The sequence below is a fragment of the Mesorhizobium loti CJ3sym genome (assembly GCF_000472785.1).
GTDB classification, from domain to species: domain Bacteria; phylum Pseudomonadota; class Alphaproteobacteria; order Rhizobiales; family Rhizobiaceae; genus Mesorhizobium; species Mesorhizobium loti_E.
This window is the reverse complement of the sequence record NZ_AXAL01000017.1, coordinates 57,077-113,772: the sequence shown is the minus strand read 5'-3', so window position 1 is coordinate 113,772 and position 56,696 is coordinate 57,077. Positions and strand designations below refer to the sequence as shown.

Sequence of the window (56,696 nt, the reverse complement as noted above, 5' to 3'; positions counted from 1 at the left end):
CGTACCTGTGCCGGAGAGCACGCCCACCGCCAGGCCACAGCCGCCGGCGCGCGCCATTTCGAGATCGTGGCGGTTATCGCCGACCATGGCGATCTCCGACGGCCTCAGCCCGGTAAGGTCGCAAAAGGCCTGGATGGTGTCGGGCGCCGGTTTCGGGTTGGCTACCGCGTCGTAGCCATAGGCGGCATCGAAGAGCTGGGCGACGCCCAGCGCGGCCAGGGTCTTTTCCGCGCCGCTGGTCGAATCGTTGGTGGCGACGCCAAGCCGGTAGGATCTTTTGTGTAGCGCCGCCAAGGAGTCGACGACACCTGGCAATGCCACCGCCATCGCCGAGCCCTGCACCGAAGTGATCTCGTTGAAGCGGGCGACGGCCAGCATCTGGTCCTCGTTGGACAGCCGCGGAAACCACAATTCGACAACATCGAGATTGGTGCCGGAGGCAAAGATCGAGTCAGGCTTGAAGCGCCGGTTGGCGAAATCGAAGCCTGCCGCCGCAAGCAGCCTGTCAGCTTTCCAGCGGTCGCCATCGGAGGCATCCATGGCCATGAAGTCGGCCACGCCAAGCCAGGTCGCGTTGAAGTCGACAAGTGTCCCGTCCTTGTCGAACAATATCCCCTTGATGTCTGCCAAATCGTTCACTCCGAACCACGCAATTGGTGGATGTATCCCACAAGGCCAGCGGTCGACGCGTCGCGCTTGGCCGCACTTTCCTTGCCTTCGACGACGGGCAGAAGGCCGGTCGCCAGTTCCTTGCCAAGCTCCACGCCCCACTGGTCGAAGGAATTGATGTTGAACAGCGTTCCCTCGACGAAGACGCGGTGCTCGTAGAGCGCGATCAGCCGGCCGAAGGTGCGCGGGTCGAGCTTGCGATAGAGGATGGTCACCGAGGGCCGGTTGCCGGAGAAGACACGATGCGGCGCGATGCGATCGACGTCGGCCGGTTTCATGCCCTTGGACAGCATCTGCGCGCGTGCCTCGTCCAACGTGCGGCCCTTCATCAGCGCTTCGGATTGCGCCAGGCAATTGGCGAGCAGCAGGTCATGCTGGTGCTTGAGCTCCGGCTCGTGGCCGACGGCCGCGGCAAGGAACTCGACCGGGATGAAATCGGTGCCCTGATGCAGCAACTGGAAGAAGGCGTGCTGACCATTGGTGCCGGGTTCACCCCAGACCAGCGGCCCGGTCGGCGTCGCCACCGGCGTGCCGTCGAGGGTAACGCCCTTGCCGTTCGATTCCATATCCAGTTGCTGCAGATAGGCCGGCAGCCGGGACAGGCGCTGATCATAGGGGATGACCGCGCGGGCCGGATATTGGCAGATGACGCGATGCCACCAGCCGACCAGCCCCAGCAGCGCCGGCAGGTTCTTCGCCAGCGGTGCGGTGCGGAAATGCTCGTCCATTTCATGCGCTCCATCAAGGAAAGCGCGGAAATTCCTTGGGCCGACAGCGATCATGACGGGAAGGCCAATGGCGCCCCAAACAGAGTAGCGACCGCCGACCCAGTCCCAGAAGCCGAAGACCCGATCGGGCACGATGCCGAACTTGGCCACCAGGTCGAGTGCGGTCGAGACGGCGGCGAAATGCTTGCCGACCGCTTCCTTGCCGAGCGCCTTCTGCACCCAGTCACGCGCCGTCTGTGCATTGGTCATCGTCTCGACGGTGGTGAAGGTCTTGGAGGCAATGATGAACAGCGTGGTTTCGGCGGACAGATCCTTCAGCGTGTCATGGATATGGGCGCCGTCGATGTTGGAGACATAGTGCGCGCGCGGCCCGTCATGGTAGGGCGCCAGCGCCAGCGTCGCCATGGCCGGGCCAAGGTCGGAGCCGCCGATGCCGATGTTGACGATGTCGGTGATCTTCTTGCCGGTGGCACCAGCCGCCTTGCCGGAGCGGATGGCGTCGGCGAAGGCGCCCATCGCATCGAGTACGGAGAGGACGTCCGCCTTGACGTCCTGGCCGTCGACCGTGACGCCCTTGCCGCTGAGATTGCGCAGTGCCGTGTGCAGCACCGCGCGATCTTCGGTGATGTTGATCTTCTTGCCGGCGAACATCGCGGCGCGACGGCCTTCGAGATCGGCGGCTCCAGCGAGCTTCTCCAGCAAATCCATGGTGGTCGCGTCGACGGCGCATTTCGACCAGTCGAGCAACAGATTGTCATCGGTGGCGGAGAATGTCGTAAACCGTTGCGGATCGGCGGCGAAGGCCTGGCGCATTGAGGCGTGCGCAGCAGTGCGATGATCGCGCAACGCGGCTAACTGTTTCTGAAAGGCTGAGTGATCCACTGGCGGGGGGCTCCTGGCGTTTTCGACGCACCATATCAGACCGGATGTTTCCGGCGCGTGTCGTCGCGGCACAACTATTGAGCCGAACTCCGTGCGGTCAATACGCGGCGATGCCGCATCGCATCACGATGCGATGACACAATGTGTCGATCGAAGAGGATTTCAGCGCCTGACTTCGGCGGAAGGATCACTGGCATAAATCCCAAAGATCAGAAAAATTGATTGGCGCAACCCCTTGTGCCACCGTTACATTCGACTGGTCCAGCCAAGTGAAAAAAGCTGGCCATCGAGGAACATCTTCCATGCCACAGAGAAACGACACGGCGATATGGTCCGGCCTGTTCCGGATTTCGGCTGAATCCGGCCAGACCCTGCAGGCGCAGATCCGCCAAGCCATCGTGGCCGCCATTCTCGACCGTCAGATCGCCGCTTCGATGCCGCTTCCCTCCTGCCGGATCCTGGCCGAAAAACTCGGCGTGGCCCGCGGAACAGTGGTGCTGGCCTTCCAGCAGCTCGTCGACCAGGGTTTCCTGGTGGCGCGCGAGCGGCGCGGCCATTTCGTCAATCCCGACGTGCTGGCGACGCCGGCCAAGCCGCACCAGAAGGCGCCCGACCAGGCCAACGAGATCGACTGGAAGGCGCGCCGGCAGATTGCCGCGAGCGACATGCCGCCGCCGGCCAAGCACGAGAACTGGATCAAGTCGTCCTATCCCTTCGTCTACGGCCAGTTCGACCCGACGCTGTTCCCGACCGCCGAGTGGCGCGAGTGCAACCGCATGGCGCTGGCCGTGCTCGAAATCCGCAACTGGGCGTCCGATATGGTCGACCGCGACGATCCGCTGTTGATCGAGCAGATCCAGGCGCGGCTGTTGCCCCGGCGCGGCATCTTCGCCAACCCGGACGAAATCATCGTCACGCTGGGCGCCCAGAACGCGCTTTATATGCTGGCGACGCTTTTGATGACCAAAGGCTCGAAGGTGGCGATGGAAGACCCCGGCTATCCCGACGCACGCTCGATCTTCCGGCTTGCGGGCGCCGAGATCCAGCCGGTGCCGGTCGACCAGTCCGGCATCGTAACCTCCTCTATTTCCAATGATTCCGGCTTCGTATTCGTTACGCCCAGCCACCATTGCCCGACCATGGTGCCGCTTTCGGCGGAGCGGCGGCAGGATCTGCTGGCGCGCGCCAACCGGCACAACCAGATTATCATCGAGGACGGCTATGACAGCCAGCTTCTCGATGAGGCGCCGCAGCAGGCGCTGAAGAGCCTCGATCGTTCCGGCCGCGTCGTCTATGTCGGCTCGATGTCGAAGACGCTGGCTCCCGGCCTACGGCTTGGCTACATCGTTGCCTCTGCTGGACTGATTTCCGAGCTCAGGGCGCTGCGTCGTTTCATGCTGCGGCATCCGCCGGCGAACAACCAGCGTGCCGTCGCCTTGTTCCTGTCGCTCGGCCATCACGAAGCGCTGGTGCGGCGACTGTCGAGCGCCTTCGACGAGCGGCGCAAGCGTCTGGTCCATGCGATTTCGGCTTTCCTGCCCGAATGGCGCTCGACCGACTCGGCCGGCGGCACGTCGCTCTGGCTCGAGGGGCCGCGCGGCACCGATTCCCGCGGTCTTGCCGAGGCCGCGGCCTCGCGCAGCGTTATCATCGAGCCCGGCGACCGCTTTTTCGACCGCACCGAAAAGCCCTCGCGTTTCATGCGGTTGGGCATTTCCTCGATCGCGCTGCAGCACATCGAGCCAGGCATACGGGAACTCGCCACCGCGGCCGGTCGCAGGCCGGCAGCTGCCTGATCCATTCGCTCGATCCTTTGACCGGAGTCGCACGGGTGCGGCTTCGACTCCTTTAGCACTGGCATATGCAACCAGACCGGCTGGCCCATAGTCTGTGCCAATGCCGGCGGCATAGTCGGGGCACAAAGGGGAAGAAGCAGCCGATGGTGGACCAACCGCCGCCCTGTTTCCGAGAAAAGGTGGAGTGTCTCCATGTCAGTAGTTCTTGAAAAGCAGGAAGCGGCGGCGGATCAGCGCTCGCGCCGCTCCGGTGGACGCGAAGCGCGTCGTGCCATGCGGGCAGCGCCCCTGGCCGACGACATCAAGCCTGTGCGCGCCGGCCTCGAAGGCGGCAGCTACGGACCGCTGAAGCACACCGACCAGGAACGCATCCACGGGGCGGTGCTGACGCTCCTGGAGACCGTCGGCTTCGCCAATGCCATCCCCTCCTGCATCGAGGCGCTGACCCAGGCCGGCGCCACCTATGGCGATGATGGCCGTATTCGCTTTCCGCGCGCACTGGTGCTCGACACGATCAAGAAGGCAGCGCGGAATTTCACCTTGCACGGCCAGGATCCGAAACATGACATGCTGATCCAGGGCAAGCGTGTGCATTACGGCACGGCCGGCGCCGCGGTGCATCTGGTCGATGTCGAGAAGCGCGAATATCGCGAATCGCTGCTGCAGGACATCTATGATGCCGCCCGCCTCGTCGAAGGGCTCGACAACATCCATTTCTTCCAGCGGCCGATGGTGCCGCGCGACATTCCCGATCCGCTCGAAATGGACTTCAACACGCTCTACGCCTGCGTGATGGGCACGTCCAAGCATGTCGGCACCTCGTTCACGGTGCGTGAGAATGTGCAGCCGGCGCTGGAGATGCTCTATGCGATTGCCGGCGGCGAGGAGAATTTCCGCGCCCGGCCGTTCGTGTCGAACTCCAACTGCTTCGTCGTGCCGCCGATGAAGTTCGCCGAGGACGCCTGCGGCGTGCTCGAAGCCTGTGTCGAGGGCGGCATCCCGATCCTGCTGCTGTCGGCCGGACAGGCCGGCGCCACCGCGCCGGCGGCAATTGCCGGCGCCGTCGTGCAAGCGGTGGCCGAAGTGCTGGCCGGTCTGGTCTATGTCAATGCCATCAAGCCAGGGCATCCGGCGATCTTCGGCACCTGGCCGTTCGTGTCGGATCTGCGGACAGGCGCCATGTCGGGCGGCTCGGCCGAACAGGCGGTGCTGACTGCTGCCTGCGCACAAATGGCGCAGTTCTACGATCTGCCGGGCGGTTCGGCCGCCGGCATGACGGATTCGAAACTGCCCGACATCCAGTCCGGCTACGAGAAAGGCATCACCGACGTGATGGCCGGTCTTGCCGGGCTCAACCTGGTCTATGAATCCGCCGGCATGCATGCCTCGCTGCTCGGCTTCTGCCTGGAAAGCCTGATCATCGACAATGACATGCTCGGCCATTGCCTGCGCTGCGTGCGCGGCATCGAAGTGTCTGATGAATCGCTGTCGATCGACACCATCACTGACGTCTGCCTGAAGGGGCCTGGACACTATCTCGGCAACGAGCAGACGCTGCGGCTGATGCAGACCGAGTATTTCTATCCGGCCGTCGGCGACCGCTTTTCACCGAAGGAATGGAACGAGAAGGGTCGGCCCGACATATTGCAGCGCGCGATCATCGAGAAGAAACGCGTCCTTGCCGAGCGTTTCCCGCGCCATGTGCCGAAGCCGCTCGACGACAAACTGCGCGCCCGCTTCGGCGACATGATCAAGCTGCCGCGCGCCAATATGGGCGGGTAGGCCCCTTCCCGTCAAAATAGATTAGTCCATGCTCAGCCCGTAGCGTTCGACGACTTCGGCATTGATCAGGTTGGCGTGCAGCGCCATCAGCACGATTTGCGCGTCGAAGCTGTCGCCGGCCTCCACCGCGGCCTCGATCCGGCGTTCCACGCCCTGCCGAAGCTGCAAGCCATGCGAGCTTTCGAAGGTTTCCGGCCCGGCAACGCAATAGCTGAACAGTTGCGCCACGTCCGGATAGGCCTGGCTGGGCGGCTCGTTGGGCCAGCGATCCTTCATCAGATTGACGATGGTGAGTTTTACCCCCTCAGGCACAAGGGCAGGATGCAAGTCGGCGCCGCGTAAGGCGTCGTCGAGTTGCCTCAGATCACCCGAGCGGCCGAACATGCCGAGGAAGCCGAGGGAAGAGCGTCGTTGCGCCATGATGGTCCAATCCGTTTCCAGCCACTTAGGTGGTGCGCAAGCGGAATACAAAGGCAGGCGAAGATCTAGCCTCCTACCGCCAACAACAAGACACCGGCAAGAGCCGATCCGGCGAGTGTCGGCAGCATGCCTATCCTGAGCTTCAGGATGGCGATCATCGCGGCGCAGGAAAGCAGCGCCGCACGCCAGTCGATCGACGAGAGCACCGGCACATTCATGCCCAGACTCATTGCGTGCACCTCACGGAAAACGACGTGCAAGGCAAACCACAGAGCGAGATTCATAATCACGCCGACAACTGCTGCGGTGATCGCGCCGAGCGCGGCCGACAATGCCTTGTTGCCGCGCAGCGCCTCGATATAGGGCGCGCCGAGGAATATCCAGAAGAAGCACGGCGTGAACGTCACCCACAAGGTCAGCAGCGCTCCAAGCGATCCGGCAAGCAACGGGTTCAGTGAGCCGGAGTGACGGAACGCGGCGATGAATCCGACAAACTGCAACACCAGGATGAGCGGACCTGGTGTCGTCTCGGCAAGCCCGAGACCATCGACCATTTCACCGGGGGCGAGCCAGCCGAAGGACTGGACGGCTGCCTGCGCGACATAGGCCAGCACCGCGTATGCGCCGCCGAAGGTGACGACCGCCATCAGGCTGAAGAACCTGCCTATCTCGGTCCATACACTGGCAGAGCCGGTGAACCACCAGATCACGAGAACAGGCCCGAGCCAGATCGGCAGCCAGATCGCAACCGTGCGCGGCGCATGCCATCTGGTCGGTTTGACATGGGTCAGCTCGCCGCGCTCGAACATCAGGTCAACCGCTCCCTTGATGTCGGCAACATCGCCCTTGCCATGCGCGGAGCCGGAAAACAGGCCGGGAGCGACGCGGTCTCCCAGCCATCCTGTCAGGCCCGCCAGCACGATGATGAGCGGAAACGGCACATTCAACGCATAGATGGCTATGAAGGCGCCAACCGCGATCAGCACCATGGCTGGGTTTTTCAGGGCGCGCCGGCCGATGCGGATCACCGCCTCGATGACGATGGCAAGCACCGCCGCCTTCACCCCGAGGAAAAGCGCCTCGACGAGCGGCATGTCGCCATAGAGCACGTAGAGGCTGCTCAAGATGAGCATGACGAGCGCGCCGGGTACTACGAACAGGATGCCGGCGACAAGGCCGCCGATCGTCCTGTGCAGCAGCCAACCGATATAGATGGCGAGTTGCTGGGCTTCCGGGCCGGGCAGCAGCATGCAGTAGTTCAGCGCATGCAGGAAACGCTGTTCGCCGATCCAGCGCCGCTCCTCGACCAATTCCTTATGCATCAGGGCGATCTGCCCGGCCGGTCCGCCGAAGCTGAGCAATCCGATCTTCGCCCAGACCTTCAAGGCTTCGGCAAAAGTCGGTGCAGCCGGCGCCTCGATGGTCACCACTCTATCTTCCGGGGCAAGAGCGCTCACGACGGTTTGCCCGCGCCAGCAGCGGGCCAGTTGTGCGTTTCCTCGGTGGCGTCGCGACACCAACGGAAGAACGCATCGTAGAGCAGCATGCCTGCTTCCAGCTGTTCCAGATCGTCGCGAAACATCCGCGACAGGCCAAGCGAGGCAGCCAGAAAGCCAGCGGCCTGGGGCACCAGATCGAGGCTCGCCGTGTCGGCCGCACGCACGATCACGGCAAGGCGATCGAGCGCCGCGGATTGCAGGCCGAATTCCTCGATCATCGTGTCGAAGGTGCAGCGTTCGCCGCGATGGCTCCAGAACACAGTGTCGATGTCGAAGGGCACGGCCGTGAAGCGGTCGGCCACGGCAGCCACCTCGGCCGCCTCGACAAACAGGAAGACCGCGTGCGGATCGACGAAACGCCGGATCAGCCAGGGACACGCGATGCGGTCGACCTTCGGGCGGGATCGCGTCACCCACGCGGTACGGCCTTTTTCATCGCGCGGCGGCAGGTTTTCGGTGCGGACCAAAAGCCCATTTGCCTCGCGCCAGGCTTCGAAGCCGCCTTCGAGAGATTCAGCGGAAATTCCTTCGTGCCGCAGCCATGCGGCCACGCCTTGCGAGAGTTTTTGACCTTTCTGACAGACGATCGAGACTTGCCTGCCGGCAAATTCGGATCCCCAAGTCGAAACGGTTTTGAAATCACGCCGGCTCGAAGCCGGCAGCAGGCGCGGATCGGCGTCGAAATCTTCATCGATGCGAACATCGATGATTGCAGGCGCACCCGGCAGGCCGACCAGCCGGGACAGTTGCGATACGGTGATAGCGGTTGTTGACGGCATGGCGTCCACCTCCTGATAGAGAAGCTTGGACGCGAACGTTGGGCTGACGCCTCACGGGGTCGTCGCGATGCACCCCTTGGTCATGATCGTGGATTTGTTGGGCGCGCTTGTCAAGGATGACAAACGGCGGCTTGATCCGGATCAAGCCGCCGTTTGTCGTTAATGTAAGTACTTGCGCACAGACACTGTCCTCGGAGCAATCAAATGATTGTCCCCGGAGCAGTCAGTGATTGTCCCTAGGGACGCCGCTGGTGTGGGCGACATCCTGGTATTTCACCGCCGGCTTCAGCACCATTCCCTCATCGAACTGGTCGACCATGCCGCGCTGGATTTCCTGCCATGGCGTCTGGTGCTTGGGATAGTGGTAGCCGCCATCGCTCTGCAGCGTCGCGCGCCGTTTGGCGATCTCGTCGTCGCTGATCAGGATGTTGGCGGTGCCCTTCCTGAGATCGATGCGGACGCGGTCGCCTGTCTTGAGCAGCGCCAGTCCGCCGCCAATGGCAGCTTCCGGCGAGGCATTGAGGATCGATGGCGAGCCCGACGTGCCCGACTGGCGGCCATCGCCGATGCAGGCCAGCGCATGAATGCCCTTCTTGATGAGATAGGCCGGCGGCTGCATGTTCACGACCTCGGCACCGCCGGGATAGCCGACCGGGCCGGCACCGCGCATGAACAGGATCGTGTGCTCGTCGATGCCTTGCGCCGGATCGTCGATGCGGGCGTGGTAATCCTCGGGGCCGTCGAAGACCATGGCGTTGCCTTCGAAAGCTTCCGGGTCCTTGGGGTTGGACAGATAGCGCTCGCGGAACTCCGGCGAGATGCCGCTCATCTTCATGATCGCCGAATCGAACAGATTGCCCTTGAAGTTGATGAAGCCGGCATTGGCCTTCAGCGGGTTGTCGACGCTGCGGATGACGTCGGCGTTTTCCACGACCGCTGTCTTGCAATTGTCGCCGATCGACTTGCCATTGGCGGTCAGGGCATCGGGATGCGGCAACAGCCCGCCCTTCATCAGTTCGGCAACCACGGCCGGCACGCCGCCGGCGTGATGGTAATCCTCGCCGAGATATTCGCCTGTCGGCTGCAGATTAACGATGAGCGGCACCTTGAGGCCGATCTGCTGCCAGTCGTCATTGGTAAGCGGCACGCCAAGATGGCGGGCAATGGCGTTGAGATGGATCGGCGCATTGGTGGAGCCGCCGATGGCCGAATTGACGACGATGGCATTCTCGAAAGCCTTGCGCGTCATGATGTCGGACGGCTTCAGATCCTCATGCACCATCTCGACGATGCGTTTTCCCGTCTCGTAGGAAATCTGGCCGCGCTCGCGGTAGGGAGCGGGAATGGCGGCCGAGCCCGGCAGTTGCATGCCCAGCGCCTCGGCCAGCGAGTTCATCGTGGTGGCGGTGCCCATGGTGTTGCAATAACCGGTGGACGGCGCCGACGAGGCGACAATGTCCATGAACTCGTCATAGCCGATCTCGCCGGCCGACAGGCGCTGGCGCGATTCCCAGACGATGGTGCCGGACCCGGTGCGCTTGCCCTTGTGCCAGCCATTGAGCATCGGGCCGACCGACAGTGCGATGGCCGGAATGTTGACGGTGGCCGCCGCCATAAGCAGCGCCGGCGTGGTCTTGTCGCAGCCGATGGTCAGCACGACGCCGTCGAGTGGATAGCCGTAGAGCACTTCGACCAGGCTGAGATAGGCAAGGTTGCGGTCGAGTGCGGCGGTCGGGCGCTTGCCGGTCTCCTGGATCGGATGGCAGGGGAATTCGAAGGGGATGCCGCCCATCGAGACGATGCCTTCGCGCACGCGCTTGGCGAGCTCGATATGGTGCCGGTTGCAAGGCGACAGATCCGAGCCGGTCTGGGCGATGCCGATCAGCGGCTTGCCCGACATCAGTTCGGCGCGCGTCAGTCCGTAGTTCAGGTAACGCTCCAGATAGAGCGCCGTCATGCCCGGATTGTCGGGGTTGTCGAACCACTCCTGCGAGCGAAATTTCTTCTTTCTGGTGGGGGCGCCTGCCATCACGGTCTCCGTATTTGTATGACAAATCGATATGACAACGCGTCAATGCAAGCAAGGGGACGCGTGATCTGAATCGGGACTTTGGTGCGATAGACACGCACCCGGCCGTGCGTTAGGCCTTCGTGAAGTCTTGTGCGGGAGGTTTTCATGGCTTTAGTGATCGAAGGCGAGGAGCGCATTGCCGCACCCCTGCAAAAAGTGTGGGAAGCGCTGAACGACCCCGAGGTTTTGAAGGCGACCATTCCCGGCTGCCAGAGCCTCGAGATGAAGTCGCCGACCGAGATGGCCGCGACGGTGGTGTTGAAGATCGGGCCGATCAAGGCGACCTTCAACGGCGAAGTGACGCTGAAAAACCTCAAGCCGCCGCATTCCTACACCATCCAGGGCGAAGGCAAGGGCGGCATTGCCGGTTTCGCCAAGGGCGGCGCGGATGTGACGCTGACCGAAGACGGTCCGGATGCGACAGTGTTGAAGTATGCGGCCAAGGCCGATGTCGGCGGCAAGATCGCCCAGCTCGGCAGCCGGCTGATAGAATCCACCTCAAAGAAACTGGCCGGCCAGTTCTTTTCCTCATTCGGCGAGAAGGTGGGCGGTTAAGCCCCTCTTCTTACGGAGGTAGGGTATCGGCCCTTACTCGAAGACGATGCTCGGCACCGCCGCTTCGGCCGCGCCGCGCTCCTCATTGACCCGGTCCCAGACCTTCGAGGCAATGTCGCGATAGATTTTGGCTTCAGCGCTATCGGGCTTCGACGCCACCACGGGTGCACCGGCATCCGAGCTTTCTCGGATGCCCATTTCAAGCGGCACTTCGCCGAGGAAAGTGACGCCGAGGCGCTCGGCTTCGCGGCGCGCGCCGCCATGGCCGAAAATGTCGTAGCGTTTGCCGGTGTCCGGGGCGATGAAATAGCTCATGTTCTCGACAATGCCGAGCAGCGGCACGTCGACCTTCTTGAACATGTTCAATCCCTTGCGGGCATCGATCAGCGCCAGGTCCTGCGGTGTGGAGACGATGACGGCGCCGGCCAGTGGCACCTGCTGTGCCATGGTTAGCTGCGCGTCGCCGGTGCCGGGCGGCATGTCGACGACGAGCACGTCGAGCCGGCCCCATTCGACCTCGCGCAGCATCTGCGTCAGCGCCGACATCACCATCGGGCCGCGCCAGATCATCGGCGTCTCCTCATCGACGAGGAAGCCCATCGACATCACCTTGAGGCCGTAATTCTCCATCGGTTTCAAGATCTTGCCGTCAACCGTCTGCGGCCGGCCATGAATGTTGAGCAGCTTGGGCATGGACGGGCCGTAGATGTCCGCATCAAGCACGCCGACCCTGAGGCCGTTGGCGGCGAGGCCAAGCGCGATGTTGACGGCGGTGGTCGACTTGCCAACGCCGCCCTTGCCCGAGGCGACTGCGATGATTGCCTCGATACCGGGCACGCCGCGCTTGCCTGAACTCTGCGAGGCTGGCGCGTGCGGAGCAGCGCGCGGGGCTGCGGACGGAGCCGGCGGTGCTGGCCTGGGCGCAGGCCGCGATGGAACCGGCGCTTCCATGCCGCCACCCTTCTTCTCCGCCGTCAGCGCAACGACAGCGCCGGCGACACCCGGGATCGCCTTTACGACCCGCTCGGCGGCGGCGCGCAACGGCTCCATTTCCTGGGCGCGCGCGGCGGGAACGGTGATCGAGAAGAACACTTTTGAATCGGCTATGAAAATCTCGGAAACCATACCGAGGTCAACGATGTTGCTGGTGAAGTCAGGTCCATTGACCGTCTTCAGGCGTTCGGTGACGATTTCCTTGGTGACGGACATGACGGTATTTCCTCAGACGTTGGCTAACCCAAGACGGCGGCTGGCCTGAGATAATGCAGTTTCCTGACAGAACCAAGCGATCGCTTTGAAGCTGACAGGCGCCTGCCGCTATGGCAGCGTGCCAATCATGGATTGATAGACTGGCATGGTAGATAGACTGGCATGATCGACAAACTCGAATTCTTCATCGCGCTGGCCAAGGAAGAGCATTTCGGCCGGGCAGCGGAAGCATGCGGCGTCACCCAGCCGACATTGTCCGCCGGCATCAAGCAGCTGGAGGGGCAGCTCGGTGTCATGCTGGTCAATCGCGGCTCGCGGTTCCAGGGGCTGACGCCGGAGGGCAAGCAGGTGCTGGTCTGGGCGCGCCGCATCGTCGGCGATACCAGGACCATGCGCGAGGAAATGCGGGCGGCGCGCCACGGCCTTTCCGGCCGTATCCGTATTGCCGCCATCCCGACCGCACTCGCCATGGTGGCGCGGCTGACGACGCCGTTTCGCGAAAAGCACCCGGGCGTAACCTTCTCGGTGCTGTCGCGCACCTCGATCGAGGTCTTGTCGCTGCTCGGCAATTTCGACATCGACGCCGGCATCACCTATCTCGACAACGAGCCGCTTGGGCGGGTGACCAGCGTGCCGCTCTATGACGAGCGCTATCAATTGATCACGGCTGTCGGAAACCCCTATTCCGACCGCGACAAAGTGACATGGGCCGAGATCAGCCAGTTGCCGCTCTGCCTGCTGACGCCCGACATGCAGAACCGTCGCATCATCGACCAGCATCTGGCCGAGGCCGGCGTGCAGGTGCGGCCGACACTCGAATCCAACTCGATGATCGTGCTGTTCTCGCACATCCGCACTGGCAAATGGTCGTCGATCATGCCGCTCAACCTCGCGGAAACATTCGGCTTTTCCGAGCCGATCCGGGCCATTCCGATCGTCGAGCCCGATGCCAGCCACACGGTCGGCCTGGTGGCCACGCCGCGAGAACCGCACACGCCACTGGTGCAGGCGCTGCTGGACGAGGCAATGGCGCTGGCAGACGATTTCCGTAGCCATCGCTAGGCTAGAGACTGGTGGCTGGACGCGCTCGATAGAAAATTTCTATCAAGCGACGGATCAGCTTTATTGATTTCGTGGGTTTCCTCTGTTTTTGTAACGACTTAGCGCTAGAACGCTACCGACCAGGGAGGGCGCTGCATGACGATGCAGCCTGCAAGTACCGAGATCGCATCGCGCACGGCCGCGATCATCCGCGAGCTGAAAGGCCTCGAAGGCCCGTTGCTGCCCATCCTGCATGAGATTCAGGTCGAGTTCGGGCATGTGCCGCAGGCATCGCTGCCAGCCATCGCCGAAGCGCTGAACATCTCGAATGCCGAAGTCCACGGCGTCGTCACCTTCTACCACGACTATCGCAGCCACCCGGCCGGCAAGCATGTGCTCAAGGTCTGCCAGGCCGAGGCCTGCCAGTCGATGGGTTCGGATGCGGTTGCCGCCAAGCTCAAGCAGCTGCTGGGCATCGGCTTCCATGAAACGACCCGCGACGGATTGGTGACGCTGGAGCCGGTCTATTGCCTGGGCCTGTGCGCCTGCGCCCCATCGGCGATGCTGGACGGCGAGGTGATCGGCCGCCTCGATGACGAGAAGATCGAAGAGATCGTGGCGGAGGCCCGCTCATGATCCCGCGCATCTACATTCCCGGCGATTCCGGTGCGCTGGCGCTGGGTGCGGAAAAGGTCGCAAAGGCGATTGCAAGCGAACTCGCCGAGCGCGGTATTGAGGCCAAGATCGTTCGCAACGGCTCGCGCGGTGCCTATTTCCTCGAGCCGATGGTCGAAGTGGCAACCGCCAAGGGCCGCGTCGCCTATGGGCCGGTCAAGCCATCCGACGTGAAGAGCCTGTTCGACAGCGGCTTCCTCACCGGCGGCCATCACAAGCGCTGGCTCGGTGCACCCGACAAAATCCCCTTCCTGGCCAAGCAGACGCGGTTGACCTTTGCCCGCTGCGGCATCAACGACCCGCTGTCGCTCGACGCCTACAAGTCGCTCGGCGGGCTGAAGGGCCTGCAGAACGCGGTGGCGATGGCGCCGGCGGATATTGTCAAGCAGGTGACCGAGTCCGGCCTGCGCGGCCGTGGCGGCGCCGGCTTCCCGACCGGCATCAAATGGAAGACGGTGCTGGATACGACATCCGACCGCAAATACATCGTCTGCAACGCCGATGAAGGCGACAGCGCTACTTTCGCCGACCGCATGATCATGGAGGGCGATCCCTTCGTGCTGATCGAAGGCATGGCGATCGCAGGTGTCGCCACCGGCGCGACCAAGGGTTTCGTCTATATCCGCTCGGAATATCCGCATGCGGTGGCCATGATGAACAAGGCTATCGAGGTCGCCCGCAAGGCCGGCGTGCTCGGCGTCAATGTGCTGGGTTCGCCCAATGCCTTCGACATGGAAATCCGCGTCGGCGCCGGCGCCTATGTCTGCGGCGAGGAAACGTCGCTGTTGAACAGCCTCGAAGGCAAGCGCGGCGTGGTGCGCGCCAAGCCGCCGCTGCCGGCCATCCAGGGCCTGTTCGGCAAGCCGACGGTGATCAACAACGTCATCAGCCTAGCCTCCGTGCCCATCATCATGGACAAGGGTGCCGCCTTCTACAAGGATTTCGGCATGGGCCGCTCACGCGGTACGATCCCGATCCAGATCGCCGGCAACGTCAAGTTCGGCGGCCTGTTCGAAGCGGCCTTCGGCATGACGCTGGGCGAAATCGTCGACGATATCGGCGGTGGCACCGCAACCGGCCGGCCGGTGAAGGCCGTACAGGTCGGCGGGCCGCTCGGCGCCTATTTCCCGCGTAGCCTGTTCAGCACGCCGTTCGACTATGAAGCGTTCGCCGCCAAGGACGGGCTGATCGGCCATGCCGGCATCACCGTGTTCGACGACACCGCCGACATGCTGAAGCAAGCGCGCTTTGCCATGGAATTCTGCGCCATCGAGAGCTGCGGCAAGTGCACGCCCTGCCGCATCGGCTCGACGCGCGGCGTCGAGACCATCGACAGAATAGCCGGCGGCATCGAGCCGGAAAAAAACATCGCGCTGGTCACGGACCTCTGCAACACGATGAAATTCGGTTCGCTCTGTGCGCTGGGTGGCTTCACGCCCTACCCGGTGATGAGCGCGCTCAACCATTTCCGCGATGATTTCAAGCCGGCGCCCGTCGCCGAAGCAGCAGAATAGGAACCTCGCCATGGGTCTCATTCAGGAAATCGACTTCGGCACGCCGGCCTCGACCTCGCAGAAGCAGGTGACGCTGACGGTCGACGGCTTCACCGTGACGGTGTCGGAAGGCACCTCGATCATGCGCGCTTCGATGGAAGCGGGCATCGCCATCCCGAAACTCTGCGCCACCGACATGGTCGACGCCTTCGGCTCCTGCCGGCTCTGCCTGGTCGAGATCGACGGCCGCAACGGCACGCCCTCCTCCTGCACGACGCCGGTGGCGCCGGGCATGGTGGTGCACACGCAGACCGGCAAGCTCAAGGACATCCGCCGCGGCGTGATGGAGCTCTACATTTCCGACCACCCGCTCGACTGCCTGACTTGTGCCGCTAATGGCGACTGCGAATTGCAGACGCAGGCCGGTGTCGTCGGCCTGCGCGACGTGCGTTACGGCTATGAAGGCGACAACCACGTCTTCAAGAAGAACGACGGCGCGGAAAACTTCAAATGGATGGCGAAGGACGAGTCCAACCCGTACTTCACCTATGACCCGTCGAAATGCATCGTCTGCTCACGCTGCGTGCGCGCCTGCGAGGAAGTGCAAGGCACCTTCGCGCTGACCATCGAGGGCCGTGGTTTCGGCAGCCGGGTTTCGCCCGGCATGCACCAGCTGTTCATCGACTCGGAATGCGTCTCCTGCGGCGCCTGCGTGCAGGCCTGCCCGACGGCAACGCTGTCGGAAAAATCGGTCATCCAGATCGGCCAGCCCGAGCATTCGATGGTCACCACCTGCGCCTATTGCGGCGTCGGCTGCCAGTTCAAGGCCGAGATGCGCGGCGACGAGCTGGTGCGCATGGTGCCCTACAAGGACGGCAAGGCCAATCGTGGCCATAGCTGCGTCAAGGGCCGCTTCGCCTATGGCTATTCGACCCACAAGGATCGCATCCTCAACCCGATGATCCGCGAGAAGATCACCGACCCCTGGCGCGAAGTGTCGTGGGAAGAAGCGCTGACTTACACGGCAAACGAATTCCGCCGCATCCAGTACCAGTATGGCCGCACATCGATCGGCGGCATCACTTCGTCGCGCTGCACGAATGAGGAAACCTATCTGGTACAGAAGCTGATCCGCCAGGGCTTCCGCAACAACAATGTCGACACCTGTGCCCGCGTCTGCCACTCGCCGACCGGCTATGGCCTTGGCCAGACGTTTGGTACCTCGGCCGGCACGCAGGATTTCGATTCTGTCGAACACACCGATGTGGTGATGGTGATCGGCGCCAATCCGGCGGCGGCCCACCCGGTGTTCGCCTCGCGGCTGAAGAAGCGGCTGCGCAAGGGCGCCAAGCTGATCGTGCTCGATCCGCGCCGCACCGAGATGGTCAAGTCGGCGCATATCGAGGCGGAGTATCACCTGCCGCTGAAGCCCGGCACCAATGTCGCCGTCGTCACCTCGCTCGCCCATGTCATCGTCACTGAAGGCCTGTTCGACGAGAAGTTTATCCGCGAACGCTGCGACTGGGATGAATTCCAGGACTGGGCCTCGTTCGTGGCGCTGCCGGAAAACAGCCCCGAAGTCGTCGGCAAGCCTGCCAATGTCGACCCGGAACTGATCCGCGGCGCAGCGCGGCTCTACGCCCGTGGCGGCAATGGCTCGATCTATTACGGCCTCGGCGTCACCGAGCACAGCCAGGGCTCGACCACCGTCATCGCCATCGCCAACCTCGCCATGGCCACCGGCAATATCGGCCGGCCGGGCGTCGGCGTGAATCCGCTGCGCGGCCAGAACAATGTGCAGGGCTCCTGCGACATGGGCTCGTTCCCGCATGAATTGCCGGGCTATCGCCACGTTTCCGGCGACGCGGTGCGCGACATCTATGAGACCCTGTGGGGCGTCAAGATCGACGACGAGCCGGGCCTGCGTATCCCCAACATGCTGGATGCCGCCGTCGACGGTTCTTTCAAGGGCCTCTATGTGCAGGGCGAGGACATCTTGCAGTCGGACCCCGACACCAAGCACGTCGCCGCCGGCCTTGCCGCGATGGAATGCGTCGTCGTGCACGACCTCTTCCTTAACGAGACGGCGAATTACGCGCATGTCTTCCTGCCCGGCTCGACCTTCCTCGAGAAGGACGGCACCTTCACCAATGCCGAGCGTCGCATCAACCGCGTGCGCAAGGTGATGGCGCCGAAGAATGGCCTGGCCGACTGGGAAGTGACGCAGAAGCTCGCCCAGACAATGGGGCTCAACTGGAACTACCGGCATCCGTCCGAAATTATGGACGAGATCGCCATGACGACGCCGAGCTTCGCCAAGGTCTCCTACGATTACCTGGAGAAGATGGGCTCCGTGCAGTGGCCCTGCAACGATAAGGCGCCTGAAGGCACACCGATCGTCCACGTCGACGGTTTCGTGCGCGGCAAGGGCAAGTTCATCCGCACCGAATATGTGGCGACGGACGAAAAGACCGGACCGCGCTTCCCGCTGCTTTTGACCACCGGCCGTATTCTCAGCCAGTACAATGTCGGCGCGCAGACGCGGCGCACGGACAACGTCATGTGGCACTCGGAGGACCGGCTGGAGATCCATCCGCACGATGCTGAGAACCGCGGCCTGCGCGATGGCGACTGGGTGCGATTGACCAGCCGTTCGGGTGAGACGACGCTGCGGGCGCTGATCACCGACCGGGTGTCGCCGGGCGTGGTCTACACGACCTTCCACCATCCCGACACGCAGGCCAACGTCATCACCACCGACTTCTCCGACTGGGCGACCAACTGTCCGGAATACAAGGTCACGGCCGTGCAGGTCGGCGCCTCGAACGGCCCGTCGGACTGGCAGCGCGACTATAACGAGCAGGCCGAGCAGAGCCGCCGCATCGCGACGTTGCAGGCGGCGGAGTAGTCTTGGCCGCGCGCCGCAAAGCAACGACGCAAATATCGCGGCTGGCGCGCCGCGCCGGCGGCACGGCGGCCGCGAACCGCATGGTGCCGGAGGAGACGCCGGTGGCGTTTTCCTTCGCCGGCACAACGCATGCGGTGATGATGGCGAGCCCCGCCGATTTCGAGGATTTCGCGCTGGGCTTCTCGCTGACCGAAGGCATCATCGCCGACCCGCAGGAAATCGAGGCGATCGAGGTCGAGGATCATGGCGCCGGCATCGATATACAGATCCGGCTGAGGGACACCGCCAACACGCGCTTCGAGGCGCGGCGGCGCAGGCTGGCCGGACCGGTTGGTTGCGGGCTGTGCGGCATCGAATCCATCGAGGAAGCGATGCGTTCCGTCGATGCTGTTGGTGCGTCAAAACTTACTCTTGATGCCAACGATATCGTGCGCTCCGTCAAATTGTTGTCGAAGGTGCAGCCGCTGCATCAGGAAACCGGAGCCGTGCACGCCGCCGGCTTCTATATCCCCGGCAAGGGTGTCGTCATGGCGCGCGAGGATGTCGGCCGTCACAATGCGTTGGACAAGCTGGCCGGCGCGTTGGCCAAAGCCGGCATTGATGGCACTTCGGGTGCTGTCGTGATGACGTCGCGCGTGTCGGTCGAAATGGTGCAGAAGACGGCGGCGATCGGCGCGGCCTTCATCATTGCCGTCTCGGCGCCGACCGCTCTTGCCATCCGCACGGCTGATGAGGCCGGCATGACGCTGGTGGCGTTGGTGCGCGGTGATGATTTCGATGTTTTCACCCACCCTGACCGGGTGGTCTTGGGAGTTGCCCAGCATGTCGCATGACGAAGACCACATCACCAGCACCAGCGAGAAGCTGGTGCGCATGGCCAACCAGATCGCGGCCTTTTTCCATTCCAGGCCGCGCGAGGAAGGTGTCGCCGGCGTCGCCGAACATATCAACAAGTTCTGGGAGCCGAGGATGCGGCGACAGTTCTTCGAACTGCTGGACAGCGGTGGCGAAGGCTTCGATGAACTGGTCGTGGTGGCCTCCGCCAGGATCAAGCGGCCGATCACGCCGGCCGAGGCCGATCTCAAGCTCGGGCTCAAACCCTCCCCGGCCGACGCCGCCGCCTCACTGAAGTAGCCGCGGCCGGCCGCGCGGGCTCATATTCCTTTCCGCTAAAGTTTAAGCTGCCGCTGTCGACGCGGCTCTGCTATATCTGACGATCAGAAATCGTCTGGCCGGGCGGAAACAACTCGTGAGGCCGATCGAGACCCGATATGCCCTCAGTGGCGAGGTGCGGATCGCCTATCAGGTGGTCGGCCAGGGGTCGTTTGATCTCGTTTTCGTGCCGGGCTTCATTTCCAATCTCGACCTGCATTGGGAAGACGAGGGCTATTCCAGGCTCTTGAAGCGGCTTTCGGCGTTCTCGCGGCTGATCCTGTTCGACAAGCGCGGCACCGGTCTTTCCGATCGTGTCGATGCCCATCACCTGCCCAGCCTCGAAACCCGAATGGACGACGTGCGCGCGGTGATGGATGCGGTCGGTAGTGGCCGGGCGGCACTGCTCGGTGCTTCCGAAGGCGCGCCGATGGCAATGCTGTTCGCCGCCACCTATCCCGAGCGGACGCGAGCCCTGGCGCTCTATGGCGGCTATGCGCATTTCCACAAATGGGTGATGCCGCCGGAACGCCTCAACGCCTTCATCTTGACCGCCGAGACGGCCTGGGGCACCGGAGCCACCTTGCCGAATTTCGCGCCGGGCCGGATCGACGACGCGCATTTTACCCAGTGGTGGGCGCGTTTTGAGCGGCTGTCGGCGAGCCCGACGGCGGCAGCGGCACTGGCGCGAATGAATGCGGAAATCGACGTGCGTGGCGTACTGGCGGCGATCAGCGCGCCGACGCTTTTGATCCATCGCCGCAACGATGCGCGGGTCGATCCCGACGCCAGCCGCTTCCTGGCCAAGAGAATCCCGAATGCGCGGCTGGTCGAGATTCCCGGGCGCGACCATCCGATCTGGACCGGAGACGTCGACCGCGTCGCAGACCTGATCGAGGAGTTCCTGACCGGCGAGCGCGCCGTCGCCGAAGCGGACCGCGTGCTGGCGGCCCTGCTGGTGACGCGTATCTACGATACGACGCGGATGGGCGACCGCATGTGGAGCGAACGCAGCGAGCGCTTCCAGGAAACCTGGCGCTCGCTGGTCGGGCGCCATGGCGGCCGCGCGCTGGGTACGCAGGGCGAAATGATGATCTCGCGCTTCGACGGGCCGGCCCGCGCCATACGCTGCGCGGCGGCGCTGCGCGAGGCGGCGCAAGGCATTGGTGTGGCCAGCGCGCAGGGCGCGCATGTCGGCGAGATCGAACTGCGCGGGCCGCCCGTTGGGCTGACGGCGCGGGTGACGATGCAGCTCGCCGCGCACGCCAGCCGAGGCGATATCCTCGCCTCGCGGCTGGTCGCGGATCTGGCAACTGGCTCTGGCCTGCATTTCGAAGACGCCAGCCGGGTCACGCTGGACGATCTGGACGAGCCGATGGCGCTGGTGCGGGCAATGTCGGAACAGCATCTGGAGCCCGACTGTCGAGCCAGAACCAAAACAACCGAACCGGCCGTGCTGACGGCGAGGGAAAGCGAGGTGGTGAGCCTGATTGCCGACGGCAAGAGCAATGCCGCGATTGCCGCCGAACTCAGGCTGAGCGAGCACACGGTCAAGCGCCACGTCGCCAACATATTGCTCAAGCTCGACCTGCCGTCGCGGGCGGCGGCGGCGGCGTTTTCGGCCCGTCACCCTGGCCCGGACGGGCCATGAGAGCCATGGCGCTTTCGGGCGAAGCGGCCATGCCGAGGTAAGCGCTATCAATTCCGCCAAGCAGGCCAAGGCGGATATCGCCGGGAAGGCGCTGCGGACGGAGGATGAAATGCTCAAGTCAAAGCTGAACGTCAGATCACTTGTGATAGCGGCAAGCATTGGCGCGCTGTTCACGATCACTCCCGCAAAGGCCGAGGATGCGTCGGCAACGGCCGCCTACAAAGACATCCAGGCCACGCTCGGCTCGGTGCCGGACATGTTCAAGACCTTGCCCGACGTCGCCATCGCCGGCGCCTGGGCCGAGATCAAAGGCGTGCAGCTCAACCCCAAGACTGCGCTTGACGGCAAGACAAAGGAGCTGATGGGCCTCGCTGTCGCATCGCAGATCCCATGCCAGTACTGCATCTACTTCCACACCGAAGCCGCCAAACTCAACGGCGCCAGCGACGAGGAGATCAAGGAGACGATCGCGATGGCGGCAATCGTGCGCCATTGGTCGACGATGCTCAACGGCAGCCAGGTCGATCTCGCCACTTTCAAGAAGCAGACCGACGACGTCTTCGCGGCCGTCAAGGCGAAGTCGCAGTGAAAGGCACTGCCCGTCGATAAGTGCCGGGCAGATTTCCAAACATCAACCGCCCGAAGACGGGCCATGGAGGATGAAATGCTGACCAAGACCCAAGCCGTTGATGGCGCCGCGATCAAGAAGGCGATCGAGGGCCGCGATGGAAAAATGCTGTCGAGCTTCTATGCCGACGACGCGGTGGTGCGGGTGATCGACCGCAACAACCCACCGAGCAAGCCGCGCGAAGTCCGCGGGCGCGCGGCGATCGCCACCTTCTGGGATGACATCTGCAGCCGGGCGATGACCCACAAGGTCGACACCACGATCGCTGACGGCAACAGCCTCGCCTTCACCCAGGCCTGCGCCTATCCGGATGGCACCAAGGTGTTCGCCGCAGCGATGCTGGAGCTGAAGAACGGGCGCATCGCACGGCAGACCGTCGTGCAGGCCTGGGACGAGTGAGGCGGCCATGTTCAGCGCCAGATGGCAGATCGACGCCAGGTTCGGGCACAAGCAGACCGTGCTCGAGCTGTTGAAGAAATGGGAACGCGAGATCGGCTCGCAGGTCGGTATCGCTGACCTCAAGTTCCAGATCATGACGGGATCGATCGGCGCCAGAGAGGCGACGGTCGAGTCGCACCATCAGGTCGAGAGCCTGGCCCAGTTGGAGGCGTTCTTCGCCAGGATCGGCAAGATCGACGCGCACGCCAAATGGGGCAAGGAGATGGAGCAATACGTCGTGTCAGGCACCAGCCTGTGGAACATCTATCGCATCGTGGAGTAGTGGTCTTCGCCCCCGTTTATGGGGAGAAGGGAATACGGTCTCCCGGCCCTTCGCAGGCTCAGGGCGTTCGAAGCTCGAAAAGCCAAGCAATTGGCTTTTCGTCCGCTGCGCGGACCGCTCCTCACCCATGCGCAACCATTACATGCCGCACGGCGGTGTAGTCCTCCAGCGCGTAGAGCGACATGTCCTTGCCGTAGCCGGACTGTTTCAGACCGCCATGCGGCATCTCGTTGGTCAGCATGAAATGGGTGTTGATCCAGGTGCAGCCATATTGCAGGCGGGCCGCCGTCGCCATGGCGCGCGAGACGTCCTTGGTCCACACCGATGACGCCAGGCCATAGTCGCTGTCATTAGCCCAGGTCACAGCCTCGTCGACTTCGGTGAAACGGGTGATCGAGACGACCGGCCCAAAGACTTCGCGGCGCACGATCTCGTCCTCCTGCAGCGCGCCGGCGATGACGGTCGGCTGGTAGTAGAAGCCGGTGCCCTCACCCGGCTTGCCGCCGGTGGTGATTTCGATGTGCTTCAGCTCCGAGGCGCGTTCGACGAAGCTCGAGACGCGGTCGCGTTGGCGGCGCGAGATCAGCGGGCCGATCTCGTTCTCGGTGTCGTCGGCCCGATTGTACTTGATGGTCGAAACCGCCGAGGACAGGTCGGCGACGAGCTTGTCGTAGATCTTCTTGCCGGCATAGATGCGGCAGGCGGCGGTGCAGTCCTGGCCGGCATTGTAGTAGCCGAAGGCGCGCAGGCCGTTGACCACCGCGCCGAGGTCAGCGTCGTCGAAGACGATGACCGGCGCCTTGCCGCCGAGTTCGAGATGCGTGCGCTTGACCGACTTGGCGGCAGCCTGCAGCACCTTCTTGCCGGTGGCGACGTCACCGGTGATCGAGATCATGTTGACCTTGGGATGGTTGATCAGCGTGTTGCCGACGCTGTCGCCGCGGCCGAGCACGACATTGACCACGCCTTCCGGCAGGATTTCGGCCAGAATTTTCGCCAGCTTCAGCGCCGTCAGCGGGGTCTGCTCCGACGGCTTGAAGACCACTGTGTTGCCGCCGGCAATCGCCGGCGCCAGCTTCCAGGCCATCATCATGAGCGGGTAGTTCCACGGCGCGATCGAAGCAACTATGCCAATGGCGTCGCGGCGAACCATCGAGGTGTGGCCGGGAATGTATTCACCAGCGACAACGCCGGGCATCGAGCGGACAGCGCCGGCAAAGAAGCGGTAGCAGTCGACGATGGCCGGGATCTCGTCATTGAGCACGGCATTGATCGGCTTGCCGCAATTGAGCGCCTCAAGCGTGGCGAACTCCTTCGCATCGGCCTCGATACGGTCGGCAATCTTCAAGAGATAGCCCGAACGCTGCGCCGGCGTGGTGCGTGACCACAAGACGAACGCCTTCTCGGCCGCCAGCACCGCTGCCTCGATCTGCGCCTGGCTGGCTTCGGGCAGGTTGAGGATGGTCGCCCCGGTCTTTGGATTGAGGACGGGCTCCTCGGTCTCGGTGCCGTTCTCGAATTTCGAGCCGATCAACATCTGGGTGTCCATCGAAATCTCTCCCCTTTGAACTGAGTTATTTGCCCGAACCGGCGATCTGGTCGCCGTCGCGGGTCAGGTAATAGGCAAACAGGATGGGCAACAGCGTCACCAGCATGACGACCATGGCCACGACATTGGTGACCGGGCGCTGCCGCGGGCGGATCAGTTCTTCCAGCATCCAGATCGGTAGAGTCTGCTGCTGGCCGGCGGTGAAGGTGGTGACGATGACTTCGTCGAACGAAAGCGCGAAGGCCAGCATGCCCCCGGCAAGCAGTGCCGTCGCGATGTTGGGCAGCACGACATGCCGGAAGGTCTGGAAGCCATCGGCGCCGAGATCCATCGAGGCCTCGATCATCGAGCCGGAGGTGCGGCGGAAGCGGGCGACGGCGTTGTTGTAGACGACAACGACGCAGAAGGTGGCGTGGCCGAGCACGATCGTCCAGAACGAGAACGGAATGTCGGCCAGCGCGAAGGCCGAGCGCAGCGCGATGCCGGTGATGATGCCGGGCAGCGCGATGGGCAGGATGACCAGCAGCGATATGGTTTCGCGGCCAAAGAATTTCGTCCGTGATACCGCCGCCGAGCACAGCGTGCCGAGGATGAGCGCGATTGCCGTCGAGATCGCTGCGACGCGGACCGACAGCGACAATGCCTGCCAGACATCGGGCCGGTTCCAGGTGACGGCGAACCACTGCGTGGTCAGGCCGGGGGGCGGCCAGACGAAACTCTTCTCCTCGGTGGTGAAGGCGTAGACGAAGATCAGCAGGATCGGCAGGTGCAGGAACAACAACCCGCAGCCGGCTGCGATCTTCAGGCCAAGAGGGGCGGATTGACCACGGTCAGAGCGCATCGAAGGCCCCTATGCGTTTGGCGCCCCAGAGGTAGAAGCCCATGATGATGATGGGCACGACGGTGAAGGCTGCGGCGAGCGGGATGTTGCCGGCGGTGCCTTGTTGCGAATAGACGGCCTGGCCGATGAACAGCCTTGAGGTGCCGATGATCTGCGGGATGATGTAGTCGCCCAATGTCAGTGAGAAGGTGAAGATCGAGCCGGCGACGATGCCTGGCAACGCCAGCGGAAACAGCACGTTGCGGAAGGTCTGCCCCGGAGAAGCACCAAGATCGGACGAGGCCTCGACCAGATTGCCGGGCACGCGCTCAAGGGCTGCCTGAACCGGCAGGATCATGAACGGCAGCCAGACATAGACGAAGACGATGAAGGTGCCGGTGAACGACACCGACAGCGAGTTGCCGCCGACGACCGGCAGCGACAGCCAGGCATCGAGCAACCCCAGCAAATGCAGCTTGGCGAGCAGCCAGGTCAAAATGCCTTCCTTGGCCAGGATCAGCTTCCACGCGTAGATCTTGACCAGGTAGCTCGACCACAGCGGCAGCATGATGCCGAGATAGAACAGCGCCTTCCAGCGGCCACGCGCATAGCGCGCCGCGTAATAGGCGATCGGGAAAGCGACGATCGCCGAGGCCAGCGTGACCAGTGCGGCCATCGTCACCGTGCGCAGGATGATGTCGAGATTGGCCGCCTGGAACAGGTCGCCATAGGTCTTCAGCGTAAACTGTCGGTTGATGAGGCCGGAGTACTCGTCGATGGAGAAAAAGCTCTGCGCCAAAAGGGCAAATAGCGAACCGATATAGACGATGCCGAGCCAGAGAACCGGCGGCAGCAGCATGAGCAGGAGCAGGAGTTGCGGCCGGCGCCAGAACAGGTCGGAGAGCGCGCCGCGCATGCCGCCGCTGCCGGGCAGGATGGCTGGCGCCGAGGCGCGCGGCATGGTGGCGTCGAGGCTCATGCCGGCTCGTCCATCAGATGCAGGTGCTCGCGGTTGAAGGTGAGCACGACCGCCTCGCCCTCCACGGGCAGCGCGGTGCCGGCCGGCACGATGGCATGCAGTTTCAAGCCATCGGCATCGAGCGCCAGTTTTGTCGTGGCGCCGAGATAGTTGGTCGAGACGAGGCGGGCGGCAACGCCTTCGCCGCTTGCGGCGCGGCCGACGCGAATGGATTCGGGGCGCAGGCTTGCCCAGCGATGCTGGCCGGAATAGCGCTGGACGAAGTCCGGCGGCAGCACGTTGGAGGAGCCGACGAAATCGGCGACGAAGCGGGTTTTCGGCCGCTGATAGATATCCTCCGGTGTGCCGATCTGCATGATCTTGCCGTCGTTGAAGACGGCGACGCGGTCGGCCATGGACAGCGCCTCGCCCTGGTCGTGGGTAACAAAGACGAAGGTGATGCCGAGCGCCTTCTGCAGCGATTTCAACTCTTCCTGCATGTTCTCGCGCAATTTGAGGTCGAGCGCGCCGAGCGGCTCGTCGAGCAACAGCACCTTGGGCTGGTTGACCAGAGCGCGGGCCAACGCGACGCGCTGGCGCTGGCCGCCGGAAAGCTGGCCGGGCCGGCGGGCGCCATAGCCGGGCAATCGCACCAGCGACAGCGCTTCCTCCGCCGCCTTGTGCCGTTCGGCCTTGCCGACGCCCTTGACCATCAGCCCGTAGGCGACGTTGTCCAGCACATTGAGATGCGGGAACAGCGCGTAATCCTGGAACACGGTGTTGACGTTGCGGCGATAGGGCGGCACGCCCTCGGCGCGTTCGCCGAAGATGGAGATCGAACCTGATGTAGGCTGCTCGAAGCCGGCGATGAGACGCAGGCATGTCGTCTTGCCGGACCCGGATGGCCCGAGCATGGCGAAGAACTCGCGCGGCGTAATGTCGAGATCGACAGCGTCGACAGCGCGAACGCTGCCGAAATGGCGCGAGACTTTCTGGAAGGAGACGGCGGAGGTCATGGGTTGTCCTGCAATGTGCCAGGCTCTTCAATTGAAGCGTCTGTGCTGCCCCTCATCCGCCTGCCGGCACCTTCTCCCCGTATAGTGACGGGGAGAAGCAAGCTGGTCGCGATGTTGGCGCTTATTCTGCAACGTTGTTGGTTGGCGAAGCCATTGATAACAGCGTCTTTCTCCCCGTCTCTATACGGGGAGAAATGTCCGGAAGGACAATGAGGGCAGCGCCAAGTTCTCAGTAAAGCGCAATTACCGCCCGCCGATGACGCCGATATAGTCCGACACCCAGCGGTAGTAGGGCACGCACTGGTCGTTCTGGGTGACGCACTTCGAGACTGGCGTCTTCCAGAACTTGATCTTGTCGAAATTGTCGTAGCCGTTGGTCTTGCAGCCTTCCTCGCCGAGCAATTCATTGCCCTTGCAGGCGGCGGGAACCACGGGGAGCGATCCGAACCAGGCCGAGACGTCGCCTTGCACCTTCGGGGACAGCGAGTGTTCAAGCCACTTGTAAGCGCAGTTGGGGTTGGCGGCATCAGCCTCCATCATGGTGGTGTCGGCCCAGCCGGTGACGCCTTCTTCCGGCACGGTCGAGGCAACCGGCTTCTTGGCGGCGACCAGCGTGTTGACCTGATAGGGCCACGAACCTGACGCGACGACGCCTTCATTCTGGAAATCATCAACCTGGATGGCGGCGTCATGCCAGTAGCGGCCGACCAGCGTGCGCTGGACGCGCAACAGGTCGAGTGCTGCCTTGTACTGGGCCTCGTTCAGTTCGTAGGGGTCCTTGATGCCGAGTTCCGGCTTGTGGAACATCAGGTAGTTGGCGGCGTCCGCTATATGGATCGGCCCGTCATAGGCCTGGACGCGGCCCTTGTTGGATTTTCCGTCCGGCAGGTTCATCTCCTCGAAGACGACGTTCCAGCTCTTGGGCGCTTCCTTGAACACCTCGGTGTTGTACATCAGGATATTTGGACCCCACTGGTAGGGGACGCCATAATGCACCTTGTCGACGGTGAACCAGGGCGCGTCCTTCAGTCGGTCGTCGACATTCTTCCAGCTCGGGATGAGATCGGTATTGATCGGCTGAACGCGCTTGCCGGCAACGAGGCGCAGCGAGGCGTCGCCTGAAGCCGTGACAAGGTCGAAGCCGCCCTCATTCATCAGCGAGACCATCTCGTCCGATGTGTTGGCGGTCTTGACGTTGACCTTGCAGCCGCTCTCCTTTTCGAAGGCAGTGACCCAGTCGTAGCCCTTGTCGGTCTCACCGCGCTCGATATAGCCCGGCCAGGCAACGATGTTGACCTGGCCTTCGCCCTTGCCGAGTTCCTTGACCTGAGCAATGGCCTGACCGGAGAAGGTCAGCGCGACCGTCAGCGCCGTGCATGACTTCAGGAATGAATTCATCATCGATCTCCCATTTTGGCGGATGATCCCGAAACCGCTCCGGTTTTCGCCAGATCACACGCGGACTGAAAAACTGTCAGTTCGTCCTGTGGACTTGATGCCGCTCTGCTGGCGGCTTTGGTTCCTGGAAGCGAAGGTGCTTGGAAAATTCCGGTTTCGCAAATTCATTTATCAGAAAGGCGATATCGGTTTTTCCGATAGATCAGCACTGCTCGGTCAGGGGCGTTGACGGACCGTCCGCTGCGACTGGGCAAGGCCGACGAAATCACGCGCCGCCTGCGGCAGGCCGGAGCCGCGTCGCCACACCATACCGACTTGCACCACGGGCAAGGAGCCCGAAATATCCCGCGATTCGATGCGGTCGCCTTCCAGCGACCACGGCCGGTAGACAAGGTCGGGCAAAAGCGCCACGCCGGCACCAGTGGCCACTAGACTGCGCACAGCCTCGACCGAGCGGGTGCGGAAGGCGACATGCGGCTTGGCGCCGATCGCCGCCAGCAGTTTTCCCGTGTTCTCCTCGATCTCGTCGACGGTGAGCATGATCAGCGGTTCGCCGGCGATGTCGCCAATGCCGATGATATCGGCGCCGGCAAGCGAATGGCCAAGCGGCAGCCACAGGCGGTAGGCCGAGACCTCGAGGATTTCCGATTGCAGTGCTGTACGGTCGCGCAAATTGGAGGTGACCATGACGGCAATATCGAGCTTGCCGCCGATCAGGAGATGTTCAAGGTAGTCGCCATTGTCCTCGATGGCCGAGACCTCGACGCCCGGATAGGCGCGGCGGTAGCGGGCAAGCAGATCCGACAGCACATAGCCGGCGACCAGCGAGGTGACGCCAAGCTGCAGCCGCCCACCTGCCACAGCCTGCTCGCCGGAAAAAGAGCGGCGCGCGTCGGAAACGTCGGCGAGGATCTTGGTCGCGTGGCGCAGGAACTGATGGCCCTTGTGGGTGATGTTGAGGCCACGCGGATGGCGCTCGAACAGTTCGACGCCGAGATCGCTTTCGAGCTCCTTGATCGCCTCGGTGACCGACGATTGCGAAATGGAGAGGTTTTGCGCCGCGCCCAACACCGTGCCTTGCTCGGCGACGGCGATGAAGAACTGCAACTGGCGGATGGTAAAGGCCATGGCCGGACTAAACACCGGCGACCGAGCGAAGGAAAGCCGACGACGGAGCTTATCCCACGACGGCCAACATCCCCGCCCGTTTAGCCGAGCACCAGCTTGATGCGCCGCCGGCATGCAGGGCCATAGCGCAATGCCAGCATGAAGGCCGTCTCCAGCGCCACGACGATGACGATGATGCGCAAGCCTATCGTGAAAGTGTCCTGACCGCTGCCACGCAGGAGATATCCGGTCAGCAGAAACACCGCATTCCAGATGGTGGCGCCGAGCAGCGTCGCGATCGCGAAGGGCAGAGCTGGCAGGCAAAGCGCGCCGGCCGCAATCGGCAGGTAATTGCGCACGGTCGGGATGAACTGCGCCAGCAGGGACACCCGGACATGATTGCGGCGATAGGCCTGACCAAGCTTGCGGTAGGTTGCGGGGCGCAGGAAGACATATCTGCCGACACGTTCGATCAGCCGGTCGGCACGGTCAAATCCGATCCGGCGGCCAACCCCATACCAGGCAAGGCAGCCGGAGAAGGAGGCAAGCGTTGTCACCGCCAGCAGGATCGCCAGTGGCGCGCTATCAGGCGCCGCCGTCATGCCGAGGAACAGCAGCAAGACATGCGACGGCGGGACCGGCAGGATCTTTTCGGTGAAGGCGAGGCAGAAGACGCCGAACAGACCGAAGCCGAGAACGGCCGCCAGCGGGCCCGTCATGCGAAGCGCCAATCGTAGGACCTGACCGTCTTGATCCTGGCGATGCGATAGACAGTCGCCGGCGGGAAGTTGCGGAAGGTATGACCGACCCGCGTGGCCTCGAGATCGAGCCGGTCGAGCAGCGACTGGTCGAACGGGCAGCGCCTGCCAAGCGTGAATTGATAGAGCGCCCCACCCGGGCGCAGGTTTGCGAAGACGCCTTCAAGAATGGCAAGCGTCTTGCGCGGCGAAATCAGGCGGAAGGGCAGCCCGCTGACGGCGGCACCAACCACCGGCCCGGGGAATAGCGACAGATGGCGCAGACCGGCGGCATCCATTTCGAAAATCCGGGCGGCAGGGAAGCGACGCATGAGCAGCGCTGCAAAATCCGGATCAGAATCGATCAGCGTCAAATCCTCCTCCCTCACCCCGCGTGACAGCAGTGCCCGTGTGAATGGGCCGGTTCCAGGACCGAGCTCCAGTACGGGACCTGTCCCGGGGCCGATGTCGCGCGTCATCAAAGCCGCAAGACTGGAGCTGGACGGCGTGACGGAGCCAATTCTGAACGGCGCCACGGTCCACGCGACGAGAAAAGACAGGGCATCATTTGCAGGCATAACAACCTCAATCCCGCACACTGCATGCCAACCGGTTCGGGGTGGCCAGTTGATTTCGTTTCAGCGCCGGGCCCGAACCTGTTGCTTATTCGGGCCCGACGCCTTGATGCCGGCAAGGGCGGTTCGTGCCGACCGGCGCTGTTTGCCGTGACTGGATTGCATAAACATTGCGCGATATGGCGGATGAAAAGAAAGACCTTGTCGGCCCCGGGCCGTTCAGCTTTGCCATGTTTGCGCAATGTTGGCGCGGTAGCGCCTGAAGAAATGTCGTTACCCGGGGATAGTGGATGCGCATCTTGCTGGTCGAAGACGAACCCGAAATGGTCTCGGCGTTGCGTGCAGCGCTGAAACGCCATGACATGGTGGTTGACCACGCCGGCACATTGCTGGAGGCGGAGGGTTTCATTGCTGTCGACAGCTATGACGCCATCCTGCTCGACCGTCAGTTGCCGGATGGCGACGGGCTATCGCTGGTGCCGAGATTGCGCTCGACGAAGAACACCACGCCCGTGCTGGTGCTGACGGCGAAGGGCGACACGGCCGACAAGGTCGACGGGCTGGACATGGGCGCGGACGATTATCTGGCCAAGCCCTTCGCCTTCGAGGAACTGCTGGCCCGCTTGCGTGCACTGCTGCGGCGCCCAGCACCGCTGCAGTCGCAATTCATCCGCGCCGGCCATCTGGTGCTCGATGTCGGACACCGCGAGGCGTCGATCCGTGCCGAGCCGCTCAGCCTGCCAAGGCGCGAACTGCTGGTGCTGGAGGCACTGATGCGGCGCACCGGCCGCATGGTGCAGCGCGAGGCGCTGATGGAGGCCGTCTTCGGCCTCGACGACGAGATCCAGTCCAACGCGCTCGACACCCATGTCTCGCGCCTGCGCCGCAAGCTCGCCGATGCCGGTGTGACGATCAACGGCATTCGCGGCGTCGGCTATCTCCTGCGCGAGACAACATGACCCTCAAACGTCCGCGCTCTCTCAAATGGAGCCTGGTGCTGCGCATTGCCTTGCTGCAGTGCGCGATGCTGACGCTGATCATCGTCGGCATTCTCGGCGCCATGCTGGCCACCGGCCTCATTCCGCACGACTATGAGGACGGCACGATGGACGTGCTGGCGGATGCGGTGGCGCGCGACGCAGGCGGCGAGCTTACCTTGCGCGAGACCCCCGATCTGACGAAGCTGCGCGCCGGGGTCCCGGACCTCTGGTTCATCATCCGCGACAAGCAGGGGCAGTGGCTAAGGGAAGGCACGGTGCCGACCATCTTCCAGCCCTTCGCCGGGTTGCTGGACACCATCAGCGACGCGCGTATCGACAAATCCATCGGCGAGAGCGCGCCACCGGATGCGAAGATCCGCTGGACCGACACGGCGGCCGGCAATGTCCAGATCTTCACCGGCACCAAGGGCGGACTTTCGCTGCTGCGCCTGCTCGGGCAGGCACCGCAATTCTTTCTGCAAGGCATATTGCCGCTCGCCGGGCTGATGGCACTGGCGACGCTGTTTGCGGCGCCCTGGGTGGTGCGCGGGGCGCTGTCGGGCCTTGGCCATGCCGCCGCCGAGGCCGAGCGCATCGACATCGACCAGCGCGGCGTACAGCTGCCGCTCAAGGATGTGCCGAAGGAAGTGACGCCGCTGGTCAAAGCGGTGAACGCTGCCCTGGCGCGCCTCGACAAAGGCTATGAGCGTCACAAGCGGTTCCTGACCGATGCCGCCCATGAACTGCGAACACCGGTCGCCATCCTCAACACGCGCCTGGCCTCGCTGCCGGCAACACCGGAGCGGGCACGGCTGCTGCAGGACGCAGCACGGCTTTCGACGCTGACCGACCAACTGCTCGATCTACAGCGCCTCGACCGGCAGACATCGCCTTTCGAAAAGGTCGACCTCGTGGCGATCGCGCGCGGCGTCATCGTCGACCTCGCACCGATGGCATTCTCGGCCGGATACGAGATGTCGTTCGAGCCTGAGAGAGAGACGGTTTTTGCAACTGGCGACCGCACCGCGATCGAACGTGCCGTGACCAACATCGTCCAGAACGCCATCGAGCATGGCGGCCGCAATGGCAAGATCACAGTCAGCGTCACAGCGCCCGCCGTCATCGAGGTGCGGGACGAAGGCGACGGCGTGCCGCCGACCGAGCGGGAACGCATTTTCGAGCCCTTCTACAGGCTGCGCCCACAGGATCACGGCGCCGGGCTCGGCCTCAACCTCGTGCAGGAAATCATGCAACTGCATGGCGGGCGGATCGAGATCCTCGACGGTAAGCCAAGCGGCGCCTGCTTCCGGATGAGTTTTCGCCCCTTGCCGGCATAGGCCTGTCGGTGCACAACATCGCCTTCGCCGTAACGGCCGGGATCTTCGCGGACGTGTGCGTCCACCAATGACCGGTGTTCGGCTAAAATCCGGCTTCGCCGCCGGCAATGCTGACCCGCGCTCCTGCCTGCGCCAAAGCCGCGGCTATGTCGCGTGGCGGCGGTTGGTCTGTGGCGAGTTCGGAAAAACCGCCGAAGCCGCAGACCTGGACCAGGCCCTGGCGGCCGAACTTGGTGTGATCGGTGATGACGAGAGAACGCTGGCCGCGCGACAGCACCATGCGGGCGAACTCGGCCTCTTCCAGATCATAGTCCATGACACCCGCCAGCGCATCAACGGCGCCGGTGGAGATGATGGCATGGCTAACCGAAAAGCGGCTGACGAAGTCGATGGCCGAAGCCCCGAACGCAGCGCCTGAATCGCTGCGCAATTCGCCGCCGGCCATATAGACCTTGTTGCCGTTGATGGTGGCCAGCGTGCGGGCGATGTCGGATGAATTGGTGACAACCGTCAGGCGCCGGTGACCGAGCAGTTCCCGCGCCAGGAACGAGGTCGTGGTGCCGGTGTCGAGCATGACCGATTCACCGTCGCGGATGGTGGCGGCGACCATGCGGGCAATGACGCGCTTGGCATCGGCATTCTCGCGCATGCGTCGTTCGAACGGCGCTTCGCCGATCATCGACGGCAGGCCGATGGCGCCATGCATCTTCAGCACCGAGCCATCGCTGGTAAGCGGCTTGACGTCGCGGCGCACGGTTTCGAGCGAAACACCCAGCCGGTCGGCCAGACTGGCGATGGTGACGGTTCCCTCTTCCTGCAGCAGCCGCAGGATTTCGCCGTGGCGTTTGGAATGGACCATTTGGTTTCCCCGGCTGGGCCTTTTTGACCGATTTTAAGGTAATCCAAATGCTTTTAAAGGGATTGTCCCTTGGTTTCGGGCAAAACACCCAAAAAAAGTCACATCCTGTTGTTGACAGAAGGGCAACCCTGGCGTGAAATCCAGATACCAACAGGGTTCGGAACTGCAAACGGGAGGGCGATGGCAGAGCCGCAACTTACTGCCCAGGCAGCCTTGAACGTGCCTGGCACAAGGAATCTAGAGATCCGCGGGGGCGGATGCCGGGATCCAAAACCTGGCCATGGGGCTCGTCGGTGCGGTGCGGGATACCGATCCTGGCATCCCGCACCGACGAGATCATTTGCGTTTCTCCTCGCCGTCGTCGCGCTGTCCATGGCGCCGTGTCGAAATCCAGCAAACCAGGCCAGCAAACCAGGGATGATTCTGTGACTGCCGAAGATCGCATCCGTGCCCTGCCCTGCTGGACCGGCGCCATCGAGATCGCCCCGCTGCCCGGTGGCCTCAGCAACGCCAATTATGTGGTCGCCGACTCTGCCGGCAAACATGTCGTGCGCTTCGGCCAGGACTATCCATTCCATCATGTCTTCCGCGAGCGCGAGGTGATGACCGCGCGGGCCGCCCATGCCGCCGGTTTCGCCCCGGCGGTCCATTACGCCGAGCAGGGCATCCTGGTGACGGCGTTTCTTGGCGCCAAGACCTACCTGGCCGAGGACGTGCGTACCAATCTCGGCCGCGTCGCCGCCCTGATGCGCGGTTTCCACCGGGATATGCCTAACCATATCTCCGGCGCCGGCTTCATGTTCTGGGTGTTCCACGTCATCCGCGACTACGCGCGCACGCTTGACGAAGGCGGCAGCCGCAAGCGCAACGACCTGCCGCGCTTCCTGGCGCTGGCCGATGAGCTGGAGCGGGCACAGAAATTGCTGCCGATCGTCTTTGGTCACAACGATCTTTTGCCGGCTAATATTCTTGACGACGGCAGCCGACTGTGGCTGATCGACTTCGAATATGCCGGCTTCAACACGGCGATGTTCGACCTTGCCGGCGTCGCCTCGAACGCCGGCATGAGCGACGCGGAATCCTTCGCCTTCCTGACCGCCTATTTCATGAAGGAACCGGACGAGGCGATCCGCCGCTCGCATGCCGCCATGCAATGCGCCTCGCTGTTGCGCGAGACAATGTGGAGCATGGTGTCCGAACTCTATCTCGATGCGCCCGGCATCGATTACATCGCCTACACCGAGGAAACCCTGGTGCGGCTCGACGCGGCGCTGGAAAACTACCGGACAAAATACGGGATCCTGAAATCATGACCTTGCCCAGCCAGGCCGCAATCGTCGTCATCGGCGGCGGCATCATCGGCTGTTCGACGGCCTATCATCTGGCGCGCGACCACAAGGCCAACGTGGTGCTGCTCGAACAGGGCAAGCTGACCTCGGGTTCGACCTGGCATGCCGCCGGGCTGGTCGGGCAATTGCGCTCGTCAGCCTCGATCACCCGCGTGCTCAAATACTCAGTCGACCTCTACAAGGGGCTGGAGGCCGAGACCGGCCTTGCCACCGGATGGAAGATGACCGGTTGCCTGCGGCTTGCCACCAATGCCGACCGCTGGACCGAGTACAAAAGGCTGGCGACGACGGCGAGAAGCTTCGGCATGGACATGCATCTTTTGTCTCCGGCCGAGATCAAGGCGATGTGGCCGCTGATGGAAACCAGCGATCTCGTCGGTGCCTCCTGGCTGCCGACTGACGGCCAGGCGAGCCCTTCCGACATCACGCAGTCGCTGGCCAAGGGCGCGCGCATGCATGGCGCGAAACTCTACGAGGATGTCCGCGTCACCGGCTTCGAGATGAAGAACGGCCGCATCACGGCCGTGAAGACCAATCAAGGCGATATCGCTTGTGACAAGGTGGTGAACTGCGCCGGACAATGGGCGCGGCAGGTCGGCGTCATGGCCGGCATCAACGTGCCGCTGCAGCCGGTCAAGCACCAGTACATCATCACCGAGAAGATCGCCGGACTGGCGACCGATGCGCCGACACTGCGCGACCCTGACCGGCGCACCTATTTCAAGGAGGAAGTCGGCGGACTGGTGATGGGTGGCTATGAGCCGAACCCGCAGGCCTGGACGACCGATCTGCCCGGCGGCGACGTGCCCAACGACTGGGAATTCAGGCTGTTCGACGACGACTACGACCATTTCGAGCAGCATATGAGCCAGGCGATCGCACGCGTGCCGGCGCTGGAAACCGTTGGCGTCAAGCAGATGATCAACGGGCCGGAAAGCTTTACGCCGGACGGCAATTTCATCCTCGGCACGGCGCCTGAATGCGCCAACATGTTCGTCGGCGCCGGCTTCAACGCCTTTGGTATCGCCTCGGGCGGCGGCGCCGGCTGGGTGCTGGCGCAGTGGGTGGTCGACGGCGAGGCGCCGCTCGACCTGTGGGTGGTCGACATCAGGCGCTTTTCCAGCCTGCACCGCGACCGGCAATGGGTGCGCGAACGCACGCTGGAGGCCTATGGCAAGCATTACACGATCGGTTTCCCGCACGAGGAATATGCCAGCGGCCGACCGCGCATCGTCTCGCCGCTTTACGACAGGCTGAAGCGGCAACACGCCGTGTTCGGCTCCAAGCTTGGCTGGGAACGGCCGAACTGGTTCGCGCCAGCAGGCGTCGAGCCACAGGACATCTATTCCATGGGTCGGCAGAACTGGTTCGCGGCGGTCGGCGACGAGCACCGGCATGTGCGCGAGAAGGTCGGCATCTTCGACCAGTCCTCCTTCGCCAAATACGAGCTGAGCGGGCCCGACGCGGCCAAGGCGCTGGACTGGATCTGCGCCAACGACGTCAGCAAGCCGGTCGGCCGGCTGACCTACACCCAGCTTCTCAACACACGCGGCGGCATCGAAGCCGACCTGACCGTGGCGCGGTTGGCCGAAGAAAAGTTCTACATCGTCACCGGGACCGGTTTCCGCACGCATGATGCCTCGTGGATCAGCGACCATATCGGCGAGGGTCACGATGCCAAGCTGATCGATGTCACCGAGGACTTCGGCACGCTGTCGCTGATGGGGCCGCGCGCCCGCGATGTGCTTTCTGATGTGACCGATGCGGATGTGTCGAACGCGGCCTTCCCGTTCGGCCATGTGCGTGAAATTGCCATTGCCGGCCACACAATTCGGGCTTTGCGCGTCACCTATGTCGGTGAACTCGGCTGGGAGTTGCATGTGCCGATCGCGGCGACAGGCGAAGTCTTCGACGCGCTGATGGCGGCGGGCAAAAAGCACGGCATCCGACCGGTCGGCTACCGGGCTCTGGAATCGCTGCGGCTGGAAAAGGGCTACCGCGCCTGGGGTTCCGACATCACGCCCAACGACACGTCGCAGGAGGCCGGCCTCGGCTGGGCGGTCAAACTGCGCAAGAACACCGATTTCGTCGGACGACGCGCGCTTGAGGCTATCGGCGGCTCGCCCTTGAAGAAACGCTTTGCCGGCTTCACGGTCGACAATCCCGAAATCGTACTGCTCGGTCGAGAGACCATCCTGCGCAATGGCGAGCCGGTCGGCTATCTGACCAGCGGCGGGTACGGCTACACGATCGGCAGCAACATCGGCTACGGCTATGTGCGCAACGCCGATGGCGTCAGCGACGATTTTCTCGCCTCGGGCAGCTATGAACTGGTCGTCGCAATGGAGCGGACGCCGGCCAGAATCCATCTCGAGCCAATGTACGATCCCGCCGCCGAGAAAGTGAAAGCCTAATATATCCGCAGGGCGAGGCCGCGGCTGGGCACGGTGTCGGCCTCGCCAGGCATGGAGACGTAAGGACGGGTTTCTTCGACCCGGGTGATGACGCCTTGCGCTTCGAGTTCGGCAATACGCGTGGCAAAACCGGCTTCCCACAGCGTGTTCTTGACCGTCAGCACGATGACCCCGCCCGGCCGGCAGATGCGGATCAGCTCGTCCAGCCCCTCGGCGCCGACATGGCCTGAGGTGAAGACGCCAGCCGAGATGATCCCGGCATAGGCATCGTCGGCAAACGGCAGTCTGCCGCCGAGCGCGAGGCAATGCAGCGCGGAATAGACGCCCTTGCGGGCCGCCTGGTCCAGCATGCCTTGCGAGATGTCCAGCGCCTCGACTTCGGGATAGCCGGTAATATCAAGCCATTCACCGATCAGCCCGGTGCCGGCGCCGGCATCGAGCAACGGTGCCGCGCCACGCGGCAAATGGCGTGCCAGCAGGGCAAGGCAGATCGTCGGGTGACGATAGCCGGCGGCCGACATGTCGGCGTCATAGGTTTGCGACCAGCGGTCATAGAGTGCCGCCACCTCTTCCGGCCGTTTGGCCGAGTAGGCCTCGCCAAGCGCGCCGTGATGTCTGCTGTCCGCCACGTGTCCACCAAATCCGTTGTCTTGCCGGGATGATAGCCAAACGGCGAAAATTGTGGAACCGTTGCGGTGAGAAATAACAGCGTGGGGCGCGGGCATGGTGACAGACGAGGCGCGGGCAAGACTTGCCGCCATTCCCATGCTGGCCGGCTATACCGGGCCGCTGGAGAGGCTCGGCGGTCTCACCAACCTCGTCTTCAGGGCCGGTGATTTCTGCCTGCGCATTCCAGGCAAGGGCACCGAGGAGTACATCAACCGCGACAACGAAGCGGTGGCCGCGCGCGAGGCGGCGAAAGCCGGCGTCAGCCCGGAAGTGCTGCATGCCGATGCCGGCACCGGCGTGATGGTGACGCGCTTCATCGCGGGCGCCGAGACGATGTCGCCGGAAAAATTCAAGGCGCGGCCGGGCAGCCCCGCCCGCGCCGGCGAAGCCTTCCGCAAGCTGCACAATTCCGGTGCGGTGTTCCCCTTCCGCTTCGAACTGTTTTCGATGATCGACGACTATCTCAAGGTGCTGTCGACCAAGGACGTCACCTTGCCCGCCGGCTATCACGATGTGATGCGCGAAGCCGGCAGCGTGCGCTCGGCGCTGGCCGCCCATCCGCTCCCGCTTGTTGCCTGCCATTGCGACCCGCTGTGCGAGAACTTTCTCGATACGGGCGCGCGGATGTGGGTCGTCGACTGGGAATATTCTGGAATGAACGACCCGCTCTGGGATCTCGGCGATCTCAGCGTCGAGGGGAAATTCGATGCGGCTCAGGACGAGGAGCTGATGCGCGCCTATTTCGGCGGCGAGGCGAGGCCGGCCGAGCGCGGCCGAGTCGTCATCTACAAGGCAATGTGCGACCTGTTGTGGACGCTATGGGGACTGATCCAGCTTGCCAACAACAACCCGGTCGACGATTTCCGTGCCTATGCCGATGGCCGCTTCGCACGCTGCAAGGCGCTGATGGAGACACCGGAGTTTTCCCGGCATCTGGCGGCCATACGCAAGGGTTAGGCATCAGAAACCTGAGCCCTAGTTTACACCCTTTGGCACGTTTTCGGGCGGCACCGTGGTCTCGACCACTTTCTGGCGGTGGAAAATGAACAGGCCGGCCAGAACGACGATGCCGGAGCCGATCAGGATGCGCGGACCTGGAACGTCGCCGAAGAACACCAGTCCGAACACGACCGCCCACAAGAGCAGCGTGTAGTGCAGCGGCGCCAGCGTCGAGGCCGGCGCCAGCTTGAGCGCCCTGGTGATCATCAGATGCGCGCCGCAGGAGACGATGCCGAGCAGCAGCATGGCACCGAAATCGAGTGCCGAGGGCGTGCGCCACGCGCCGATGGTCAGCACGCCGCCGACCAGCAGCGTGCCGATGGTCTGCCATGTCACCAGATTGGTGTCGCTGGTGCCGCGCAGCCGCCGATTGAGGATGATGGCAAAGGCGAATGCAATGCTGCCGACCAGCGCGAAGCTCGACGACAGCGAGAATGCCGCGGACGATGGCTTCAGCATGATCAGCACGCCGCAGAAGCCGAGCAGGATCGCCAGCCAGCGGCGCCAGCCGACCTTTTCGCCCAGCAGGAAATGCGACAGCGCCGCGACATAGATCGGCCCGGCCATGTAGAAGCTCATCACATCGGCAAGCGGCAGATAGACGACGGCGGCGTAGAACAAAGCGGTGTCCAGCGTCGTTGCCACCACGCGCAGTATCTGCAGCCCGGGCCGCTCCATCTGGAACAGTCTGCCGGCGCCCTGGTTGGCGATCATCGGGCCGAGCACGATAAAGGCGCCAATCGAGCGGATCAGCACGACCTGGCCGACGGAGAAGCTGGCGACCAGCCACTTGCCCATGGCGTCGTTCAACGCAAACAGGAAATCGCCGGCCAGCATCAGCAGAATGCCGGCCAGAAGCACGTTCCTGATTGTGGAATTCTGCGCTACGGGCTGCGTCATGCCGATCCCGATTCCTCCCTCGCTTAGGCCGCGTCGTAGACGCTAGCGGTCGCTTTGACGAGGAAAAATCAGGCAAAGGGTAAGACCAGCGCCGGGAATCGGCTGTATCTAGCTGGATATGTGCCTGCGGTTCACCTGCCCCGGCCTGCCCGGCATGGAAAGCCTGGTATCCTGCCTTGTCCGTTCCGCCACCACCTTGCCCCTGGCAATGACAAAGATACGCTCGGCGCGCAGCCGCAGGGCCTCGATCGGATTGCCGGCGTCGAGAACGACAAGGCTGGCGCGCTTGCCGACGGCCAGGCCCAGATGATCGAGCCTCATGATGGCGGCGTTGACGTTGGTGACCATGTCGAAGCAGCGCGCCATGTCGGTCGGGCTCGACATCTGGGCGACGTGCAGGCCCATGAAGGCGACGTCGAGCATGTCGGCGGTGCCCAGCGAGTACCAGGGATCGAGCACGCAATCCTGACCCCAGCCGACGCGGATGCCCAGCGCCTGCATCTCCTTGACCCGGGTCAGGCCACGGCGTTTCGGGAAGGTGTCGTGACGGCCTTGCAGCATGATGTTGATCAGCGGGTTGGGGATGGCCGAAACGCCGGCCTCGGCAATCAGCGGCAGCAGTTTCGAGACGTAGTAATTGTCCATCGAATGCATCGAGGTGAGGTGCGAGCCGGCGACCTTGCCCTGCAGGCCGAGGCGCTGCGTTTCATAGGCAAGCTGTTCGATATGGCGCGACAACGGATCGTCGGTCTCGTCGCAATGCAGGTCGACCATCAGGCCGCGTTTGGCCGCTATCTCGCAGAGTTCGGTCACCGAGCGGGCGCCGTCAGCCATGGTGCGCTCGAAATGCGGAATGCCGCCGACGATGTCGACGCCCATGTTGAGCGCCCGAATGGTGTTCTGGCGCGCCGTCGGCGAGCGATAGAAGCCGTCCTGCGGAAAAGCCACCAGCTGCAGGTCGATATAAGGGGCGATCGTCTTCTTGACGTCGAGCAGGGCCTCGACCGCCAGCAGCCTGTCGTCGCAGACGTCGACATGGGTGCGGATGGCGAGCAGGCCCATCGACACCGCCCAGTCGCAATAGGCGAGTGCGCGGTCGCGCACTGCCTCATGCGTCAAAAGCGGCTTCAGCTCGCCCCACAGCGAAATGCCTTCGAGCAGCGTGCCCGAGGCGTTGATGCGCGGAATGCCGTAGGACAGCGTTGCATCCATGTGGAAATGCGGATCGACGAAGGGCGGCGAGACCAGATTGCCGCGCGCGTCGACCTCGGTTTGTGCCGAACCCGGCAGTGTCGGTTCGATCGCCGCGATCGTCTCACCGCTGATGCCGATGTCGGCAATCCTGCCATCCGGCAGTGTGCCGCCACGAACGATAAGGTCGAAATCCATCTGTCGTCATCCTATTTCCAGAATCACCCAGCCATGGTGGCGCAAAAGACAGCTTGCCGCAGCCGTTTCTTTCGGCGGTCGCGAAAGGTTCCCTCTGGCGGTAACACGCTCTATAAGCCGCCTTTCGTCCACGCAGCGATCGGCTTCGGACTCAAGGCCATGTCGCAAACCATGGAAGCCCCGTGTGAACTTGAACTTGACGTTCCTGAAACGCGACGAACGCTCGATGGAGAACCAGCGCCTTATCGTGCGGCTGGTCAAAGAGTCCTTCGGGCAGCATAAGTTCGGATATGGCGCCGCCATTGTGTCGATGCTGGTGGTGGCCGGCACGACGGCTGCCAGCGCCTGGATCCTGCGCGAAATCACCAATGAATTCGTGATCGACAAGCGGATCGACCGCGTCAACATGATTGCCCTGGCGGTCGCCGGGATTTTCATCCTCAAGGGCATCGCCAATTTCGTGCAGGCCTATTTCATGAGCCGGGTCGGCAACGCCATCATTGCCGACCGTCAGCGCAAAATCTACGACCGCATCCTGGCGCAAGGCATCGAATTCTACCATTTGACCTCGTCGTCCGACCTGATCACCCGCATGACCAACAATGCCCAGGCGGCACGCAACGTGCTCGACCTGATCGTCACCTCCTATGTGCGCGACCTGGTGACCCTGGCTGCCCTGATCGGGGTTATGGTCTGGCAGCAGCCGGCGCTGTCGCTGATCTGCTTCGTCGTCGGCCCGCTGGCAATCTATGGTGTCAATCGCATCCTGAAGCGTGTGCGCAAATTCGCAGCGATGGAGTTCCGCTCGGTCGGCCAGATCGTGCAGGTGATGCAGGAAACCGCAATCGGCGTGCGCGTGGTCAAATCCTTCAACCTCGAAGGCTTGATGCGCAAGCGCATGTACAAGGCGGTGCAGGACGTCGAGGATCGGGCCAACAACATCGCCGCACTGGAAGCGGTCACCAGCCCGGTGATGGAGACGCTGGCCGGGCTGGCGATCGCCGGCGCCGTCATGGTCAGCGGCATGCTGGTTCTGCAGGGCGGCCAGATGCCCGGCAACATCATGGCCTTCATCGCGGCGCTACTGCTCGCCTATGAACCGGCAAAGCGCCTCGCGCGCGTCCGTATCTCATTGGAAAGCGGCATTGTCGGCGTGCGCATGATGTTCCAGTTGGCCGACGCGCCGCTGACGCTGGCCGAGAAGCCCGATGCAAAGCCGCTCCGGGCCGGGCCCGGCGAAATCCGGTTCGACGCCGTCAGCTTCGCCTACCAGGATGGTCCGCCGGTGTTCGAAGGGTTCGACCTCACCCTTGCGCCCGGCAAGATGACTGCACTGGTCGGACCGTCAGGCGGTGGCAAGTCGACGATCCTGAACCTGATCATGCGCATGTACGACCCGAAGAGCGGCAAGGTGTTGCTCGACGGCCAGGACATTTCCCATGCGACACTCGCTTCGCTCAGGGAAAAGATCGCCTATGTCAGCCAGGACACGTTCCTGTTTGCCGGCACCATCATGCACAACATCCGGCTCGGGCGAGAGGGCGCGGCCGACAAGGAGGTGATCGCCGCCGCCAAGGCCGCCAACGCGCACGATTTCATCATCGCGCAAGCAAAGGGCTACGAGACGGATGTCGGCGAGAATGGCGGCCTGCTGTCCGGCGGCCAACGCCAACGCATCTCGATCGCACGCGCCATGCTTCGCGATGCCGAAATCCTGTTGCTGGACGAGGCGACCAGCGCGCTCGACGCCGAATCCGAAGCGCTGTTCCGCGACGCGCTGCAGCAACTGACCGAAGGACGCACGACGATCGTCATCGCGCACCGCCTGTCGACCGTGCACCAGGCCGATACGATCGTGGTGCTGGAAGGCGGCAAGGTGGTGGAGAGCGGAGCCCATCGTGCGCTGCTCAGGCAGGGCGGGCTTTACCAGAAGCTTTATGAATATCAGTTGATGCCGTGAGGGTGTGCCGGACGTAGGGGCCAAGCCCCCTCATCCGGCCCTTCGGGCCACCTTCTCCCCGAGGGGAGAAGAGGTCGTCAACGCCGGCGCCAGTCTCTTCTCCCCAGCGGGGAGAAGGTGGCCGCGAAGCGGCCGGATGAGGGGCTGGCGCAAACGTTACTCCGGCACGTGCCGCACCGCGCCCTTGTCGGCGCTGGTGGCGAAGGCGGCGTAGGCGCGCAGTGCCGTTGTCACCTTGCGCTTGCGCTTTTCCTCGGGCTTCCAGGCCAGGGCGCCTTTGGCTTCCATTGCCGCGCGGCGCGCTTCAAGCTCGGCGTCGCTGACGGCCAAGCGGATGGTGCGGTTCGGGATATCGATCTCGATCGTGTCACCTTCCCTTACCAGCCCGATTACACCGCCTTCGGCGGCTTCCGGCGAGGCATGGCCGATCGACAGGCCCGACGTGCCACCGGAGAAGCGGCCGTCGGTGACCAGCGCGCAGGCTTTGCCCAGGCCCTTCGACTTCAGGTAGCTGGTCGGATAGAGCATTTCCTGCATGCCGGGACCGCCGCGCGGTCCTTCATAGCGAATGACGACGACATCGCCGGCCTTGATCTCGTTGGAGAGGATCGCCTTGACCGAGGCATCCTGGCTTTCGAACACCCGCGCCGGCCCGGTGAACTTCAGGATCGACTCATCGACGCCAGCTGTCTTCACGATGCAGCCGTCGATCGCCAGATTGCCTTTCAGCACGGCAAGGCCGCCGTCCTTCGAAAATGGCGTCTCGGCCGAACGGATGACACCTTTCTCACGATCGAGATCAAGATCGTCCCAGCGGCGGTCCTGGCTGAAGGCGACCTGCGTCGGCACACCGCCCGGTGCTGCCAGGAAGAAATCGCGGACATTCTGGCTTGTCGTGCGCGAAATGTCCCAATGATCAAGGGCTTCGCTCAGGCTTGCGGTGTGCACCGTCGGCAGATCGCGGTTGAGCAGCCCGGCATTGTCGAGCTGGCCGAGGATGGCCATGATGCCGCCGGCGCGATGAACGTCTTCCATATGAACGTCTGATTTGGCCGGCGCGACCTTGCAAAGCACCGGAACCCGCCGCGACAGCCGATCGATATCCTCCATGGTGAAGTCGACCTCGCCCTCGTGTGCCGCGGCCAGTATATGCAGCACGGTGTTGGTCGAACCGCCCATGGCGATGTCGAGCGTCATGGCGTTTTCGAAGGCACCCTTCGAGGCGATGTTGCGCGGCAGTGCTGTCTCGTCATCCTGCTCGTAGTAGCGTTGGGCAAGATCGACGATGAGATGGCCGGCCTCGACGAACAGCCGCTTGCGGTCGGCGTGCGTGGCCAGCGTCGAGCCATTGCCCGGCAACGAGAGGCCCAGCGCCTCGGTCAAACAATTCATCGAATTGGCGGTGAACATGCCCGAACAGGAGCCGCAGGTCGGACAGGCCGAGCGTTCGATGATCTTGACGTCCTCGTCGGAGATCTTGTCGTCGGCAGCCGCAACCATGGCGTCGACCAGGTCGAGCGCCTGGGTCTTGCCGGCCAGCACCACCTTGCCGGCCTCCATCGGCCCGCCCGAGACGAAGACGGTCGGGATGTTGAGGCGCAGCGACGCCATCAGCATGCCGGGCGTGATCTTGTCGCAATTGGAGATGCAGACCATGGCATCGGCGCAATGGGCGTTGACCATGTATTCGACGGAATCGGCGATCAACTCGCGCGACGGCAGCGAATAGAGCATGCCGTCATGGCCCATGGCGATGCCGTCATCGACGGCGATGGTGTTGAATTCTTTCGCCACGCCGCCGGCCTTCTCGATCTCGCGCGCGACCAGCTGGCCAAGATCCTTCAAATGGACATGGCCCGGCACGAACTGGGTGAAGGAATTGACCACGGCGATGATCGGCTTGCCGAAATCCGAGTCCTTCATACCGGTGGCGCGCCAGAGGCCGCGGGCGCCGGCCATGTTGCGGCCATGGGTGGTGGTGCGGGAGCGATAGGCGGGCATGAACTTTCCTTAGCTGGCTGGCTGCTCGATACGGAGCGTGGCGGCGCTGAATTTGGATCGCAGGGTTTATAGACCGCCAAGTATGGTCTGGCCAGATTTTTGCAATGCGCCAGGAAGTCCACCGCAGCGGTTGACGGGCAGCGCATCCCATTATATAGCCAATCGGGTATATACCTTATTGGCTATGGACGTCTCATGAACCACCTTGATGCCACCTTCGCCGCGCTTGCCGATCCGACGCGGCGCGCCATCCTTGCACGTCTGATCGAGGGCGAGGCGTCGGTGATGGAACTGGCCGAGCCTTTCGCCATGAGCCAGCCGTCGATCTCCAAACACCTCAAAGTACTTGAAAACGCCGGGCTGATCTCGCGTGGCCGCGATGCGCAGCGGCGGCCTTGCCGGCTGGAAGCCAGACCACTCGGCGAAGCCAATGACTGGCTCGAACGCTATCGCAAGGTCTGGGAGGGCAATTTTCAGCGCCTCGACGCCTTGCTGGGTGCCATGCAGGCCAAGAAGGCCAGCGGCGACGCGGAGCAATAACCGAAGCCCGGCGCATCGAACCCCCACGACAAAAATCCACAGCCGTGTCGGATTGCCAACAGGCCGAACGTCCTTGGACAAACAACAGGAGGACCATCGTGAGCACCACAACATTGCCCGGGTCGACCGTCGCCACATTGACCGTCACCACGCCCAGCGACCGCGAAGTGCAAATCATCCGGGTGTTCGATGCGCCGCGCCCGATGGTGTTCGACTGCTGGACGATACCGGAGCTGTTGAAGGGCTGGCTGCATGGTCCCGACGGCTGGCGGCTGACGGTTTGCGAAATCGACCTCAGGGTCGGCGGTGCGACGCGCTATGTCTGGCAGCACAGGGATGGCCAGACCATGGGCATGAGCGGCGCCTATCGCGAGATCATGCGCCCAAGCCGGCTCGTTGCGACGGAACTCTTCGATGAGGACTGGACCGGCGGCGAGACGATCGGGACCGTGATCTTCACCGACCAGAGCGGAAAAACACTGCTGACGCAGACAGTGCTCTACGCCTCGCAGGCGGCCCGCGATGGTGCGCTTGGCACCGGCATGACGAGCGGCATGGCCGAAAGCTACGCCCAGCTCGATGCCCATCTTGCTTCCCTGCGGGACGCCGCCAAGGGCGCGGCCTGACCTTTTTTCATCCCAACAGAGACATGAGGAGAATGACAATGCAGAAGATCACCACTTTCCTGTGGTTCGACGGCCAGGCCGAAGAGGCGATGAACCACTACGTCGCCACCTTCAAGGACTCGAAGGTGCTGAGCGTCACGCGCTGGCCTCAGGGCCACGCCCAGGAAGGCCAAGTTCTGGTCGCTTCGTTCGAACTCGACGGTGTGCAATTCCAGGCGCTCAATGGCGGCCCGCAATACAAGTTCACCGAGGCTATGTCGCTCTCGATCGACTGCAAGACGCAAGGTGAGGTCGACCATTTCTGGAGCAAGCTCACCGAGGGCGGCGGCGAGCCTGGACCATGCGGATGGCTGAAGGACAGATTCGGCGTTTCCTGGCAGGTCGTCCCGGAGCAACTGCCGCGCCTGCTTCAGGATCCCGACCGGGCCAAGGCCGGACGGGTGATGAGCGCGATGATGCAGATGTGCAAGATCGATATCGCCAAGTTGGAGGCGGCGACGAAGGGGTGAGTGATGCGCGGTCTTCCCTTCTCCCCTTGTGGGGGAAGGTGGATCGGCGCGCAGCGCTGAGACGGACAAGGGGTGTTCCAGCGGAGTGAGGCGTTGGCGTTCCCTGGAACACTCCTCATCCGTCGCATTCGGCGACACCTTCTCCCACAAGGGGAGAAGGAAAAACTGGAGCCTACGCAGCCTTGTCGCGGACCTGGTAGTCCTTGATCGTTTCGAAGCGGATCGCTTTCCAGCGCTCGGCTTCGTAATTCAGCGAGAAGGCGTGCTGGGCTAGAAACACCGGGTCGTTGTCGAGGTCGCGGGCGATGTCGCCGCGATGCGCCTCGATGAAGCGAAGCGTCTCGGCCTTGTCGTCGGCCGAGATCCAGCGGCAGACCGAAAAGCGCGACATTTCGAACTCTACCGGCAGCGTGTATTCGAAGTTCAGCCTTTCCTTCAGCACATCGAGCTGCAGCGCGCCGACAACGCCAACTATGGCCGGTGAGCCATCCTCCGGCGAAAACAGCTGCACGACGCCTTCTTCTGCCATCTGGTGCAGCGCTTCCTTGAGCTTCTTTGCCTTCATCGCGTCGCCGAGGCGCACACGACGCAGGATTTCCGGGGCGAAATTAGGCACGCCCCTGAAAAGTATCTCCTCACCCTCGGTCAGCGTGTCGCCGATGCGCAGCGTGCCATGGTTGGGGATGCCGACGACGTCGCCGGCAAAAGCCTCGTCCGCCGTGACGCGGGTGCGGGCGAAGAAGAACTGCGGCGCCGACAGGCTCATCGGCTTTCCCGTGCGCACCAGCTTGGCCTTCATGCCGCGCTCGAGCTTGCCCGAGCAGACGCGCACGAAAGCAATGCGGTCGCGGTGATTGGGATCCATGTTCGCCTGGATCTTGAAGACGAAGGACGTCATCTTGTCTTCGGTCGCCTCGACCTTTCTGACATCGGCTTCCTGCGCGCGCGGCGGCGGACCAAAGGCGCCAAGCGCCTCGATCAGGTCGCGCACGCCGTAATTGCGCAGCGCCGAGCCGAAATAGACTGGTGTCAGATGGCCCTCGCGGAAGGCTTCTATATCAAGGGGTCTGCACGCTTCTCGCGCAAGCTCCAGTTCCTCGATGAAGGCCTCGCGCTCGTTTTCCGGCAGCAGCCCGGCGACGCGGTTGGAATCGGGACCGTTGACCGGCGTGCGTTCCTTCTCCGCGTCGCCCCTGCGCACGGCATTCAGCGCCAGATGATAGGTGCCGGCAAAATTCTTGCCGCGGCCGATCGGCCAGGTGATGGGGGCAGTATCCAACGCCAGCTTCTGCTCGATCTCGTCGAGAATCTCGAACGGGTCGCGGCTTTCGCGGTCCATCTTGTTGATGAAGGTGATGATCGGGATGTCGCGCAGCCGGCAGACTTCGAACAGTTTCAGCGTGCGAGGCTCGATGCCCTTGGCGGCGTCGATGACCATGACGGCCGAGTCGACCGCCGACAGCGTGCGATAGGTGTCGTCGGCGAAATCCTCGTGGCCGGGCGTGTCGAGCAGGTTGAAGACATTGTCCTCATATTCGAAGGTCATCACCGAGGTGACGACGGAAATGCCGCGCTCGCGCTCGATCTTCATCCAGTCGGACCGCGTCTGGATCCTGTCCTTCTTGGCCTTGACCTCGCCGGCAAGCTGGATGGCGCCGCCGAACAGCAGCAGCTTTTCGGTGAGCGTCGTCTTGCCGGCGTCGGGGTGGGCGATGATCGCGAAGGTGCGGCGGCGCGCCACTTCCTCTGGTATTGTTTCTGGCATTCTCTGGGATTTCCGTGTGACAGGCCGGGCTTCTAGCAGCGCAGTGCCGGGCTGTCGACCGGTCCGGCGGCGCGGGCGCCGCCAGTTGAACAAGCCAACCGAAGATCCAACTCAAGCGCAGGTCGACCGCGGACCGCATCAAATTGCGTATTTCTGGCGATCGATGTTGGCAAGCGGCCGCCGGGATGGCACTTGAACGATCCTCTTTCGGGAGATCATGAAGTGGAGTCGAAAGCATGACCGCGGCTAAACATGTGATCGTCATCGGCGCCGGTATCATCGGCGCGTCGATCGCCTGGCATCTAACCAAGGCCGGCGCCCAAGTCACGGTCATCGCGGATAGCCCGCTTGGCGGCGTGGCAACGCCGAACTCGTTTGCCTGGATCAACGCCAGTTGGGGCAATCCGGAGCCCTATTTCCGGCTGCGTATCCGCGCCATGGCCGAGTGGAAGCGCCTCGCGAATGATTTGCCCGGCCTGCCGGTGGCCTGGTGCGGCGGCCTGAACTGGGACCTGCCGGCGGACAGGCTCGAAGCCTACGCGGCCGAGCATTATTCATGGGGCTACGGCATCGAACGGGTTGGCCGGGAGCAGGTGGCACGTATCGAGCCCAATCTCACCGAGTTTCCCGATTTTGCCTTGCACGTCGCCGAGGAAGGTGTCGCAGAGCCCGTCGCCACCGCGACGGCGCTGCTGGCGGAAGCGGAGCGGCATGGCGCGCGCGTCCTTTCCAGCACGGTGACGGCTCTGGTCCAGACCGATGGCAGGATCACGGGTGTGGATACATCGCATGGGCTGTTTGCCGCCGATGAGGTGGTGATCGCCGCCGGCGTCGGCTCACCGGACATCGCCGCGACGGCCGGTATCAGCCTGCCGATCGAGACGCCGCCCGGGCTGATCGTCCATTCGCGGCCCTACAAGAAGCTGCTCAACGGTCTGGTGCACGCCGACAAGCTGCATATGCGCCAGACGGCCGAGGGCCGCATCATCGCCGGCTCGGATTTCGCCGGCGGCGATCCCGGCGAGAACCCGGAAGTCACGGCGCGCGACTTGTTCGCGATGGTGAAGGCAGCGTTGCGCGACGCCGAGGGGCTGGAACTCGATTTCCACACAATCGGCTACCGCCCCAATCCGATCGACGGCTTTCCGATCATCGGCCGGGCCGAAGGCATGGACGGTGTCTACGTCGCGGTCCTGCATTCCGGCATCACGCTGGCGCCGGCCGTCGGCCTGTTTGCTACAAGGGAAATCCTTGACGGCGAGCGCGACCCGCTGCTCGCACCCTATGGGTTGTCGCGCTTCGCTCAATAACCCGGCGGACGGCGAAAGCCGCCAGTGACCGGCTCGATTGCCGCCGCAATACCGAGCAGCCGCGATTCCGACCAGCGTTTGCCGACCAGTTGCAGCCCGATCGGCAGACCATCACGATCCTGTCTGCATGGCATCGAAAGTGCCGGATGGCCGCTGTAGTTGAAGACCGCGCCATAGGCCGGCAGCATCCAGTAATTCTGCTCCTTGCCGTCGACCTTGATCGGCGTACCCGGCTCGCAATGCGGAAAGGCCGCGGTCATGGCAACCGGGCAGAGCAGTGCATCATGGCGGTCGAAAAAACTATCCCAGGTGAGAATGGATCTGTCGCGGCGGGCCAGCGCCTCGAACCAGCGCGAGACTGACGTCGGCTGCTCCGGCGGTTTGGGCGGCGCGGCTTCCATCATCATACCGATCAGCGCGCCGCCTTGCGCGAGATCGTCGTGCAGATCGAGCTTCGGCAATTTCGCCTCCTCGACGACCGCACCAGCGCCTTGCAACTGCGCTGCCAGATTTTCGACGGCGGCGCTGATCTCGCCGGCCACCGGGAAGCCGGGGAAGGATGGCGCGAAAGCGATGCGCAATGTCTTGAGGTCGAGCTTCGGCATAGCCTCGACCGGTACTGGCGCGAGATCGGTGTCGTGCCCGTCCGGCCCGGCGATGATTTGATAGATCAACGCCAGATCGTCCACGCTCCGCGCCAACGGCCCAAGGCAAGACATCAGCCGCACGCTGCGCGCAGCACCGCCCGGGTTGGGGAAAGCACCGGCCAGCGAGACACGGTTCTCCGTCGGCTTCAGGCCATAGACACCGCAGAAGGCGGCGGGCAGGCGGATCGAATCCTGCATATCGGTGCCGACATCGAATGGTGTCATGCCAGTCGCCACCGCAGCTGCGGCGCCGCCACTGGAGCCTCCAGGCGTACGCTCAAGATTCCACGGATTGCGTGTACGGCCGAACAGCGGATTGTTCGATTGCCAGTCCGACAGCATGGTCGCGACATTGGTCCTGGCCATGAGCACGCCGCCCGCGGCCTTCAGCTTGGCTACGACCGGACTGTCGTGGCTGGCGAGATAGCCGGCGAAGGGCGGGAAGCCGACCGTGGTTTTCATATCTGCCGTCTCGTGCGTGTCCTTCAGCGTGAAGGGCACCCCGCGCAATGGTCCGAGGATATCCCCGCGCGCGAGTGCCATATCGGCCTTTTTGGCGCGTTCGTGCGCGCCTTCGCGATCGAGATTGACGACTGCGTTGACAGCTTTGTTGTGCCGGTCGATCTGCTCCAGAGCCGCATCCAACGCTTCGACGGCGGAGAGCTTGCGATCACGGATCGCGGCGGCGATATCCGTGGTCGAGGAAAAAGCGATATCCATGATCAAATGCTCCGCATTGCCGCGCCGTTTCGAGGCAGTTCAACATTTGAAACTCGGTCGTGCTTGATCAGAATTGCGCTGCTGCAGTGATTGAGGTTGCGCTCTACGGCGCCCCCTGTCCCGCGACGTGGCCGCAACCTTGCGATCTGGCGAATACCTACCCGACCAGCGCCAGCTTCGCTGCGGCCGGAGCAAACGGGCGAATGCTGATCCCATCCGTGGTCATGGTGACGAAGCTCGCCGGCGGGATCGCCTGCCAATCGCCGCCCTCGCGATCGAACGGCTCGGAGACGATGCAGCGGCCGCCCTTGCGCAGGATAGAGGTGTAAAGCGTCGGCGCATGCGCGTCGGTGGCGTAGCGCACCGCATGCAGCGCCTGCCCGTCGGAGAAGGCAGCGGTGAGTTTCAGCGTCGGTTCGAGGCCGGCCCGGCGCGAGGCTTCGATGACGCGGCTGGTGGCGCGTGACACAGCGCCTTGCGGATCACCGGCCAATCCCTCGTCGATCATAAGGAGAAAAAAGAGTTCCGAATCGGTGGTGCCTTCGCGCTGGTCGAAGACGGCATCGGACAGCGAATTCTCCAGCGCACGGCGGATTTTCCCGAAGCCGCCGATCTGCCCATTGTGCATGAACGACCAGCGGCCGGAGATGAAGGGATGGCAGTTCATGCGGCTGGTGGCGCCGCCGGTCGAGGCCCGCACATGGGCGAGGAACAGGCCGGATTTGATCTGCCGGCACAGGCTCTTCAGATTGGGATCGGACCAGGCCGGCAGGATGTCGCGATAGAGACCCGGTTCCGGCCGGTCGCCATACCAGGCAAGGCCAAAACCGTCGCCATTGGTCGGCGATTTCGCCTCCTGGGCGCAATGGCTCTGGGCAATCAGCGAATGGCAGGGCGCCGTCAGGATGTCTTCGAGAAAGACCGCTTCACCGAGATAGGCCGCCCACCGGCACATCGCTTTTATCGTCCTCTAGGCGCGATCCAGAAGAGCCGCAGGCTCCTTGGTCGCGTGTGTGCCTCTGTTGTGCGTCCGCTCGTAAAGCTCGCGAACGATTCGGCTGGCGGTAGTCTCAAACAGAAATGGCAAGAAAGCATGAACGAGCGCGGCACTCGCCGCCATCAGCAAGCGCGACGAGAACCAGGCGGCGAAGGCCATATGGCCGAAATAGGTTTCGCCAACCTTGGCCGGATGAGAGGTAAAAATCCTTGCGACCGACATGCTGGTCCCCTTCAGCGCTTGACGTTCCTGATATGAGTATCCTGACACGCTTCGCCGGTTCATCGGTCTCAAAATATCCTTGTATTCTGCCATTCCATGGGACAAACATCCCACATGGTGATTGAAATTGATGAAATTGACCGAAAATTGCTGAGCGAATTGCAACGGGACGGCACTTTGTCGGTCGACCAGCTGTCGGAACGGGTGGCCTTGTCGCGCAATGCCTGCTGGCGGCGCGTCAAGCGGCTGGAAGAGGATGGCGTCATCACCGGCCGGGTGGCGCTGGTCGATGCCGAAAAGCTCGGGCTTGGGCTTTCGGTGTTCATCCTGATTCGCACGTCGAACCATGATCCGGACTGGCTGCAGAAATTCCGGGCGGCGGTGACGAGCTTTCCCGAAATCACCGGCGTCTATCGGATGTCGGGCGACCTCGACTATGTCTTGCGCGCGCGCGTCGCCGACGTGAAGGCCTACGACCGGCTCTACCAACGGCTGATCGCCAAGGTGGCGCTGTCTGACGTGTCCGCCTCCTTCGTGATGGAGGAGATCAAGGAGACGACGGTGGTTCCGATGGTCAGGTCATAGTGATGCCCGAAAGAAAGCCGTTGATAGGCTTGCGGGCGAATTGACCGAATCGGCAATCGCGCCGATAGGATCGATTTTATGCGCGCAGCCCTCCAAAACTCCTCCGTCATCGGCCCGACTGTCGGCTTCGTCAGATTGCCGCACGCTGAAGGGCTTCCCCTCCCCGCCTATGAAAGCACCGGCGCCGCCGGCATGGATCTGCGCGCCGCAGTCCCGGACGACCGGCCGCTGCTGATCCTGCCTGGCAAACGCGCGCTTGTGCCGACCGGGCTGATCCTGGAAATCCCGGAAGGCATGGAAGGTCAGGTGCGGCCGCGCTCCGGCCTTGCCTTCAAGCATGGCCTTACCGTCCTGAACTCACCGGGAACGGTCGACAGCGATTATCGCGGCGAGGTCAAGGTGCTCTTGGTCAATCTCGGCGACGAGGATTTTGCGGTGACGCGCGGCATGCGCATCGCGCAGATCGTATTTGCTGTTGTGACGCAGGCTGCCGTCGAAGAGCGCAACTTGGCTGGCGGCACGGCGCGCGGCTCTGGCGGGTTCGGGTCGACCGGCACCGCCTGATGCAAATCCCCAAACTTGTTATTTTCGACTGCGACGGCATCCTCGTCGACACTGAGAATCTTGCCAACCGGCGCCTCGCCGAATGGCTGAGCGCTGCCGGCTATGCGACCAGCTTCGAATATTGCCGCAAGAATTTCTCCGGCCGCAGCATGCTCTCGGTGCAAAAGGAGATCGAAGCGCAGACCGAGGTGCGGCTCGGCGCCGATTTCGTCGATCGCTGGAACGCCGGCCTGCCGGATCTGTTTGCGCATGGGGTCGAGGCGATCCCCTATGTCCGCGAGTTCATCGAGGCGGTCCGCGCGGCCGGCATCCCCTATTGCGTCGCCACTTCGGCCAGGGTGTCGAAAATGCACATCACGCTTGGCCAGACAGGGCTCTTGCCGCTGTTCGAACATGCGATGTTTTCCGCGACCATGGTCGGGCGCGGCAAGCCGTTCCCCGACCTGTTCCTGCATGCGGCCAAGACCATGGGTTTTGCGCCCGCCGACTGCATCGTCATCGAGGACAGCGTCGCCGGCACGCAAGCGGGAATAGCGGCCGGCATGCGGGTGTTTTCCTATCATGGCGACCCCTATTCCGACCGCGATGGCCTGATTGAGGCTGGCGGCATCCTGTTCGACGACATGCGCGAACTGGCCGGGCTGGTGCCGATCCACTGATTTGATATCCGTCACGCGGTGCGCCTCGATTGTCCATGCCAGTGGTCGAAATCAGACGTTTGGTACCCGGTGTGGCGCTCCCCCAGCGATCGGGATCGCCGCGCGTCGAGGTTTCGCCGACAAGCGAACCTGACGAAGTTCCGATGAGGATGGTGAGCTGCCGTTGCCTGACGTACACTTCATCCCTGAATTCGCGAGCAGAGGGCTTGAAGCGAACGATGATGGACGATACCGCACTCTGGCGCCTGATGAAGGCAATCGCATCGGCTGACAGCGCGGCGGTGCACGGCTTGCTGACTGCCTTTCCTGCCCTCGCCAACGCGGCCCTGAATGAAGGCGCGGCGGGGGCTGCGGCGACGGATCACTTTCTGACCGAGATCAAGCACTACGTTTATACTGGCGACACCGCGCTCCACGTCGCAGCGGCGGCCCATCGGCCTGAGATCGCGCGAGAGCTGGTCAGCCTTGGCGCAGACGTCACCGCGCGAAACCGCCGGGGCGCGAGGCCACTCCACTATGCGGCTGACGGAATTCCGGGGGAGCCCCGATGGAATCCAGCCTCCCAGTCCGCGACCATCGCCTTGCTGATCGCATCAGGAGCCGATCCGAACGCCATCGACCGAAGCGGCGTCACGCCTTTGCATCGCGCCGTTAGAACCCGGAGTGCGGCAGCGGTGAGCGCACTCCTTGATGGCGGTGCCGATGCGTTGCGCAAGAACGGGAACGGTTCGACGCCAATGATCCTTGCGACGCGGCAGACCGGCCGTGGCGGCAGTGGCTCGCCAGAGGCGAAAATGCAGCAGGCGGAGATCCTCCGGCTGCTTGAGCGCTACCGCGCGACGCCGTAGACGCAACGCCTTGCCTCCGACTAATCTTTGGAATGTCCGGAATGGATCGCGAACTGCCCATAGCGCCGCTATCCATGAGCCGGTGGGATTGCCCGTTCAGCGCGATACCAAGCGTCTGATCTTACACAATCACTTGGCACCGCCAACTTGAGGCCACGCATGAAATCCACCCGCCTCATCCTCGCCCTGCTGCTGCTGCCATTGCTGTGGGGCACGGCTGGCGCTGAAGACGCCGCCAATCCAGACCTCGGCAAATCCATCGTTGGCCACGCCGACACCACCTATGCCGATCTTGTCCGGATGTTCATCCCGGATTTGACGGCGAAGGATGATTATTTTGTCGGCTCCTCGCCGATCAAGATACGACACATCGCCGGTCCCGACAATGACACCTCGCCGCCGGAAGCATCGAGCGTTTTCAGCGCCGGCGTGCTTGCCATAAAGGCCGGCGGCAAGGACCGGTTGGCCATGCTGGTCGATCTCGGCGAGTCACCGGACAGCGCCGAGGGCTATGCCGTGCTGGCGCTTTATGATCTCACCGGCAAACCGAAACTGCTCGATGCGGTCAATGTGGCGACCGACCGCTTCACCTTCTTTCGCAACCCCGGCAAACTCTCCCTGGGCGCAGACGACGATGCCTTGATGGCCTCCAGCACGCATTTCAATTCGAACCAGGGTTACCTGTCGACGCCGGTCATTCTGGTGCGTAGCGACCGTTTCGAACTGATCGACATCATCTACACGCTCGACGAAAATGTCTGTTCCTACAAACGCTCGCAGAACCTGGCTTTCCAGTCGCTGAGCGACGGCCAACCCTATGCGGCGATCAAGGCCACCATAACCGACAAGACCGAGCCGAACGAAGAGGATTGCGGCGAAACGCCCCCACAAGCCGCCTCCAACGACATTTCAGTTACCTATCGCTGGGACAAAACGGCGGCACACTATGTCGCGGATTCCGACGCTTTCGAAAAATTGGCAGCAGAGAACGCGAAGCGATTCTGAACCAGCCGCATTCGTTTGCCCGA

Annotated in this window: 52 protein-coding genes, 1 tRNA gene and 1 pseudogene (1 of these 54 cut by a window edge); 29 read left to right on the top strand and 25 right to left on the bottom strand. The window is 63.2% G+C overall.

The features are described 5' to 3' along the window. Both A3A9_RS0123075 and pgi read right to left on the bottom strand, forming a co-directional pair. Positions 1–630 carry the 5' portion of an HAD family hydrolase gene (locus tag A3A9_RS0123075; RefSeq protein ID WP_027060898.1) on the bottom strand. The gene continues 93 nt to the left of window position 1, outside the view, so 630 of the gene's 723 nt are visible here — the first part of the coding sequence; the start codon lies at positions 628–630; the stop codon falls past the left edge of the window. Positions 631–635: 5 nt separating this feature from the next. Then, entirely contained in the window at positions 636–2,279 is a 1,644-nt protein-coding gene (pgi, locus tag A3A9_RS0123070; RefSeq protein ID WP_027060897.1) for a glucose-6-phosphate isomerase, read from the bottom strand. Between the two features lie 302 nt (positions 2,280–2,581). Between pgi and A3A9_RS0123065 the strand changes: the two genes are divergently transcribed. Next, on the top strand, positions 2,582–4,075 hold the full coding sequence (locus A3A9_RS0123065; protein WP_027032881.1) for a PLP-dependent aminotransferase family protein: 1,494 nt from the start codon (positions 2,582–2,584) through the stop codon (positions 4,073–4,075). Positions 4,076–4,267: 192 nt separating this feature from the next. Next, positions 4,268–5,857, top strand: a complete 1,590-nt coding sequence (locus A3A9_RS0123060; protein WP_027060896.1) for a trimethylamine methyltransferase family protein — start codon at positions 4,268–4,270, stop codon at positions 5,855–5,857. Between the two features lie 21 nt (positions 5,858–5,878). Here A3A9_RS0123060 and A3A9_RS0123055 read toward each other — a convergent pair whose 3' ends face one another. From A3A9_RS0123055 to A3A9_RS0123035, 4 genes are all read right to left on the bottom strand, one after another. Then, positions 5,879–6,277: a hypothetical protein gene (locus tag A3A9_RS0123055; protein ID WP_027060895.1), complete on the bottom strand. Its 399-nt coding sequence runs from the start codon at positions 6,275–6,277 to the stop codon at positions 5,879–5,881. A 65-nt stretch (positions 6,278–6,342) separates the two neighbouring features. Continuing rightward, positions 6,343–7,734 (bottom strand): chromate efflux transporter, encoded by a 1,392-nt coding sequence (gene chrA, locus A3A9_RS0123050; RefSeq protein ID WP_027060894.1) that lies wholly within the window; start codon positions 7,732–7,734, stop codon positions 6,343–6,345. Beyond that, positions 7,731–8,555 (bottom strand): chromate resistance protein ChrB domain-containing protein, encoded by an 825-nt coding sequence (locus A3A9_RS0123045; RefSeq protein WP_027060893.1) that lies wholly within the window; start codon positions 8,553–8,555, stop codon positions 7,731–7,733. Before A3A9_RS0123045 ends, chrA begins: the two co-directional genes overlap by 4 nt. A gap of 223 nt (positions 8,556–8,778) precedes the next feature. Next, positions 8,779–10,584: an IlvD/Edd family dehydratase gene (locus A3A9_RS0123035; RefSeq protein WP_027060892.1), complete on the bottom strand. Its 1,806-nt coding sequence runs from the start codon at positions 10,582–10,584 to the stop codon at positions 8,779–8,781. A gap of 147 nt (positions 10,585–10,731) precedes the next feature. On the opposite strand from A3A9_RS0123035, the gene A3A9_RS0123030 reads away from it, so the two are divergent. Continuing rightward, positions 10,732–11,181 carry an SRPBCC family protein gene (locus A3A9_RS0123030; protein ID WP_027060891.1) on the top strand — a complete coding sequence of 150 codons (450 nt, stop codon included), beginning with the start codon at positions 10,732–10,734 and terminating at the stop codon, positions 11,179–11,181. Positions 11,182–11,214: 33 nt separating this feature from the next. On the opposite strand, the gene A3A9_RS0123025 is transcribed toward A3A9_RS0123030, so the two are convergent. Continuing rightward, a complete protein-coding gene (locus A3A9_RS0123025) occupies positions 11,215–12,390 on the bottom strand; it encodes an Mrp/NBP35 family ATP-binding protein (RefSeq protein WP_027060890.1) in 1,176 nt (391 codons plus the stop codon). 162 nt (positions 12,391–12,552) lie between these two features. Between A3A9_RS0123025 and A3A9_RS0123020 the strand changes: the two genes are divergently transcribed. From A3A9_RS0123020 to A3A9_RS0122975, 10 genes are all read left to right on the top strand, one after another. Next, the gene (locus tag A3A9_RS0123020; RefSeq protein ID WP_027060889.1) at positions 12,553–13,452 is read left to right on the top strand and encodes a LysR family transcriptional regulator; all 900 of its coding nucleotides are present in this window, start codon (positions 12,553–12,555) and stop codon (positions 13,450–13,452) included. A 135-nt stretch (positions 13,453–13,587) separates the two neighbouring features. Continuing rightward, positions 13,588–14,067, top strand: a complete 480-nt coding sequence (locus A3A9_RS0123015) for a formate dehydrogenase subunit gamma (protein WP_027060888.1) — start codon at positions 13,588–13,590, stop codon at positions 14,065–14,067. Continuing rightward, the gene (locus A3A9_RS0123010) at positions 14,064–15,620 is read left to right on the top strand and encodes a formate dehydrogenase beta subunit (RefSeq protein WP_027060887.1); all 1,557 of its coding nucleotides are present in this window, start codon (positions 14,064–14,066) and stop codon (positions 15,618–15,620) included. Before A3A9_RS0123015 ends, A3A9_RS0123010 begins: the two co-directional genes overlap by 4 nt. A 10-nt stretch (positions 15,621–15,630) precedes the next feature. Continuing rightward, positions 15,631–18,507: a formate dehydrogenase subunit alpha gene (gene fdhF / locus A3A9_RS0123005; protein WP_027060886.1), complete on the top strand. Its 2,877-nt coding sequence runs from the start codon at positions 15,631–15,633 to the stop codon at positions 18,505–18,507. Between the two features lie 2 nt (positions 18,508–18,509). Then, positions 18,510–19,340 (top strand): formate dehydrogenase accessory sulfurtransferase FdhD, encoded by an 831-nt coding sequence (gene fdhD / locus A3A9_RS0123000; RefSeq protein WP_027060885.1) that lies wholly within the window; start codon positions 18,510–18,512, stop codon positions 19,338–19,340. Continuing rightward, on the top strand, positions 19,330–19,641 hold the full coding sequence (locus tag A3A9_RS0122995) for a formate dehydrogenase subunit delta (RefSeq protein ID WP_027060884.1): 312 nt from the start codon (positions 19,330–19,332) through the stop codon (positions 19,639–19,641). The genes fdhD and A3A9_RS0122995 overlap by 11 nt, the downstream gene beginning before the upstream one ends. 115 nt (positions 19,642–19,756) lie before the next feature. Then, positions 19,757–21,310: an alpha/beta fold hydrolase gene (locus A3A9_RS0122990; protein ID WP_027060883.1), complete on the top strand. Its 1,554-nt coding sequence runs from the start codon at positions 19,757–19,759 to the stop codon at positions 21,308–21,310. 109 nt (positions 21,311–21,419) lie between these two features. Continuing rightward, on the top strand, positions 21,420–21,899 hold the full coding sequence (locus tag A3A9_RS0122985; RefSeq protein ID WP_027060882.1) for a carboxymuconolactone decarboxylase family protein: 480 nt from the start codon (positions 21,420–21,422) through the stop codon (positions 21,897–21,899). 75 nt (positions 21,900–21,974) lie between these two features. Beyond that, complete coding sequence (locus A3A9_RS0122980) at positions 21,975–22,337, top strand: nuclear transport factor 2 family protein (protein WP_027060881.1); 363 nt, start codon at positions 21,975–21,977, stop codon at positions 22,335–22,337. 7 nt (positions 22,338–22,344) lie between these two features. Continuing rightward, complete coding sequence (locus tag A3A9_RS0122975; protein ID WP_027060880.1) at positions 22,345–22,659, top strand: hypothetical protein; 315 nt, start codon at positions 22,345–22,347, stop codon at positions 22,657–22,659. A gap of 121 nt (positions 22,660–22,780) precedes the next feature. Here the strand turns inward: A3A9_RS0122975 and A3A9_RS0122970 are convergent, their stop codons facing one another. The 8 genes from A3A9_RS0122970 to A3A9_RS0122930 form a co-directional block, all read right to left on the bottom strand. Continuing rightward, positions 22,781–24,208 carry a gamma-aminobutyraldehyde dehydrogenase gene (locus tag A3A9_RS0122970; protein ID WP_027060879.1) on the bottom strand — a complete coding sequence of 476 codons (1,428 nt, stop codon included), beginning with the start codon at positions 24,206–24,208 and terminating at the stop codon, positions 22,781–22,783. Between the two features lie 25 nt (positions 24,209–24,233). Then, entirely contained in the window at positions 24,234–25,049 is an 816-nt protein-coding gene (locus A3A9_RS0122965; protein WP_027060878.1) for an ABC transporter permease, read from the bottom strand. After that, the gene (locus A3A9_RS0122960) at positions 25,039–26,007 is read right to left on the bottom strand and encodes an ABC transporter permease (RefSeq protein ID WP_027060877.1); all 969 of its coding nucleotides are present in this window, start codon (positions 26,005–26,007) and stop codon (positions 25,039–25,041) included. Before A3A9_RS0122960 ends, A3A9_RS0122965 begins: the two co-directional genes overlap by 11 nt. Continuing rightward, positions 26,004–27,002 carry an ABC transporter ATP-binding protein gene (locus tag A3A9_RS0122955; RefSeq protein WP_027060876.1) on the bottom strand — a complete coding sequence of 333 codons (999 nt, stop codon included), beginning with the start codon at positions 27,000–27,002 and terminating at the stop codon, positions 26,004–26,006. The genes A3A9_RS0122960 and A3A9_RS0122955 overlap by 4 nt, the downstream gene beginning before the upstream one ends. A gap of 243 nt (positions 27,003–27,245) precedes the next feature. Continuing rightward, positions 27,246–28,400, bottom strand: a complete 1,155-nt coding sequence (locus A3A9_RS0122950) for an ABC transporter substrate-binding protein (RefSeq protein WP_027060875.1) — start codon at positions 28,398–28,400, stop codon at positions 27,246–27,248. A 216-nt stretch (positions 28,401–28,616) separates the two neighbouring features. Beyond that, positions 28,617–29,528, bottom strand: coding sequence for a LysR substrate-binding domain-containing protein (locus tag A3A9_RS0122940; protein WP_027060874.1), 912 nt, complete (start codon positions 29,526–29,528; stop codon positions 28,617–28,619). Between the two features lie 80 nt (positions 29,529–29,608). Continuing rightward, positions 29,609–30,226, bottom strand: coding sequence for a DedA family protein (locus tag A3A9_RS0122935; protein ID WP_027060873.1), 618 nt, complete (start codon positions 30,224–30,226; stop codon positions 29,609–29,611). Next, entirely contained in the window at positions 30,223–30,723 is a 501-nt protein-coding gene (locus A3A9_RS0122930) for a class I SAM-dependent methyltransferase (RefSeq protein WP_245279107.1), read from the bottom strand. Before A3A9_RS0122930 ends, A3A9_RS0122935 begins: the two co-directional genes overlap by 4 nt. Positions 30,724–31,109: 386 nt before the next feature. On the opposite strand from A3A9_RS0122930, the gene A3A9_RS0122925 reads away from it, so the two are divergent. Both A3A9_RS0122925 and A3A9_RS0122920 read left to right on the top strand, forming a co-directional pair. Continuing rightward, positions 31,110–31,778 (top strand): response regulator transcription factor, encoded by a 669-nt coding sequence (locus tag A3A9_RS0122925; RefSeq protein ID WP_027060871.1) that lies wholly within the window; start codon positions 31,110–31,112, stop codon positions 31,776–31,778. After that, on the top strand, positions 31,775–33,136 hold the full coding sequence (locus tag A3A9_RS0122920; protein WP_027060870.1) for a sensor histidine kinase: 1,362 nt from the start codon (positions 31,775–31,777) through the stop codon (positions 33,134–33,136). Before A3A9_RS0122925 ends, A3A9_RS0122920 begins: the two co-directional genes overlap by 4 nt. A gap of 82 nt (positions 33,137–33,218) precedes the next feature. Here A3A9_RS0122920 and A3A9_RS0122915 read toward each other — a convergent pair whose 3' ends face one another. After that, positions 33,219–33,995, bottom strand: a complete 777-nt coding sequence (locus A3A9_RS0122915) for a DeoR/GlpR family DNA-binding transcription regulator (RefSeq protein ID WP_027060869.1) — start codon at positions 33,993–33,995, stop codon at positions 33,219–33,221. 425 nt (positions 33,996–34,420) lie between these two features. Between A3A9_RS0122915 and A3A9_RS0122910 the strand changes: the two genes are divergently transcribed. Both A3A9_RS0122910 and A3A9_RS0122905 read left to right on the top strand, forming a co-directional pair. After that, complete coding sequence (locus A3A9_RS0122910; RefSeq protein ID WP_027060868.1) at positions 34,421–35,308, top strand: phosphotransferase family protein; 888 nt, start codon at positions 34,421–34,423, stop codon at positions 35,306–35,308. Beyond that, entirely contained in the window at positions 35,305–37,758 is a 2,454-nt protein-coding gene (locus tag A3A9_RS0122905; RefSeq protein ID WP_027060867.1) for a GcvT family protein, read from the top strand. Before A3A9_RS0122910 ends, A3A9_RS0122905 begins: the two co-directional genes overlap by 4 nt. Here the strand turns inward: A3A9_RS0122905 and A3A9_RS0122900 are convergent. After that, positions 37,755–38,387: a class I SAM-dependent DNA methyltransferase gene (locus A3A9_RS0122900; protein WP_027060866.1), complete on the bottom strand. Its 633-nt coding sequence runs from the start codon at positions 38,385–38,387 to the stop codon at positions 37,755–37,757. The two genes, A3A9_RS0122905 and A3A9_RS0122900, sit on opposite strands and share 4 nt — an antisense overlap. Positions 38,388–38,481: 94 nt before the next feature. Here A3A9_RS0122900 and A3A9_RS0122895 point away from each other — a divergent pair, with 94 nt between their 5' ends. Next, a complete protein-coding gene (locus A3A9_RS0122895) occupies positions 38,482–39,384 on the top strand; it encodes a phosphotransferase family protein (protein WP_027060865.1) in 903 nt (300 codons plus the stop codon). A gap of 18 nt (positions 39,385–39,402) precedes the next feature. Here A3A9_RS0122895 and A3A9_RS0122890 read toward each other — a convergent pair whose 3' ends face one another. Further along, on the bottom strand, positions 39,403–40,326 hold the full coding sequence (locus A3A9_RS0122890) for a DMT family transporter (protein ID WP_027060864.1): 924 nt from the start codon (positions 40,324–40,326) through the stop codon (positions 39,403–39,405). Between the two features lie 108 nt (positions 40,327–40,434). Continuing rightward, on the bottom strand, positions 40,435–41,715 hold the full coding sequence (locus A3A9_RS0122885) for an amidohydrolase family protein (RefSeq protein WP_027060863.1): 1,281 nt from the start codon (positions 41,713–41,715) through the stop codon (positions 40,435–40,437). 205 nt (positions 41,716–41,920) lie between these two features. On the opposite strand from A3A9_RS0122885, the gene A3A9_RS0122880 reads away from it, so the two are divergent. Then, on the top strand, positions 41,921–43,675 hold the full coding sequence (locus A3A9_RS0122880) for an ABC transporter ATP-binding protein (protein WP_027060862.1): 1,755 nt from the start codon (positions 41,921–41,923) through the stop codon (positions 43,673–43,675). 156 nt (positions 43,676–43,831) lie between these two features. Here the strand turns inward: A3A9_RS0122880 and ilvD are convergent, their stop codons facing one another. Beyond that, complete coding sequence (gene ilvD / locus A3A9_RS0122875; protein ID WP_027060861.1) at positions 43,832–45,676, bottom strand: dihydroxy-acid dehydratase; 1,845 nt, start codon at positions 45,674–45,676, stop codon at positions 43,832–43,834. Between the two features lie 195 nt (positions 45,677–45,871). On the opposite strand from ilvD, the gene A3A9_RS0122870 reads away from it, so the two are divergent. The 3 genes from A3A9_RS0122870 (at position 45,872) to A3A9_RS0122860 (ending at position 47,351) form a co-directional block, all read left to right on the top strand. Further along, positions 45,872–46,216 (top strand): ArsR/SmtB family transcription factor, encoded by a 345-nt coding sequence (locus A3A9_RS0122870; RefSeq protein ID WP_027060860.1) that lies wholly within the window; start codon positions 45,872–45,874, stop codon positions 46,214–46,216. Positions 46,217–46,314: 98 nt separating this feature from the next. Further along, positions 46,315–46,842, top strand: coding sequence for an SRPBCC family protein (locus A3A9_RS0122865; protein WP_245279102.1), 528 nt, complete (start codon positions 46,315–46,317; stop codon positions 46,840–46,842). Positions 46,843–46,880: 38 nt separating this feature from the next. Beyond that, complete coding sequence (locus tag A3A9_RS0122860) at positions 46,881–47,351, top strand: VOC family protein (protein ID WP_027060858.1); 471 nt, start codon at positions 46,881–46,883, stop codon at positions 47,349–47,351. A 172-nt stretch (positions 47,352–47,523) separates the two neighbouring features. Here A3A9_RS0122860 and A3A9_RS0122855 read toward each other — a convergent pair whose 3' ends face one another. Beyond that, positions 47,524–49,116: a peptide chain release factor 3 gene (locus tag A3A9_RS0122855; protein WP_027060857.1), complete on the bottom strand. Its 1,593-nt coding sequence runs from the start codon at positions 49,114–49,116 to the stop codon at positions 47,524–47,526. A gap of 236 nt (positions 49,117–49,352) precedes the next feature. Here A3A9_RS0122855 and A3A9_RS0122850 point away from each other — a divergent pair, with 236 nt between their 5' ends. After that, on the top strand, positions 49,353–50,426 hold the full coding sequence (locus A3A9_RS0122850; protein WP_027060856.1) for an NAD(P)/FAD-dependent oxidoreductase: 1,074 nt from the start codon (positions 49,353–49,355) through the stop codon (positions 50,424–50,426). Here A3A9_RS0122850 and A3A9_RS0122845 read toward each other — a convergent pair. Beyond that, on the bottom strand, positions 50,420–51,793 hold the full coding sequence (locus A3A9_RS0122845) for an amidase (RefSeq protein WP_027060855.1): 1,374 nt from the start codon (positions 51,791–51,793) through the stop codon (positions 50,420–50,422). The two genes, A3A9_RS0122850 and A3A9_RS0122845, sit on opposite strands and share 7 nt — an antisense overlap. 157 nt (positions 51,794–51,950) lie before the next feature. Next, positions 51,951–52,157: a hypothetical protein gene (locus A3A9_RS45290; protein WP_202596404.1), complete on the bottom strand. Its 207-nt coding sequence runs from the start codon at positions 52,155–52,157 to the stop codon at positions 51,951–51,953. Between A3A9_RS45290 and A3A9_RS44185 the strand changes: the two genes are divergently transcribed. Further along, positions 52,138–52,228 (top strand) — tRNA-OTHER (locus A3A9_RS44185). The genes A3A9_RS45290 and A3A9_RS44185 overlap by 20 nt on opposite strands. Here A3A9_RS44185 and A3A9_RS46505 read toward each other — a convergent pair. After that, positions 52,212–52,748: pseudogene (locus A3A9_RS46505) on the bottom strand (class II glutamine amidotransferase); the annotation flags it as partial. The gene A3A9_RS44185 and the pseudogene A3A9_RS46505 overlap by 17 nt on opposite strands. A 15-nt stretch (positions 52,749–52,763) precedes the next feature. Next, entirely contained in the window at positions 52,764–53,012 is a 249-nt protein-coding gene (locus A3A9_RS0122835; RefSeq protein ID WP_027060853.1) for a DUF6356 family protein, read from the bottom strand. A gap of 114 nt (positions 53,013–53,126) precedes the next feature. Here A3A9_RS0122835 and A3A9_RS0122830 point away from each other — a divergent pair, with 114 nt between their 5' ends. From A3A9_RS0122830 to A3A9_RS0122810, 5 genes are all read left to right on the top strand, one after another. Continuing rightward, complete coding sequence (locus A3A9_RS0122830; RefSeq protein WP_033838740.1) at positions 53,127–53,597, top strand: Lrp/AsnC family transcriptional regulator; 471 nt, start codon at positions 53,127–53,129, stop codon at positions 53,595–53,597. A 78-nt stretch (positions 53,598–53,675) separates the two neighbouring features. Further along, a complete protein-coding gene (dut, locus tag A3A9_RS0122825) occupies positions 53,676–54,161 on the top strand; it encodes a dUTP diphosphatase (RefSeq protein WP_027060851.1) in 486 nt (161 codons plus the stop codon). Further along, positions 54,161–54,820, top strand: a complete 660-nt coding sequence (locus tag A3A9_RS0122820; RefSeq protein ID WP_027060850.1) for an HAD family hydrolase — start codon at positions 54,161–54,163, stop codon at positions 54,818–54,820. Before dut ends, A3A9_RS0122820 begins: the two co-directional genes overlap by 1 nt. A gap of 143 nt (positions 54,821–54,963) precedes the next feature. Beyond that, on the top strand, positions 54,964–55,668 hold the full coding sequence (locus tag A3A9_RS0122815; RefSeq protein WP_161634530.1) for an ankyrin repeat domain-containing protein: 705 nt from the start codon (positions 54,964–54,966) through the stop codon (positions 55,666–55,668). Positions 55,669–55,827: 159 nt separating this feature from the next. Beyond that, complete coding sequence (locus A3A9_RS0122810; protein WP_027060848.1) at positions 55,828–56,673, top strand: hypothetical protein; 846 nt, start codon at positions 55,828–55,830, stop codon at positions 56,671–56,673. The last annotated feature ends 23 nt before the right edge of the window (positions 56,674–56,696 follow it).

Coding starts and splice junctions, on each gene's coding strand:
- A3A9_RS0123065 (WP_027032881.1), top strand. CDS start 2,582: ATGCCACAGAGAAACGACACGGCGATATGGTCCGGCCTGTTCCGGATT.
- A3A9_RS0123060 (WP_027060896.1), top strand. CDS start 4,268: ATGTCAGTAGTTCTTGAAAAGCAGGAAGCGGCGGCGGATCAGCGCTCG.
- A3A9_RS0123055 (WP_027060895.1), bottom strand. CDS start 6,277: ATGGCGCAACGACGCTCTTCCCTCGGCTTCCTCGGCATGTTCGGCCGC.
- A3A9_RS0123045 (WP_027060893.1), bottom strand. CDS start 8,555: ATGCCGTCAACAACCGCTATCACCGTATCGCAACTGTCCCGGCTGGTC.
- A3A9_RS0123035 (WP_027060892.1), bottom strand. CDS start 10,584: ATGGCAGGCGCCCCCACCAGAAAGAAGAAATTTCGCTCGCAGGAGTGG.
- A3A9_RS0123030 (WP_027060891.1), top strand. CDS start 10,732: ATGGCTTTAGTGATCGAAGGCGAGGAGCGCATTGCCGCACCCCTGCAA.
- A3A9_RS0123025 (WP_027060890.1), bottom strand. CDS start 12,390: ATGTCCGTCACCAAGGAAATCGTCACCGAACGCCTGAAGACGGTCAAT.
- A3A9_RS0123020 (WP_027060889.1), top strand. CDS start 12,553: ATGATCGACAAACTCGAATTCTTCATCGCGCTGGCCAAGGAAGAGCAT.
- A3A9_RS0123015 (WP_027060888.1), top strand. CDS start 13,588: ATGACGATGCAGCCTGCAAGTACCGAGATCGCATCGCGCACGGCCGCG.
- A3A9_RS0123010 (WP_027060887.1), top strand. CDS start 14,064: ATGATCCCGCGCATCTACATTCCCGGCGATTCCGGTGCGCTGGCGCTG.
- fdhF (WP_027060886.1), top strand. CDS start 15,631: ATGGGTCTCATTCAGGAAATCGACTTCGGCACGCCGGCCTCGACCTCG.
- A3A9_RS0122995 (WP_027060884.1), top strand. CDS start 19,330: ATGTCGCATGACGAAGACCACATCACCAGCACCAGCGAGAAGCTGGTG.
- A3A9_RS0122985 (WP_027060882.1), top strand. CDS start 21,420: ATGCTCAAGTCAAAGCTGAACGTCAGATCACTTGTGATAGCGGCAAGC.
- A3A9_RS0122980 (WP_027060881.1), top strand. CDS start 21,975: ATGCTGACCAAGACCCAAGCCGTTGATGGCGCCGCGATCAAGAAGGCG.
- A3A9_RS0122975 (WP_027060880.1), top strand. CDS start 22,345: ATGTTCAGCGCCAGATGGCAGATCGACGCCAGGTTCGGGCACAAGCAG.
- A3A9_RS0122970 (WP_027060879.1), bottom strand. CDS start 24,208: ATGGACACCCAGATGTTGATCGGCTCGAAATTCGAGAACGGCACCGAG.
- A3A9_RS0122965 (WP_027060878.1), bottom strand. CDS start 25,049: ATGCGCTCTGACCGTGGTCAATCCGCCCCTCTTGGCCTGAAGATCGCA.
- A3A9_RS0122960 (WP_027060877.1), bottom strand. CDS start 26,007: ATGAGCCTCGACGCCACCATGCCGCGCGCCTCGGCGCCAGCCATCCTG.
- A3A9_RS0122955 (WP_027060876.1), bottom strand. CDS start 27,002: ATGACCTCCGCCGTCTCCTTCCAGAAAGTCTCGCGCCATTTCGGCAGC.
- A3A9_RS0122950 (WP_027060875.1), bottom strand. CDS start 28,400: ATGAATTCATTCCTGAAGTCATGCACGGCGCTGACGGTCGCGCTGACC.
- A3A9_RS0122940 (WP_027060874.1), bottom strand. CDS start 29,528: ATGGCCTTTACCATCCGCCAGTTGCAGTTCTTCATCGCCGTCGCCGAG.
- A3A9_RS0122935 (WP_027060873.1), bottom strand. CDS start 30,226: ATGACGGGCCCGCTGGCGGCCGTTCTCGGCTTCGGTCTGTTCGGCGTC.
- A3A9_RS0122930 (WP_245279107.1), bottom strand. CDS start 30,723: ATGACGCGCGACATCGGCCCCGGGACAGGTCCCGTACTGGAGCTCGGT.
- A3A9_RS0122925 (WP_027060871.1), top strand. CDS start 31,110: ATGCGCATCTTGCTGGTCGAAGACGAACCCGAAATGGTCTCGGCGTTG.
- A3A9_RS0122920 (WP_027060870.1), top strand. CDS start 31,775: ATGACCCTCAAACGTCCGCGCTCTCTCAAATGGAGCCTGGTGCTGCGC.
- A3A9_RS0122915 (WP_027060869.1), bottom strand. CDS start 33,995: ATGGTCCATTCCAAACGCCACGGCGAAATCCTGCGGCTGCTGCAGGAA.
- A3A9_RS0122905 (WP_027060867.1), top strand. CDS start 35,305: ATGACCTTGCCCAGCCAGGCCGCAATCGTCGTCATCGGCGGCGGCATC.
- A3A9_RS0122895 (WP_027060865.1), top strand. CDS start 38,482: ATGGTGACAGACGAGGCGCGGGCAAGACTTGCCGCCATTCCCATGCTG.
- A3A9_RS0122890 (WP_027060864.1), bottom strand. CDS start 40,326: ATGACGCAGCCCGTAGCGCAGAATTCCACAATCAGGAACGTGCTTCTG.
- A3A9_RS0122885 (WP_027060863.1), bottom strand. CDS start 41,715: ATGGATTTCGACCTTATCGTTCGTGGCGGCACACTGCCGGATGGCAGG.
- ilvD (WP_027060861.1), bottom strand. CDS start 45,676: ATGCCCGCCTATCGCTCCCGCACCACCACCCATGGCCGCAACATGGCC.
- A3A9_RS0122870 (WP_027060860.1), top strand. CDS start 45,872: ATGAACCACCTTGATGCCACCTTCGCCGCGCTTGCCGATCCGACGCGG.
- A3A9_RS0122860 (WP_027060858.1), top strand. CDS start 46,881: ATGCAGAAGATCACCACTTTCCTGTGGTTCGACGGCCAGGCCGAAGAG.
- A3A9_RS0122855 (WP_027060857.1), bottom strand. CDS start 49,116: ATGCCAGAAACAATACCAGAGGAAGTGGCGCGCCGCCGCACCTTCGCG.
- A3A9_RS0122850 (WP_027060856.1), top strand. CDS start 49,353: ATGACCGCGGCTAAACATGTGATCGTCATCGGCGCCGGTATCATCGGC.
- A3A9_RS0122845 (WP_027060855.1), bottom strand. CDS start 51,793: ATGGATATCGCTTTTTCCTCGACCACGGATATCGCCGCCGCGATCCGT.
- A3A9_RS0122835 (WP_027060853.1), bottom strand. CDS start 53,012: ATGTCGGTCGCAAGGATTTTTACCTCTCATCCGGCCAAGGTTGGCGAA.
- A3A9_RS0122830 (WP_033838740.1), top strand. CDS start 53,127: ATGGTGATTGAAATTGATGAAATTGACCGAAAATTGCTGAGCGAATTG.
- dut (WP_027060851.1), top strand. CDS start 53,676: ATGCGCGCAGCCCTCCAAAACTCCTCCGTCATCGGCCCGACTGTCGGC.
- A3A9_RS0122820 (WP_027060850.1), top strand. CDS start 54,161: ATGCAAATCCCCAAACTTGTTATTTTCGACTGCGACGGCATCCTCGTC.
- A3A9_RS0122815 (WP_161634530.1), top strand. CDS start 54,964: ATGAGGATGGTGAGCTGCCGTTGCCTGACGTACACTTCATCCCTGAAT.
- A3A9_RS0122810 (WP_027060848.1), top strand. CDS start 55,828: ATGAAATCCACCCGCCTCATCCTCGCCCTGCTGCTGCTGCCATTGCTG.